At 62.8% G+C, this 56,932-nt stretch carries 53 protein-coding genes (1 of these 53 cut by a window edge); 13 read left to right on the top strand and 40 right to left on the bottom strand.

Annotated features, from left to right (window positions below; all coding sequences use genetic code 11):
• The 14 genes from rpoS to rlmD form a co-directional block, all read right to left on the bottom strand.
• On the bottom strand, positions 1-669 hold the 5' portion of the coding sequence (gene rpoS, locus ACVDHI_RS17400; RefSeq protein WP_010675620.1) for an RNA polymerase sigma factor RpoS. The gene continues 315 nt to the left of window position 1, outside the view; only the first 669 of its 984 coding nucleotides appear in the window; it begins with the start codon at positions 667-669; its stop codon lies beyond the left edge, outside the window.
• Between the two features lie 46 nt (positions 670-715).
• Entirely contained in the window at positions 716-1,786 is a 1,071-nt protein-coding gene (locus ACVDHI_RS17395; protein ID WP_039041047.1) for a LysM peptidoglycan-binding domain-containing protein, read from the bottom strand.
• Positions 1,787-1,795: 9 nt separating this feature from the next.
• The gene (locus ACVDHI_RS17390; protein WP_010675622.1) at positions 1,796-2,377 is read right to left on the bottom strand and encodes a YqaA family protein; all 582 of its coding nucleotides are present in this window, start codon (positions 2,375-2,377) and stop codon (positions 1,796-1,798) included.
• Complete coding sequence (locus tag ACVDHI_RS17385; protein WP_010675623.1) at positions 2,374-2,991, bottom strand: protein-L-isoaspartate(D-aspartate) O-methyltransferase; 618 nt, start codon at positions 2,989-2,991, stop codon at positions 2,374-2,376. The genes ACVDHI_RS17390 and ACVDHI_RS17385 overlap by 4 nt, the downstream gene beginning before the upstream one ends.
• A gap of 4 nt (positions 2,992-2,995) precedes the next feature.
• Positions 2,996-3,757, bottom strand: a complete 762-nt coding sequence (gene surE / locus ACVDHI_RS17380; RefSeq protein ID WP_128296058.1) for a 5'/3'-nucleotidase SurE — start codon at positions 3,755-3,757, stop codon at positions 2,996-2,998.
• On the bottom strand, positions 3,738-4,796 hold the full coding sequence (gene truD, locus ACVDHI_RS17375; protein WP_039041049.1) for a tRNA pseudouridine(13) synthase TruD: 1,059 nt from the start codon (positions 4,794-4,796) through the stop codon (positions 3,738-3,740). The genes surE and truD overlap by 20 nt, the downstream gene beginning before the upstream one ends.
• Positions 4,796-5,272 (bottom strand): 2-C-methyl-D-erythritol 2,4-cyclodiphosphate synthase, encoded by a 477-nt coding sequence (gene ispF, locus ACVDHI_RS17370; RefSeq protein ID WP_010675626.1) that lies wholly within the window; start codon positions 5,270-5,272, stop codon positions 4,796-4,798. The genes truD and ispF overlap by 1 nt, the downstream gene beginning before the upstream one ends.
• A 58-nt stretch (positions 5,273-5,330) precedes the next feature.
• On the bottom strand, positions 5,331-6,062 hold the full coding sequence (ispD, locus tag ACVDHI_RS17365) for a 2-C-methyl-D-erythritol 4-phosphate cytidylyltransferase (RefSeq protein ID WP_323906755.1): 732 nt from the start codon (positions 6,060-6,062) through the stop codon (positions 5,331-5,333).
• The gene (gene ftsB / locus ACVDHI_RS17360; protein WP_010675628.1) at positions 6,055-6,372 is read right to left on the bottom strand and encodes a cell division protein FtsB; all 318 of its coding nucleotides are present in this window, start codon (positions 6,370-6,372) and stop codon (positions 6,055-6,057) included. The genes ispD and ftsB overlap by 8 nt, the downstream gene beginning before the upstream one ends.
• Before the next feature lie 177 nt (positions 6,373-6,549).
• Positions 6,550-7,851, bottom strand: coding sequence for a phosphopyruvate hydratase (eno, locus tag ACVDHI_RS17355; RefSeq protein ID WP_005335583.1), 1,302 nt, complete (start codon positions 7,849-7,851; stop codon positions 6,550-6,552).
• An 89-nt stretch (positions 7,852-7,940) separates the two neighbouring features.
• Positions 7,941-9,578: a glutamine hydrolyzing CTP synthase gene (pyrG, locus tag ACVDHI_RS17350; RefSeq protein ID WP_039041042.1), complete on the bottom strand. Its 1,638-nt coding sequence runs from the start codon at positions 9,576-9,578 to the stop codon at positions 7,941-7,943.
• 141 nt (positions 9,579-9,719) lie between these two features.
• Entirely contained in the window at positions 9,720-10,517 is a 798-nt protein-coding gene (gene mazG / locus ACVDHI_RS17345; protein WP_043154806.1) for a nucleoside triphosphate pyrophosphohydrolase, read from the bottom strand.
• A gap of 171 nt (positions 10,518-10,688) precedes the next feature.
• A complete protein-coding gene (gene relA / locus ACVDHI_RS17340; protein ID WP_010675631.1) occupies positions 10,689-12,899 on the bottom strand; it encodes a GTP diphosphokinase in 2,211 nt (736 codons plus the stop codon).
• Between the two features lie 349 nt (positions 12,900-13,248).
• Positions 13,249-14,571 (bottom strand): 23S rRNA (uracil(1939)-C(5))-methyltransferase RlmD, encoded by a 1,323-nt coding sequence (gene rlmD / locus ACVDHI_RS17335; protein ID WP_447212330.1) that lies wholly within the window; start codon positions 14,569-14,571, stop codon positions 13,249-13,251.
• A 269-nt stretch (positions 14,572-14,840) separates the two neighbouring features.
• Between rlmD and barA the strand changes: the two genes are divergently transcribed.
• The 3 genes from barA to ACVDHI_RS17320 all read left to right on the top strand — a co-directional run bounded on the left by barA (position 14,841) and on the right by ACVDHI_RS17320 (position 19,034).
• Complete coding sequence (gene barA / locus ACVDHI_RS17330; protein WP_041213903.1) at positions 14,841-17,561, top strand: two-component sensor histidine kinase BarA; 2,721 nt, start codon at positions 14,841-14,843, stop codon at positions 17,559-17,561.
• Between the two features lie 64 nt (positions 17,562-17,625).
• Entirely contained in the window at positions 17,626-18,111 is a 486-nt protein-coding gene (locus tag ACVDHI_RS17325) for a YehS family protein (protein ID WP_010675634.1), read from the top strand.
• A gap of 32 nt (positions 18,112-18,143) precedes the next feature.
• Positions 18,144-19,034 carry an N-acetylmuramoyl-L-alanine amidase gene (locus ACVDHI_RS17320; protein ID WP_182935248.1) on the top strand — a complete coding sequence of 297 codons (891 nt, stop codon included), beginning with the start codon at positions 18,144-18,146 and terminating at the stop codon, positions 19,032-19,034.
• Between the two features lie 141 nt (positions 19,035-19,175).
• Here ACVDHI_RS17320 and pdxJ read toward each other — a convergent pair whose 3' ends face one another.
• The 10 genes from pdxJ to rpoE form a co-directional block, all read right to left on the bottom strand.
• Positions 19,176-19,913: a pyridoxine 5'-phosphate synthase gene (pdxJ, locus tag ACVDHI_RS17315; RefSeq protein ID WP_368179987.1), complete on the bottom strand. Its 738-nt coding sequence runs from the start codon at positions 19,911-19,913 to the stop codon at positions 19,176-19,178.
• 157 nt (positions 19,914-20,070) lie between these two features.
• Positions 20,071-20,781 (bottom strand): DNA repair protein RecO, encoded by a 711-nt coding sequence (recO, locus tag ACVDHI_RS17310; protein WP_039040537.1) that lies wholly within the window; start codon positions 20,779-20,781, stop codon positions 20,071-20,073.
• Positions 20,782-21,681, bottom strand: a complete 900-nt coding sequence (gene era / locus ACVDHI_RS17305) for a GTPase Era (protein ID WP_010675638.1) — start codon at positions 21,679-21,681, stop codon at positions 20,782-20,784.
• A gap of 61 nt (positions 21,682-21,742) precedes the next feature.
• The gene (gene rnc, locus ACVDHI_RS17300; RefSeq protein ID WP_010675639.1) at positions 21,743-22,414 is read right to left on the bottom strand and encodes a ribonuclease III; all 672 of its coding nucleotides are present in this window, start codon (positions 22,412-22,414) and stop codon (positions 21,743-21,745) included.
• On the bottom strand, positions 22,415-23,338 hold the full coding sequence (lepB, locus tag ACVDHI_RS17295; RefSeq protein ID WP_010675640.1) for a signal peptidase I: 924 nt from the start codon (positions 23,336-23,338) through the stop codon (positions 22,415-22,417).
• Between the two features lie 3 nt (positions 23,339-23,341).
• Positions 23,342-25,135: a translation elongation factor 4 gene (gene lepA / locus ACVDHI_RS17290; RefSeq protein ID WP_042016225.1), complete on the bottom strand. Its 1,794-nt coding sequence runs from the start codon at positions 25,133-25,135 to the stop codon at positions 23,342-23,344.
• A gap of 159 nt (positions 25,136-25,294) precedes the next feature.
• Positions 25,295-25,756: a SoxR reducing system RseC family protein gene (locus tag ACVDHI_RS17285; protein ID WP_039040538.1), complete on the bottom strand. Its 462-nt coding sequence runs from the start codon at positions 25,754-25,756 to the stop codon at positions 25,295-25,297.
• Between the two features lie 90 nt (positions 25,757-25,846).
• Positions 25,847-26,827, bottom strand: coding sequence for a MucB/RseB C-terminal domain-containing protein (locus tag ACVDHI_RS17280; RefSeq protein WP_010675643.1), 981 nt, complete (start codon positions 26,825-26,827; stop codon positions 25,847-25,849).
• A 21-nt stretch (positions 26,828-26,848) separates the two neighbouring features.
• Positions 26,849-27,436, bottom strand: a complete 588-nt coding sequence (locus ACVDHI_RS17275) for a sigma-E factor negative regulatory protein (RefSeq protein ID WP_041211670.1) — start codon at positions 27,434-27,436, stop codon at positions 26,849-26,851.
• Positions 27,437-27,458: 22 nt separating this feature from the next.
• Positions 27,459-28,040, bottom strand: coding sequence for an RNA polymerase sigma factor RpoE (gene rpoE, locus ACVDHI_RS17270; protein ID WP_010675645.1), 582 nt, complete (start codon positions 28,038-28,040; stop codon positions 27,459-27,461).
• 181 nt (positions 28,041-28,221) lie between these two features.
• On the opposite strand from rpoE, the gene nadB reads away from it, so the two are divergent.
• On the top strand, positions 28,222-29,829 hold the full coding sequence (gene nadB / locus ACVDHI_RS17265; protein WP_048208412.1) for an L-aspartate oxidase: 1,608 nt from the start codon (positions 28,222-28,224) through the stop codon (positions 29,827-29,829).
• 120 nt (positions 29,830-29,949) lie between these two features.
• On the opposite strand, the gene ACVDHI_RS17260 is transcribed toward nadB, so the two are convergent.
• Both ACVDHI_RS17260 and ACVDHI_RS17255 read right to left on the bottom strand, forming a co-directional pair.
• Positions 29,950-30,321: a protein YgfX gene (locus ACVDHI_RS17260; RefSeq protein ID WP_039040608.1), complete on the bottom strand. Its 372-nt coding sequence runs from the start codon at positions 30,319-30,321 to the stop codon at positions 29,950-29,952.
• 58 nt (positions 30,322-30,379) lie between these two features.
• Positions 30,380-30,649: an FAD assembly factor SdhE gene (locus tag ACVDHI_RS17255; RefSeq protein WP_104452276.1), complete on the bottom strand. Its 270-nt coding sequence runs from the start codon at positions 30,647-30,649 to the stop codon at positions 30,380-30,382.
• A 113-nt stretch (positions 30,650-30,762) separates the two neighbouring features.
• On the opposite strand from ACVDHI_RS17255, the gene ygfZ reads away from it, so the two are divergent.
• Positions 30,763-31,674: a tRNA-modifying protein YgfZ gene (gene ygfZ / locus ACVDHI_RS17250; RefSeq protein ID WP_239054074.1), complete on the top strand. Its 912-nt coding sequence runs from the start codon at positions 30,763-30,765 to the stop codon at positions 31,672-31,674.
• A gap of 7 nt (positions 31,675-31,681) precedes the next feature.
• On the opposite strand, the gene ACVDHI_RS17245 is transcribed toward ygfZ, so the two are convergent.
• A complete protein-coding gene (locus tag ACVDHI_RS17245) occupies positions 31,682-32,563 on the bottom strand; it encodes a LysR family transcriptional regulator (RefSeq protein WP_010675650.1) in 882 nt (293 codons plus the stop codon).
• A gap of 124 nt (positions 32,564-32,687) precedes the next feature.
• Between ACVDHI_RS17245 and ACVDHI_RS17240 the strand changes: the two genes are divergently transcribed.
• On the top strand, positions 32,688-33,125 hold the full coding sequence (locus ACVDHI_RS17240; protein ID WP_447212329.1) for a PACE efflux transporter: 438 nt from the start codon (positions 32,688-32,690) through the stop codon (positions 33,123-33,125).
• Positions 33,126-33,195: 70 nt separating this feature from the next.
• Here ACVDHI_RS17240 and ACVDHI_RS17235 read toward each other — a convergent pair whose 3' ends face one another.
• Positions 33,196-33,537, bottom strand: a complete 342-nt coding sequence (locus ACVDHI_RS17235) for a hypothetical protein (RefSeq protein ID WP_010675652.1) — start codon at positions 33,535-33,537, stop codon at positions 33,196-33,198.
• Between the two features lie 183 nt (positions 33,538-33,720).
• On the opposite strand from ACVDHI_RS17235, the gene cutA reads away from it, so the two are divergent.
• The 4 genes from cutA to ACVDHI_RS17215 all read left to right on the top strand — a co-directional run bounded on the left by cutA (position 33,721) and on the right by ACVDHI_RS17215 (position 36,841).
• Positions 33,721-34,038, top strand: a complete 318-nt coding sequence (cutA, locus tag ACVDHI_RS17230; RefSeq protein ID WP_010675653.1) for a divalent-cation tolerance protein CutA — start codon at positions 33,721-33,723, stop codon at positions 34,036-34,038.
• Positions 34,035-35,813, top strand: coding sequence for a protein-disulfide reductase DsbD (locus tag ACVDHI_RS17225; protein WP_447212328.1), 1,779 nt, complete (start codon positions 34,035-34,037; stop codon positions 35,811-35,813). Before cutA ends, ACVDHI_RS17225 begins: the two co-directional genes overlap by 4 nt.
• Before the next feature lie 63 nt (positions 35,814-35,876).
• Positions 35,877-36,329, top strand: a complete 453-nt coding sequence (locus ACVDHI_RS17220) for a GNAT family N-acetyltransferase (protein WP_324061390.1) — start codon at positions 35,877-35,879, stop codon at positions 36,327-36,329.
• Positions 36,330-36,415: 86 nt separating this feature from the next.
• Entirely contained in the window at positions 36,416-36,841 is a 426-nt protein-coding gene (locus tag ACVDHI_RS17215) for a hypothetical protein (protein ID WP_167826093.1), read from the top strand.
• A 20-nt stretch (positions 36,842-36,861) separates the two neighbouring features.
• Here the strand turns inward: ACVDHI_RS17215 and ACVDHI_RS17210 are convergent, their stop codons facing one another.
• From ACVDHI_RS17210 to ACVDHI_RS17170, 9 genes are all read right to left on the bottom strand, one after another.
• Positions 36,862-38,163, bottom strand: coding sequence for an NAD(P)/FAD-dependent oxidoreductase (locus ACVDHI_RS17210; RefSeq protein WP_201926458.1), 1,302 nt, complete (start codon positions 38,161-38,163; stop codon positions 36,862-36,864).
• Between the two features lie 153 nt (positions 38,164-38,316).
• On the bottom strand, positions 38,317-39,396 hold the full coding sequence (gene fbaA / locus ACVDHI_RS17205; RefSeq protein WP_010675658.1) for a class II fructose-bisphosphate aldolase: 1,080 nt from the start codon (positions 39,394-39,396) through the stop codon (positions 38,317-38,319).
• 115 nt (positions 39,397-39,511) lie between these two features.
• Positions 39,512-40,675 carry a phosphoglycerate kinase gene (locus ACVDHI_RS17200; RefSeq protein WP_039040546.1) on the bottom strand — a complete coding sequence of 388 codons (1,164 nt, stop codon included), beginning with the start codon at positions 40,673-40,675 and terminating at the stop codon, positions 39,512-39,514.
• A 66-nt stretch (positions 40,676-40,741) separates the two neighbouring features.
• Entirely contained in the window at positions 40,742-41,752 is a 1,011-nt protein-coding gene (gene epd / locus ACVDHI_RS17195) for an erythrose-4-phosphate dehydrogenase (protein ID WP_139737293.1), read from the bottom strand.
• A 50-nt stretch (positions 41,753-41,802) separates the two neighbouring features.
• Positions 41,803-42,732: an ROK family protein gene (locus ACVDHI_RS17190; protein ID WP_324059252.1), complete on the bottom strand. Its 930-nt coding sequence runs from the start codon at positions 42,730-42,732 to the stop codon at positions 41,803-41,805.
• Positions 42,733-42,883: 151 nt separating this feature from the next.
• Positions 42,884-43,951: a uroporphyrinogen decarboxylase gene (gene hemE, locus ACVDHI_RS17185; protein ID WP_447212327.1), complete on the bottom strand. Its 1,068-nt coding sequence runs from the start codon at positions 43,949-43,951 to the stop codon at positions 42,884-42,886.
• A gap of 139 nt (positions 43,952-44,090) precedes the next feature.
• A complete protein-coding gene (nudC, locus tag ACVDHI_RS17180) occupies positions 44,091-44,870 on the bottom strand; it encodes an NAD(+) diphosphatase (protein WP_041213915.1) in 780 nt (259 codons plus the stop codon).
• Between the two features lie 165 nt (positions 44,871-45,035).
• Positions 45,036-45,641, bottom strand: a complete 606-nt coding sequence (locus tag ACVDHI_RS17175; protein ID WP_447212326.1) for a TIGR04211 family SH3 domain-containing protein — start codon at positions 45,639-45,641, stop codon at positions 45,036-45,038.
• A 152-nt stretch (positions 45,642-45,793) separates the two neighbouring features.
• Positions 45,794-46,546, bottom strand: coding sequence for a potassium channel family protein (locus ACVDHI_RS17170; RefSeq protein ID WP_029314808.1), 753 nt, complete (start codon positions 46,544-46,546; stop codon positions 45,794-45,796).
• Between the two features lie 100 nt (positions 46,547-46,646).
• Between ACVDHI_RS17170 and ACVDHI_RS17165 the strand changes: the two genes are divergently transcribed.
• The 3 genes from ACVDHI_RS17165 to glnE all read left to right on the top strand — a co-directional run bounded on the left by ACVDHI_RS17165 (position 46,647) and on the right by glnE (position 51,465).
• Complete coding sequence (locus ACVDHI_RS17165) at positions 46,647-47,897, top strand: methyl-accepting chemotaxis protein (protein ID WP_010675666.1); 1,251 nt, start codon at positions 46,647-46,649, stop codon at positions 47,895-47,897.
• Positions 47,898-48,015: 118 nt separating this feature from the next.
• Entirely contained in the window at positions 48,016-48,456 is a 441-nt protein-coding gene (locus ACVDHI_RS17160; protein WP_010675667.1) for a GNAT family N-acetyltransferase, read from the top strand.
• Positions 48,457-48,591: 135 nt separating this feature from the next.
• Complete coding sequence (gene glnE, locus ACVDHI_RS17155) at positions 48,592-51,465, top strand: bifunctional [glutamate--ammonia ligase]-adenylyl-L-tyrosine phosphorylase/[glutamate--ammonia-ligase] adenylyltransferase (RefSeq protein WP_069784243.1); 2,874 nt, start codon at positions 48,592-48,594, stop codon at positions 51,463-51,465.
• Between the two features lie 56 nt (positions 51,466-51,521).
• Here the strand turns inward: glnE and ACVDHI_RS17150 are convergent, their stop codons facing one another.
• From ACVDHI_RS17150 to ACVDHI_RS17140, 3 genes are all read right to left on the bottom strand, one after another.
• Complete coding sequence (locus tag ACVDHI_RS17150) at positions 51,522-52,256, bottom strand: SDR family oxidoreductase (RefSeq protein ID WP_274799090.1); 735 nt, start codon at positions 52,254-52,256, stop codon at positions 51,522-51,524.
• 139 nt (positions 52,257-52,395) lie between these two features.
• On the bottom strand, positions 52,396-54,555 hold the full coding sequence (locus tag ACVDHI_RS17145; RefSeq protein ID WP_447212325.1) for an AsmA family protein: 2,160 nt from the start codon (positions 54,553-54,555) through the stop codon (positions 52,396-52,398).
• 189 nt (positions 54,556-54,744) lie between these two features.
• Positions 54,745-56,892: a prolyl oligopeptidase family serine peptidase gene (locus ACVDHI_RS17140; RefSeq protein WP_447212324.1), complete on the bottom strand. Its 2,148-nt coding sequence runs from the start codon at positions 56,890-56,892 to the stop codon at positions 54,745-54,747.
• Positions 56,893-56,932 lie beyond the last annotated feature (40 nt).

Raw genomic sequence — 56,932 nt, 5'->3', positions numbered from 1 at the left:
ACCAATGGGAGTATCCACCGAGGTGATCTTCTCGTTGAGCTTGAGCATGCGATTCACATCGTCCACAGAGCGATCCAGTGCAGAGGCGATATCCTCGGCGGTCGGCTCATGGTCGAGACGATGGGAAAGCTCGCGCGCAGTGCGCAGATAGACGTTCAGCTCCTTGACCACATGGATGGGCAGACGAATGGTACGGGTCTGGTTCATGATGGCCCGCTCTATGGTCTGGCGGATCCACCAGGTGGCATAGGTAGAGAAACGGAAACCGCGCTCGGGGTCGAACTTCTCGACGGCGCGGATAAGACCGAGGTTGCCCTCTTCGATGAGATCCAGCAGCACCAGGCCGCGGTTGTTGTAGCGCCGGGCAATCTTGACCACCAGGCGCAGGTTGGATTCGATCATGCGCTTGCGCGCCGCTTTGTCGCCACGCAGGGCACGGCGGGCGTAGTAGACTTCCTCTTCGGCCGTGAGCAAGGGGGAGAAGCCTATCTCCCCCAGATAGAGCTGGGTAGCGTCCATTACCTTGTTCAGCTCTGGCGCCATCAGTTCATCGGAAATGGTCTCTTCGGCTTCGGCCGCCACTTCCTGAACCTCTTCTTCCTCCTGAACCTCCAGCTCCTCGTCGAACTCTAACTCTGCATCCTGCATTACCAGTTGTTCTTGGCTCATGATATCTCTCCCTGACCTACACCAGAGTAAGACTCAGCTCTCTGAGTTAACGCTTTGGCAAATAGCCCATCGGGTTGATCGACTTGCCTTTGTACCGGATTTCAAAGTGCAAGCGCACATCCGGCGCATCCGTGCTACCCATATTGGCGATAACCGCTCCGCCCTTCACGGTGTCTCCCTCCTTGACCCTCAACTCATCGTTGTGAGCGTAGGCGGAGAGGTAGTCATCGTTGTGCTTGAGAATTATCAGCTTGCCATACCCTCGCAGTGCACTGCCCGCATAGACCACTTTGCCGCTGCTCGCAGCGTAAATGGGTTGGCCCTTCTGGCCGGAAATGTCGATGCCCTTGTTGCCTTGTTCCGCAACGGAGAAACCTTCAACGATCCGCCCTTTGGTCGGCCAATGCCAGGAGAGTGTTGACGAGGAACTGACGGTTTTTTGTTCTTTCGCCTGAGCGTATGCTGTTGACGAGGCAGGAGCAATCGTTTTCTGAGCAATAAATGGTGTGGTCGTACCTGCCGGAGCCGTGGCCAGGGGTTTGGGCCCCGTGCTGGTCACCACCGGTGTGGTTGCTGCCACCATCTGACCACCCGAGGAACCCGAGCCCCCTACATTGAGCACCTGGCCCACGTGCAATGCATAAGGAGCCTGGAGGTTGTTGCGCTGGGCCAAGGCCTGGTTGGAGAGACCGAACTGGCGACCGATGCTGCTCAAGGTATCGCCACGGCGCACCTCGTAACTGCCAGACCCCGTCACGCTGCCACGACTGACAGGGCTGCCGACGGTTGCCACCGCCATGGGGGCGGAAGCGCCATCGAGCCTGAGCTGCTGGCCGGGATAAATGTTATAGGGGGGAGTGATGCCATTGATGCTGATAAGCGAAGCCACATCCATGCCAGAACGAAATGCAATGGAGTAGAGAGTGTCTCCTTTGACCACGGTGTACCCGTTGCCTGCAATGCCGGGCTTGGTCATACCTTGACGCACGGGGATGGTCGAAGCGACCTGATCATTGCCCAGGCTGTGCACCGGAGCCGCAGTCTTGCTGGAGGAACAGGCAAGCAGCAGCCATGACAACACGACGACACCGCTACCTTGCCAAACACGCGAACACATAGTGGATCCTTAACGACTAAACCAGAAATAGGCCGCAACGGCCAAACCAATACAGAGCCAGCCCAGCACATCCACATAGTGCATCAGCTTGCGCTCCATCTTCTCGCCGCCCCAGCGCATCAGACCTGCAACCAGGAAGAAGCGCATGCCACGACCGATCAGCGAGGTCAGGATGAAAGGCAACAGTGCCATGTGAAGCAAGCCAGCCGTGACGGTAAACACCTTGTAGGGGATCGGCGTGAAGCTGGCAATAAAAATAACCCAGATGCCCCACTGCGCGAACCACTGCTCGGCCAGGGCAATCTTGTCCTCATAGCCAACCGAGGTCACCAGCGGCTGCACCACTGGCTCCCACAGGGCATAGCCGAGCAGATAACCAAACAGGGCGCCCAGCACCGAAAAGAGAGTGGCCAGCGCGGCATAGTGCCAGGCGCGATGAGGTTTGCCGAGCGCCATGGGCGCCAGCATCACATCCACCGGGATGGGCCAGAAGATGGATTCAATAAAGGCGGTGATGGCCAGATACCAGGGGGCATACTTGTGGCGTGCCCACTGCATCACCAGAACATAAAGGCGGGAAAACAACTTCACTCGACATCTCCGTCAATCAGGGGAACGAAACGTACCGGCTCCAGGATCCGGCTGGTGAGCTGGGAGCCCGATCGCTCGATGAGCTGCAGGGTCTGCTGGCCATCACCCACCGGCAAGACCAGACGACCACCATCAGCCAGCTGATCGGTCAGGGCCTTGGGGACCTCACTGGCCGCCGCCGTCACCAGAATGGCGTCGAAAGGGCCCTTGTTGGGCCAACCTAGCCACCCATTGCCGTGCTTGGCCGACACATTGTGCAGATCGAGCTGGCGCAATCTGCGCCGGGCCTGAAACTGCAGCGACTTGATCCGCTCCATGGTGTAGACATGCTCCACCAGGTGGGCCAGTACCGCCGTCTGGTAGCCCGATCCCGTCCCGATCTCCAGCACATGGGCCGGATCGTTCTGGATCAGCAGCTCGGTCATGCGCGCCACGATGTAAGGCTGGGAGATGGTCTGCCCATGGCCGATGGGCAGGGCCGTATTGTCCCAGGCCTTGTGGGCCATGGCCTCGTCCACAAACAGCTGGCGCGGCACCTTCGCGATCGCCGCCAATACGCGGAAATCGCGGACATCCTGGGCAATCAGTTGATTCAACAGGCGCTGTACTATCACAACGTCATCCCTGCAGATCCAGCCACGCGCCCAGGGTCGACAGACTGCCGTAGGCCGTCATGTCGATGGTCAGGGGAGTGATGGAGACATAACCCTGCTCGATGGCGGCAAAGTCCGTTCCCTCTCCCGCATCCTGCTGGTTGCCGGGGGGACCAATCCAGTAGACCGGCTGACCACGGGGATCCTCGGTGCGGATCACCGACTCCGCCCGGTGGCGATTGCCAAGACGAGTCACCCTGATCCCCTTGATCTGCTCAAGCGGCAGGTCAGGCACATTCACGTTGAGGATCTGATCCGCAGGCAACGGATGCACCATCAGCCCCCGCACCAGTTGGGCGGCGTAGTGGGCCGCACTGGCGAAATGAGTCTTGCCCACCAGCGAAACGGCGATGGAGGGGAAACCAAGATGACGCCCTTCCGTCGCGGCCGCCACCGTCCCCGAGTAGATGACGTCATCCCCCAGGTTGGCCCCGTGATTGATACCGGCCACCACCATGTCGGGCTCAGGGCGCAGCAGTTCGTTGACCGCCAGATGAACGCAGTCGGTCGGCGTCCCCTTGACCGCAAAACTCTTGATGCCGTGAAAACTGGACGCATCGAGGCGGGTGACCCGCAGCGGTACTTCCAGCGTCAGGGAGTGGCTGGCACCGCTGCGGTTGCGATCCGGTGCCACCACCACGACCTCGCCACAGGCACGCAACGCCTCGCTGAGGGCGCGAATGCCCTCGGCGTGCACCCCATCGTCATTACTGACCAGAATTCGCATCGGTTGAGTTCCTGAAACCGTGATCGGCCTCTTCGGCCTGCATTAATTCGCGTACCACGCTGGTGGCAAAGGCGCCGGCCGGCAGGAAGAACGACAGGGTCAGCACCGCGTCCTCCCGTTGCCAGCTCATCTGCTCCGGCTTGAGCAGCAGCGGGCGCCTGTCCTGATCCAGCCCGGCTTTTTCCAGTCCTTCGCACCAGTCGCCATAAGGGGCCAGCACTCCTTGCTCGAACTCGGCGGCAGCACCCTGGCTCGCCAGACGGCCACGACCCCACTGGGGAGCGGTCAGCTGCACGTCCCCGGAGGCAAGGCGTGCTTCCAGCTCGGGGGTCACGCTCTCTTCGCTGAAGATGGAGTGGCTGCCCTTGAGCATCACGCAGTCGCCGGCCAGCAGCTGATGGGCCAGTCCCTGCTCGATGCGGGCGCTGACGATGGCATTGAACAGCATGCTGCGGGCGGCGGACAGATAGAGGGAGCGCTTGTTGCGATCCTTGATCCGTTTGCCGGCGAACATCGCCTTGGCGGCCTCCAGGTTGTTGCCACCGCGGCCGAAACGCTGCTCGCCGTAGTAGTTGGGTACCCCCTGGGTTGCAATCGCCTGCAGACGGGATTCCAGCCCGTCGGCCTGCTCCAGCCCGGTGAGACGCAGGGTGAAGTGGTTGCCCTTGAGATAGCCGACCCGCAGCTTCTTGTTGTGGCGCTTCACCTCAAGGATCCGGATGTTGTCGTTCTCGATGACCGAGAGATCCGGCTCGCCCTTGCCCGGCAGATGGATGCCGAACCACTGTTCGGTCACCGCATGGCGATCTTTCAGACCAGCCCAGGTCACCGCATTGCGGGCAACCCCGGCCGCATCGGCCAGCAGGCCAGCCACCCAGGCGGTATTCTCACCGGTTTTGCGTACCCGGACGAAGATGTGTTCCCCCTCGCCGCAAGGTGCAAACCCGAGATCTTCATTGACCACGAAGTCGGCGGCCTCGGCCTTGAGGATGCCGCGAGCAGTGGGCGTCCCGTGCAGATAGGCAAGTTGTTCAAGCATCATTGTTTCACCAGCAAGACGACGGCTTCGGTGGCGATCCCTTCCTTGCGCCCCGTGAATCCGAGTTGTTCGGTGGTGGTCGCCTTGACGTTCACCCGGTTCAAGTCACATTGCAGATCCGCGGCCAGCACGGCGCACATGGCGTCGATATGGGGGGCCATCTTGGGGGCCTGGGCGATGATGGTCACATCCAGGTTGCCGATGGCATAACCGGCGAGCTGCACGCGGGCAAAGACATCCCGCAGCAGGATGCGGCTGTCGATGCCCTTGAATTCGGCGGCGGTATCGGGGAAGTGGCGGCCGATGTCGCCGGCGCCGATGGCCCCCAGCAGGGCATCGCTCACCGCATGCAGCACCACGTCGCCATCGGAGTGGGCCAGCAGGCCCTGTTCATAGGGCACCGCCACCCCGCCCAGCATGCAGGGACCAACCCCGCCAAACTTGTGAACATCAAAACCATGTCCGATCCGCATCATGCCTGCGCCCTCCTCAATACACGGAAATCTGTCTCATCAAAACCATGTCCGGTGCGGATCATGCCTGCTCCTCTGGGGATGAATCGGGTCGTGCCGACCGGCACGCACGTTGTTGCTGTAAATAGAGCCCAGCCAGGGAGAGATCTTCCGGCCGGGTCACCTTGATGTTGTCGGCCCGCCCTTCCACCATGCGCACGGGGAAACCGGCGCGCTCCATGGCGGAGGCTTCATCGGTGATGGCGGCGCCGAGCGCCAGCCCCTCCTCCAGCGCCCGCTTGAGGGGGCGGACCAAAAACATCTGGGGCGTCAGGGCATGCCAGAGCTGCTCGCGATCCACGGTGGCGAGGATATTGCCGACCGCATCGGTGCGCTTCATGGTATCGCGCACCCGGCTGCCGAGGATGGCACCGCCAGAGGCCATGGCGGCAGCAATGAGCGCATCGAGATCCTCGTGGGTCAGACAGGGCCGGGCGGCGTCATGCACCAGTGCCCACTCCCCTTCTGCCATGTGCAACGCATTGAGCACGGAGAAGGCGCGCTCGCTTCCCCCTTCCACTCGCAGCACCCGCGGGTCAGTGGCCACGGTCAAGGTCTCAAACCAGCTGTCGTGGGGCGCCAGCGCCACGATCACACGGGCGATGGCGGGATGGGAGAGCAAACGCTCCAGGGTATGCTCCAGAATGCATTTCCCTGCCAGGGACAGGTACTGCTTGGGGCAACTGGCCCCCATGCGACTACCAATACCGGCAGCCGGGACGATGGCGGTCAGGCCGCTCAGGCTATCAGTCATCGTAGGGGGCACCATCAGGCTCCGTCACCTGATCCTTTTCTTTGGGAATGATTCGGTAGAAGGTCTCGCCCTGCTTGATGTAGCCAAGATCGTTGCGCGACAACTCCTCGATGGCCTCAAGGCCAGAGGTAAGATCGTCGATTTCCCGGTAAATCAGGCTGTTGCGGTCCTTGAGTACCAGGTTGTCCTGTTGCTGCCGCTCGATGGCGGTGGAGAGTTCCCGATAGTCGGAGAGGCCGTTTTTCCCCAGCCAGAGGTCATATTGCAGCCCTCCCAACAGGAGGAGCAGGATAAGAGTGAGTAGCCGCATGCACTGAGTCTCCTTCAAGCGGCCTAGTTTCCCATATTCGCAGGCAAGACAAAAGAAAGCCTGTGTGCCGGATGGGTTGGTCGGAATAAAAAATGCAGGTCGCACACGCCCATAAGCGCAGAACGAAAAAGCCCCGCCAGATGGCGGGGCTTTGTGAAGCATGAACTCAGGCGAAAATTAAGCCTGGTTCTTCACTTCTTTCAGACCACGGAACGGAGCCTTGGCACCCAGGGCTTCTTCGATACGGATCAGCTGGTTGTACTTGGCAACACGGTCAGAACGGCTCATGGAACCGGTCTTGATCTGGCCAGCAGCGGTACCCACAGCCAGGTCGGCGATGGTCGCGTCTTCGGTCTCACCGGAGCGGTGGGAGATGACGGCAGTGTAGCCAGCGTCTTTGGCCATCTTGATGGCAGCCAGCGTTTCGGTCAGGGAACCGATCTGGTTGAACTTGATCAGGATGGAGTTGGCGATGCCATTGTCGATACCGCGCTTCAGGATCTTGGTGTTGGTTACGAACAGGTCGTCACCCACGATCTGGATTTTCTTGCCCAGTTCGGCGGTCTGGTAGGCGAAACCTTCCCAGTCGGATTCGTCCAGGCCATCTTCGATGGAGACGATCGGGAACTTGGTGGTCAGGTCAGCCAGGAAGTCGGAGAAACCGTTGGAGGTGAAGACACGACCTTCGCCCTTCAGGTTGTACTCTTTCTTCTCTGCGTCGTAGAACTCGGACGCAGCGCAGTCCATGGCCAGGGTGATGTCGGTGCCCAGTTTGTAACCGGCAGCGGCAACGGCTTCAGCGATCACTTCCAGCGCTTCGGCATTGGATTTCAGGTTCGGAGCGAAACCACCTTCGTCACCGACGGCAGTGTTGTAGCCCTTGGACTTCAGCACTTTGGCCAGGTTGTGGAACACTTCTGCGCCCATGCGAACGGCTTCTTTCAGGGTCTTGGCGCCAACAGGCTGGATCATGAACTCCTGAATGTCGACGTTGTTGTCGGCGTGCTCACCACCGTTGATGATGTTCATCATGGGCAGCGGCATGGAGTAGACACCCGGGGTGCCATTCAGCTCGGCGATGTGGGCGTACAGCGGCATGCCTTTGGCAGCAGCGGCAGCTTTGGCGTTGGCCAGGGAAACAGCCAGGATGGCGTTGGCGCCGAACTTGGATTTGTTCTCGGTACCGTCGAGGTCGATCATGATCTGGTCGACAGTGGCCTGGTCCTTGGCATCTTTACCCAGCAGAGCCTGAGCGATCGGGCCGTTGACGGCTTCGATGGCTTTCAGCACGCCTTTACCCAGGAAACGGCTCTTGTCGCCGTCACGCAGTTCCAGCGCTTCGCGGGAACCGGTGGACGCGCCAGACGGAGCGGCTGCCATACCAACAAAACCACCTTCCAGGTGAACTTCGGCCTCAACGGTCGGGTTACCACGGGAGTCGATGATTTCACGACCGATCACTTTAACGATCTTGGACATGTGTATTTCCTCAGGTTTCGTAAAAAAACAACAAAAATATGCCAAAAAAAGCGGCTGTGGCACAGAGCCCCAACCGCATTTATTTTCAATTACTTCAAATTACGCTTCTGATACTCGCCCGCCGCCTTCACAAAACCGGCGAACAGGGCGTGGCCATCACGGGGAGTCGAGGTGAACTCCGGGTGGAACTGCGCGGCCACGAACCAGGGGTGATCCGGGATCTCGATGATTTCCACCAGCTTCTTGTCGGCGGAGAGACCGGTCACCTTCAGACCTGCCGCTTCAATCTGCGGCAGCAGCTTGTTGTTCACTTCATAACGGTGACGGTGGCGCTCGTAAATGGTCGGGCTGCCGTACATCTGACGCACCTTGGAGTCTTCCACCAGGTGGCAGAGCTGGGAGCCCAGACGCATGGTACCGCCCAGATCGGACTTCTCGGTCCGGGTCTCGACGTTGCCTTCGTCATCCACCCACTCGGTGATGAGACCGACCACAGGGTACGGGCTGTCTTTCTTGAACTCGGAGGAGTGAGCCCCTTCCATGCCCGCCACGTTGCGGGCGTATTCGATCAAGGCAACCTGCATGCCCAGGCAGATACCGAGGTACGGGATCTTATTCTCGCGGGCATATTTGGCGGCCAGAATCTTGCCTTCCACACCGCGTTCGCCGAAGCCACCCGGTACCAAGATCGCATCCAGACCTTCCAGCAGCTCGGCGCCACGGGTCTCGATGTCCTGGGAGTCGATGTACTTGATGTTGACGGAGAGACGGGTCTTCAGGCCACCGTGCTTGAGCGCTTCGTTGACGGACTTGTAGGCATCCGGCAGGGAGACATACTTGCCCACCATGCCGATGGTGACTTCGGCAGTCGGGTTGGCCTCTTCATAGATGACCTGTTCCCACTCGGCCAGGTCGGCTTCTTTGCACTCGATGCCGAAGCGCTCGGTGATGTAGCCGTCCAGACCCTGGGATTTCAGCAGCGCCGGGATCTTGTAGATGGAGTCGACATCCTTCATGGAGATGACGGCGCGCTCGGGCACGTTGCAGAACAGGGCGATCTTGGCACGCTCGTTGGCCGGAATGGCGCGGTCGGAGCGGCAGATCAGCACATCAGGCTGGATACCGATGGAGAGCAGCTCCTTCACGGAGTGCTGGGTCGGCTTGGTCTTCACCTCGCCGGCGGCGGCCAGGTAAGGAACCAGGGTCAGGTGCATGAACATGGCATTGTTGCGACCCACGATGGCCGCCAGCTGACGAATGGCTTCAAGGAACGGCAGGGACTCGATGTCGCCCACGGTACCGCCCACTTCGACGATGGCAACCTGATGGCCTTCGGCACCAGCAATCACCCGCTCCTTGATGGCGTTAGTGATGTGCGGGATCACCTGGATGGTGGCGCCCAGATAGTCACCACGACGCTCCTTGCGCAGCACATCCGCATAAATGCGGCCGGTGGTGAAGTTGTTGCGGCGGGTCATCTTGGTGCGGATGAAACGCTCGTAGTGGCCCAAATCCAGATCGGTTTCGGCCCCGTCCTCGGTTACGAACACTTCACCATGCTGGGTCGGGCTCATGGTGCCCGGATCCACATTGATGTACGGGTCCAGTTTCATGATGGTCACATCCAGACCACGGGCTTCCAGAATGGCTGCCAGAGAAGCTGCGGCAATGCCTTTGCCGAGGGATGAAACAACGCCACCAGTCACAAAAATATATTTGGTCGTCATGCTGAACCTGAAAGAAGTTTAGGGAATTTTAAGGGGTGCTTCGGGGATGAAGCAGGACGGGGAAACAGTATACCAAAACCCCCACTCCCAAACAATGAACAAAAATCTATCAGGCTCCCCGCCGCCCCGTCTTGCGCCAAATCAACTTTGCTCGGTTTCCTTGGCCTTGTTCCAGGCCTCGTCCAGCTTCTCCAGGGAGCAATCCGTCATTTTCAGACCTTCTGCGGCAATAAAGTGTTCAACTTGACGAAAACGACGCTCAAACTTGGTGTTGGCAGCCCGCAGCACCTGCTCGGGATCCTTGCCCAGATGGCGCACCAGGTTGACGGTGGCAAACAGGAGATCGCCGAGCTCGTCGCTCACCCGAGTCTCGTCCACGTCTACCATCAGCGCCTCTTCCATCACCTCCTCGATCTCCTCGTGGATCTTGTCCACCACGGGCCCCAGGGTCTTCCAGTCAAAACCGACGGTGGCGCAGCGCTTCTGGATCTTGGCTGCTCGGGTCAGGGCAGGCAGGGAGAGGGGGATATCGTCCAGCACGCTCTCCTTGTCGAGCGCCGCACGCTCTTTCGCCTTTTCCGCCTCCCAGTTCGCTTTGACCGCCTTCTCGTCACCGAGATCGGCATCGGAGAAAACATGGGGGTGGCGGCGAATGAGCTTCTCGCTCACGGTATCGACGATGTCGGCAAAGTCGAACAACCCCTGCTCCTTGCCGAGCTGGGCATAGAACACGACCTGGAACAGCAGATCACCGAGCTCCCCCTTCAGCCCTTGCCAATCTTCGCTCTCGATGGCATCCGCCACCTCGTAGGCCTCCTCCAGGGTGTGCGGCACTATGGTCTGGAAGCTCTGCTTGAGATCCCAGGGGCAGCCCCCGTTCGGGTCACGCAATCTGGCCATGATGTCGAGCAGTTGGGGAAGGTCGTAGCGTTGGGACATGGGCAACTCACTTTCGATTCGGTAAATGGGGTTCATGAATATCCGCTCACGCCACTGTTCCAGATGATATGGAGCCATGGCGGACGGAGATGGGGCGCATGATATCCGTCTTCAATGCTCTACAAGGAGGGAGAAAATGCAGACCGGCCACTGGGGCCGGTCGGTTGAGCATTACAGCCGCTTGGCGCTGATCACGTCGTTGAGCTGACTGAGCTTGGCCAACGCCCGGTTGAAGGCGTTGATGTTGTAAATCTCCAGCTCCATGTCTATTTCGGCGGTCTGCTCGCGCACGTTGGAGCGCGAACGCACTCCCATCACGTTGATCTTCTCGTTGGCGAGCACGGTGGTGATGTCGCGCAGCAGGCCGGACCTGTCGTTGGAGAGAATGCGGATGGTGAGACCGTAACCGCCGGAGTAGTTCTCCCCCCAGACCGCATCGATCAAGCGCTCCGGGTTGCGACGCGACAGCTCCTTGAGCTGCTCGCAATCCTCCCGGTGGATGGAAACCCCCCGTCCCATGGTGATGAAGCCCTGGATGGCGTCCCCCGGGATGGGCTGGCAGCAGCGGGCGATGTGAGTCATCAGGTTGCCCACCCCTTCCACCACGATGTGATCCTTGGGTTTGGGGCGGAAGGGCACATTGGCCTTCTGCTCCAGCTTCTCCAGCAGACGGCGATCTTCTTCTTCCGCCGTCGGCTTGTTGTAGCGGGTGTCGAGGTAGTTGAGCAGCTGGTTGATGCGGATGTCGCCGCTGCCGATACCGGCCAGCAAATCTTCCAGCTCCTCCGCATGGAAGCGCTCCAGCACCACCTTGTCCACCTTGGAGAGGGTGAGGTTGTGTCTGTCCAGCTCTTTCTCCAGCAGCTCCTTGCCGGCGGCGATGTTCTTGTCCCGGTCCAGCTTTCTGAACCAGGTGGCCACCTTGGCCCGCGCCCGGCTGGAGCGCAGGAAGCCGGCGTTCGGGTTCATCCAGTCGCGGCTCGGGTTCGGCTCCTTCTGGGTGATCACCTCCACCTGGTCGCCGGTCTGCAGCGTATAGGTGAAGGGCACGATACGACCGTCGATCTTGGTGCCGATGCAGCGGTGACCGATCATGCTGTGCACGTGATAGGCGAAGTCGAGCGGCGTCGCCCCTGCCGGCAGGTCGATGACATCGCCCTTGGGAGTGAAGACATAAACCCTGTCCTCGAACACCTGACTGCGCAGATCGTCCAGCAAGGAGCCGCTCTCCGAGAGATCCTCCTGCCAGGCGAGGAGTTTGCGCAGCCATTCGATCTTGTCTTCGAAGGTGCTGGTCTTGGCAGCGGCCTGTGCCCCTTCCTTGTAGCGCCAGTGCGCAGCCACACCGAGCTCCGCATCCTGATGCATCTGCTCGGTACGGATCTGGATCTCCACCGTCTTGCCCTCCTCCCCCACCACCACGGTGTGGATGGACTGGTAGCCATTGGGCTTGGGGTTGGCGACATAGTCGTCAAATTCGCGGGGAATATGGTGGAAATGGGTGTGAACGATACCGAGCGCCGCGTAGCAATCCTGCAGCCGCTTGGTGATCACCCGCACCGCGCGCACATCGAACAGCTCGTTGAATTCGAGGTGCTTCTTCTGCATCTTGCGCCAGATGCTGTAGATGTGTTTCGGTCGGCCATAGACCTCGGCCTCGACGCCGGCCTCGGCCAGGGCATCGCGCAGGGACTGCACGAATTCGCGGATGTAGCGCTCGCGGTCGAGCCGTTTCTCGTCCAGTTGCTTGGCGATCTGCTTGTAGGTGTCCGGGTGCAGGTAGCGGAAGGCGAGATCCTCGAGCTCCCACTTGAGCTGACCGATACCGAGGCGGTTCGCAAGGGGGGCATAGATGTTGGTGATCTCCTGGGCCATCAGCACCCGGGTCTCCTCATCCGCCTTCTTCGCCTCACGCAGGCAGGCGATGCGCTCCGCCAGCTTGATGACCACGGCGCGCACGTCCTCGACCATGGCGAGCAGCATGCGGCGCACGTTGTCCACCTGCTCCGGCGAGGTTTCGCTGCGGTGAAGGGTTTGCAGGGAGCGAATGGCCTCCATCTCCAGCACCCCTTCCACCAGCTTGGCGATCTTGGGGCCGAAGTCCTCGTTCACCTTTTCCTGGCTGATGAGACCGGCTTCGACGAAGGGATAGAGAATGGCGGCCTTGAGGGTGGCGAGATCCATGCTGAGCATCAGCAGGATACCCACCATCTCGACCCCGCGCACCAGCAGGCGGTTGGTGAGCGCTTCGTCACCCAGGGTCAGGCAATACTGGTAGACGGTTCGCAACTGATTCTTGTCACTTTCACTCAGGGTAAGGGAACTGACCCACTCATCCAGAGTGAAATTGTCTTTCAAATGAATATCGCGCACCGCAACCATGGTATCAATCCTTAAAAGTGTGGGGTCGAAAGCCGATGCTCTCCTCATCCCCTCATCAACTGATGACTGCCTCAAATGGGGATGCATGAAAGAGTTTTCAAGGCATGTCACCGCGCAAGGTGACAGGGCTCTTCCCCGCATCCGATCCACTATCGACGACCTAGATTACCCTAATCACTCCCGCTCAAACAGCGCTGCCGCCGCTGGAAAACCAAGATAACCGCATGCTGCCCTGCCCGTTGAAGGCAGCGAGAAACACCTGTTTTACCTCACTCTGGCAGCATCATGCACATCGAAAAATCATCACGACCGCATCTTGATTCATCCAGAATAATGCGGTCGCCTCGACTCAACCCCGTTCGAACAGCGCCATGGACTCCAGATGACCGGTGTGGGGGAACATGTCCAGCATCCCCAGACGGGTCAGCTTGTAGCCCCCCTGCACCAGCACCTGGCTGTCACGGGCCAGGGTGACCGGGTTACAGGAAACATAGACCACCCGTTTGGGGGAAAGTGCCACCACGTGGCTCATCACCTCCAGCGCCCCGGGTCTGGCCGGATCCAGCAGTACCAGATCGAACCCTTCCCGGGCCCAGGACATGCCCACGATGTCACCGCTCAAGTCCGCCTTGTAGAAGCGGGCGTTGTCGATGCCGTTGCGGCGGGCATTCTCCTGTGCACGCGTCACCATGGCGAGCTCCCCTTCCACCCCCACCACTTCGCGGGCCTGACGGGCCAGCGGCAGGGTGAAGTTGCCGATGCCGCAGAAGAGGTCCAGCACCTTGTCATCCTTGCCTGCGTCGAGCCAGCTCAATGCCTGCTCCACCATGCGCTGGTTGACGGGCCCGTTGACCTGGATGAAGTCGCCGGGAGCGAATGCAAGAGACAGGCCATCCAGCGTGTAACTTGGCTGAGACTGTTGACGCAGAGGTTCGATCTGCTCGTCCGCCGCCTGCAGATAGAGGTCTATCCCCTGGGCGGTGGCAAACTCGGTCAAGTGCGCCAGATCTGCCTCGGTGGGGCGACCGGTGTGGCGCAGCAGCATCAGAATGCCCTGCTCCCCCTGAATGAGTTCCGCATGGCCCAGTTCGCGCTGGCTCTTCAACCGGTTGAGGCATTCGCGCAGAGGGGCGATAAGGGCAGAGAGGGGCTCGGCCAGCACAGGGCAGCTGGCAATCTCTACCAGATCGTTCGACTGGCGACGACGAAAGCCCACCCGGGTGCAGCGACCGTTCTTGTCAAACTTGATGGCCAGACGGCAGACCCGGCGGTAGGCGCGGGACTCCCCCGTCAGCGCAGGTGCCAGCGCCGGCGCCTGGATGTTGCCAAGGCGCTCGAACAGGCTGACCAGTCCCGCCTCCTTGGCCGCCAGTTGATCTCCCTCTCCCAGGTGCTGGGCACTGCAACCGCCACACTCGCGATAGTGGTCGCAGAAGGGGGCGACCCGGTTGGCCGCCGGGGTCACCACCTGTTGCAGGGCGGCGTGGGCATAGTGCTTCTTGTCGTCGATGATGCGGGCCTTGATGGCCTCGCCGGGCAGCGCCCCTTCGACGAAGATGGCCTTGCCCTGATGACGGCCGACGCCGACACAGTGGTGATCCAGACTGTCTACCGTAAATTCAATACGTTGGGGCTGGGTGGATTTCTTTTGGGGCTTGAAAAACTGGGCCATAAAACTTGGTGCCTATAGGTGGCTATGTCATGATTGTGGAATCTGCGGCAGACCATTGTCCCACAAGAATAATCGTATGACCAAATACGGCCTGAGGGCCCCAGCCGCGGCATCCGCCCCATCGTCCATTCTGACCAAAAGTGGCCCATTGATATGACCGGATACGGCCTGAGACCCCGTACAGCGACAGTGACTGTATTGCCTGCCCGACCCCGGTGCCTGCATGCGCCCCGGGTCATGGCTTCTCTTGCGAAAGGCGGGTCGGCGGCATGACCAAGTACGGTCTCAGGGCCCGGGTGCTGGCCTTCACCATCTTGCCGACCCTCATCATCGGCGGCCTCATCGCCGGCTATTTCACCTTCCACCGCTATCAGCAGCTGGAAAACAACCTCATCGATCAGGGCATCAACATCATCGAGCCCCTGGCCATCGCCAGCGAATACGGCATGACACAGCACAGCCGCGAATCCCTCAAGCGGCTGATCGGGCTCACCCATCGCAAAAACTCGCCCTTCATCAAGTCCATCGCCGTCTTCACCCAGGAGAACCAGCTGTTCGTGACGTCCAACTACCACAGGGACTTCAGCCAGCTTCGTCTGCCGGACGGCAGCGTCATCCCGGCCCTGACCAGCGTCTCCTTCAACGGCGATGACATCATACTGCGCACCCCCATCCAGGCAGAGACCAGCCTGGACGGCTTCCCGCTGCCAAGCGATCTGGAGCCGCCGGTCATCGGCTACATCTCCATGCAGCTCGCCACGGACAGGGCTATCGTCCTTCAGTACCGCGACGCCTTCTTCGCGGTCATCATCGTGCTCATCGGGCTGGCCATCAGCGCCCTGTTCGGCTTCCGTCTGGTCAAGAGCGTGACCCAGCCCATCACCGACATGGTGCAGGCGGTGCACCGGATCAGGGAGGGGCGGCTCGATACCCGGGTCAGCGGCCAGCTCACCGGCGAGCTGGACATGCTCAAGAACGGCATCAACGCCATGGCCAAGGCGCTCTCCGAATATCACGAGGAGATGCAGCAGAACATCGATCAGGCGACGTCGGATCTGCGGGAGACCCTCGAGCAGATCGAGATCCAGAACGTCGAGCTCGACATGGCGAAGAAGCGCGCCCAGGAGGCCGCCAGGGTCAAGTCCGAGTTCCTCGCCAACATGTCCCACGAGCTGCGCACCCCTCTCAACGGGGTCATCGGCTTCACCCGCCAGCTGCTCAAGACCAGCCTGACCCCGAGCCAGACCGACTACATGCAGACCATCGAGAAGTCGGCGCGCAACCTCCTTGGGATCATCAACGACATCCTCGACTTCTCCAAGCTGGAAGCGGGCAAACTGCAGCTCGAGCACATCCCCTTCAGCCTGCGGGACACCCTCAACGAGACCATGCACCTGCTGGGGCCGAGCGCCCACGACAAGCAGCTCGAACTCTCCCTCCAGGTGGATGCCGCCGTGCCGGACTACCTCACCGGCGACCCCATGCGCCTGCAGCAGGTGCTCACCAACCTCACCGGCAACGCCATCAAGTTCACCGAGCGCGGCAACGTGGACGTGCGTGTCGAGCAGACCGGGGAATCCAGCGGCAACAAGGTGCGCCTGCGGGTGCTGATTCGCGATACCGGCATCGGCATCTCGGAAGAGCAGCAGCGCCAGTTGTTCCAGGCCTTCAACCAGGCAGACTCCTCCATCTCCCGCCGCTATGGGGGCACCGGGCTCGGGCTCGTCATCACCCAGAAGCTGGTGCAGCAGATGGGGGGCCAGATCCGCTTCGAATCCGAACTCGGCAAGGGGTCGGTCTTCTCGTTCCACCTGGATCTGGATGTCTCGCCCCTGCCCCAGAGCGAGCGGCTTCCGCTGGATCGCATCCAGGGCAAGCGGGTCTGGCTGCTGGAGCCGGATCCCTTTACTCACGCCTCCCTGCTCGCCCTGCTGGGAGAGTGGCACCTGGATGTGCACTCCCTGACGGTGGACGAGGAGTGGCCCCCGATGAGCAGCCAGGACATGGTGCTCATCGGCAGCAGCACCCTGCACAGCCCGCAGCAGGTGATTGCCCGTCTCGACGGACTGGACGGCCAGCAGAACACCATAGTGCTGCTCAGCAGCCACGAGCCGGCCCTCTACGACGCCATGCTGGCCCACGGCGCCGTCCACTGCCTCTCCAAGCCCATCAACCATCGCAAATTGCTGCACGCTCTGCTCTCCCCCGAGGCGGTACGCCGTGCCCCCCTGCCCGCGCCGACGCCGCGCAGCGTGCAGGCGGTCAAGGTGCTGGCGGTGGATGACAACGCCGCCAACCTCAAGCTCATCGCCGCCATGCTCAAGGAGATGGTGACCGAGGTGGTGGTGTGCAAGAACGGCAAGGAGGCGGTCAACCTGGCCCAGAGCCAGCCGTTCGACATCATCTTCATGGATATCCAGATGCCCGTCATGGACGGCATCAGCGCCACCCAGGCGATCCGCCACCACTCCCTCAACACCGAGACCCCCATCGTCGCGGTCACCGCCCATGCCATTCCCGGTGAGCGGGAGCGCCTCATTCGCCAGGGCATGGACGACTACCTGGCCAAACCCATCGACGAGGGGATGCTGGCGCAGCTCATCACCGACTTCGCCCACAGGCGGCACCAGAATCACGGGGATCAGCAGATAGACTGGCCCCTTGCCGTGCGTCAGGCCGCCGGCAAGCCAGCCCTCGCCCGGGAGATGCTGACCATGCTGCTGGCCAGCTTCGACGAGGTGGAGCCCATCCTGGCGGCGGCGCTGGAAGGGAGTGCCGACGATGCAGACGTGCTGGCCCAGCTCCACCGCCTCAACGGTGGCTGCGCCTACTCCGGGGTGCCGGGTCTGCAACGCCTGCTCTCCCAGCTCGAGCAGCAGCTGCGCGACGGGGTCGCCGTGAGCGATCTGGAGCCCGAGTTACTGGAGCTGCAGGATGCCCTGGAGCAGGTGAGGCAAGAGGCCCCCCGCTACCTGGCCCTGACCGACTGAGGCGCTTTTTCTGACTGGACAGGCGGCAGGTGGTAACATCTGCGCCGTTTCCACAGGAGTCAACATGACCAACAACGATATTCTGCGCCGCCTGCGCTATGCCCTCAGCATCAGCAACGACCAGATGGTCGAGATCTTTGCCAAGGGCAATCTGGCCATCACCCATGCCCAGTTGCACGGCTGGCTGATGAAAGAGGCCGAAGAGGGCGAGGCACAGGAAGCGGGCTTCGCCGCCTGCCCGGACTCGGCACTGAGCCAGTTCCTCGACGGCTTCATCGCCCTGCGCCGCGGTGTGCGGGAAGATGCCCCGCCCCAAGTGATCCCGAACCGGATCAACAACAACCTGATCCTGCGCAAGCTGCGCATCGGCCTCAACTACAAGGAAGAGGAGATGCTGGGCACCCTCAAGCTCGCGAACTTCAACCTCTCCAAGTCCGAGCTGAGCGCCCTGTTCCGCGCCAGGGATCACAAGCACTATCAGGATTGCGGGGATCAGATCCTGCGCAACTTCCTGATTGGCCTCACCGCCAAATACAGGCCCGGGCCCTGATGACCGCCTCCGGCCAGGTGCGAGGCTAGACCATGGGCTGGCGCCGCCTGCTGGCTCCACGCCCGTCGGCGAGCGGCGGCGCGTGCCGGTTCGCGGCGCGCTGGTTCTGGTCACTGCCCCTCATCCTGCTGCTCGGCGCCTGCCAGCCTGCGCCCTATCGTCTCAATCAGGAGCATCAGAGCGCCAGCCAGAACGAGCGCATCGCCTTTCTCATCCTGCACTACACGGATGAAGAGGATGCCCGCTCCCTGCGCCTGCTGACCGAGCCGGAGCACAAGGTGAGCGCCCACTACCTGATCCCCCGCGACACCGACGAGCAACCGTTCCCGGTCTACCAGCTGGTGCCCGACAGCCAGCGGGCCTGGCACGCCGGACGCAGTCGCTGGCATCACTACGCCGGGCTCAACGCCAGTTCGCTCGGCATCGAGATAGTGAATCTCGGGTATGACGAGAAAGACGCGGCCCTGCCCGCCCATCTGAGACACTGGCAACCCTATCCCTCTGCCCAGATCGCCGCCCTCGGCGCACTCGCCCGGGATCTGGTCGAACGCTACCAGATCCCCCCCACCCAGGTGCTGGCCCACAGCGACGTCGCCCCCGAGCGCAAGCAGGATCCCGGCCCCCGGTTCCCCTGGCGCGAGCTCGCCCTGCGCTACGGTGTCGGCGCCTGGCCCGACGAGGCCCGGGTGGCCGAGCTGCGCCAGACGCAGCTCATCCCCTGGGATGCGCTGCAATGGCAGCAGCAGCTTGCCCGTTACGGCTACGGCCTCCCCCAGCACGGCGCCTGGGATGAGCAGAGCCGCGCCGTCCTGCGCGCCTTCCAGCTTCACTTTCGCCCCGCCCTGGTCACCGGCGAGCCGGATGCCGAGTGCCAGGCCATCCTCACCGCCCTGCTGGAGCGCTACTTCCCGGAGCCAGGCTGAGACGCCCCTTCCCTTTCGCCCTCTGCACACGGATGCCCGGCCCCATGCCAGATGAGCTCGGGGTTCACCCCGCCTTCCACTCCTGAAAACCACAAGGGACGCCGAAGCGTCCCTTGTGGTTGCGATACCTGCGAAGCGGCATCAGATCCCCTGACGGGCTTCCTGCATCAGCGCACGCATGTCGCTGACCGCCTTGGCCAGACCGTCGAAGGCGGCGCGGCCGATGATGGCGTGACCGATGTTGAGCTCATAGAGCTCGGGGATGGCGGCGATAGCCTTGACGTTGTGATAGTGCAGACCGTGGCCCGCATTGACCTTCAAGCCCTTGCCTGCGGCGTAGGAAGCACCGGCGGCGATGCGCTTGAACTCGGCGTTGCGCTCGGCATCCGTGGTGGCATCGGCGTAGCGGCCGGTGTGGATCTCGATGAAGGGAGCACCGCTCGCGGCGGCCGCATCGATTTGCAACGGATCCGCATCGATGAAGAGGGATACCTGAGCACCGACGGCCGCAAGACGGGTCACCGCATCGGTCACCTTGTCCATCTGGCCCGCCACGTCCAGACCACCCTCGGTGGTCACCTCGGTGCGCTTCTCCGGCACCAGGCAGACGAAGTGGGGCTTGATGCGGCAGGCGATGGCGATCATCTCCTCGGTCACCGCCATCTCCAGGTTCATCCTGGTCTGGATGGTCTGGCGCAGGATCTCCACGTCCCGGTCGGTGATGTGGCGGCGATCTTCCCGCAGGTGGACCGTGATGCCATCGGCACCGGCCTGCTCGGCCACGAAGGCGGCCTGTACCGGATCCGGATACTGGGTGCCGCGGGCGTTGCGCAGGGTGGCGATATGGTCGATGTTCACACCCAGGTAGATCTCGCTCATTGCTTACTCCTTGATACAGGTCATCTGTGAATGCCGGAGCGGGTGGTGCCCGCTCCTCTGTCCATGTGCCGTCGCAGCCCGGTTCTGGTCGCGGCGACAGCATTATTGTTCATGAAAGGCGATGTTATAAACACAAAACATCACCAGATAATAAAAATCAGCTTGAAACACTGCCTTTTCGCTTCAAAAAGAGCTCCCTGCTCTTCAGTTGACGCTTGCCGAGATAGGGCTGCAGCGCCAGCCGGCTGAAACGCTTGGCCGCCTGCAGCAAAGGAGGCGTGTCGAAACGCCCTTCGGCGAAGGCCAGCAGGTGGGCACCGAGGAACAGGGTACGGGGATCCGGCGCCCGCTCGCAAGCGACAAAGCCGAGCTCCCGCTCGAAGCCGTAGAGCAGGGTAGGGTCGATGGGGGAGTCGTCGTCCGCGGCATATTCGAAGTCCACCGCGTAGCCCAGGGCCTGCAGCAGCAGGAACTCGAAGCGGCGCAGGGGCAGCTCCGGGGTCTCGCCGTCCGCCAGGGCCATGATGGCACGGGCATAGGCGTCGAACACCTCGGGGAAGGGGGTGTGCGCTTCCAGCAGGTAGTAGACCAGCTCGTTGAGATAGAGGCCGTAGAAGAGACGATCCCCGCCGAGGCGCAACGAGTGATCCGGGCACTCCACCTGGGTGAGGTTCTTGAGATCCCCCTTGCCGCGCCAGGCAATGGTGAGCAGGGTGAAGGGCTGAAGCAGCCCCTTCAGAGAGGAGCGTGGCCCGCGGGAACCGCGAGCCACCAGGGTGAATCGACCGCTATCCTGGGTGAAGACCTCGACCAGCTGGCTGGTCTCCCGATAGGGCCGACTGTGGATGACGAAAGCCGGGGTCAGCAATCAGTCGTCGCCATACCCGAGGCTGCGCAGGGCCCGCTCGTCGTCGGCCCAGCCGGACTTGACCTTGACCCACAGCTCGAGATGCACCTTGTTCTGGAACAGCCGTTCCATGTCGATGCGCGCCTCTGTGCCGATGGTCTTGATCTTCTCGCCCTTGTTGCCGATGACCATTTTCTTCTGGCCTTCGCGCTCCACCAGGATGAGGCCGTGGATGTGGTAAAGACCGTTTTCCTCGACCTTGAAGCGCTCGATCTCCACCGTCACCGAATAGGGCAGCTCCTCGCCGGTGAAGCGCATCAGCTTCTCGCGGATGATCTCGGAGGCCATGAAGCGGGAAGAGCGGTCGGTCACGTAATCTTCCGGGAAGAAGTGGACGTTCTCCGGCAGCAGATCCTTGGCCCACTCGCGGATCTTCTCCACGTTGGTGCCCTTCTCGGCACTGATGGGCAGGATGTGGGCAAAGTTCATCTGCTGACCCAGCCACTCGAGGTGCGGCAGCAGATCCTCTTTCTCCTTGACGTTGTCGATCTTGTTGACCGCCAGCACCACGGGGCACTTGAGGTGGCGCAGCTTGCCCAGCACCATCTCGTCATCCTTGGTCCAGTGAGTGCCGTCCACCACGAACACCACCATGGCCACGTCCCCCAGGGAACTGGTGGCGGCGCGGTTCATCAGGCGGTTGATGGCCCGCTTCTCCTCGATGTGCAGACCCGGGGTATCCACATAGATGGTCTGATGGTTCTCCTCGGTGTCGATCCCCAGGATCCGGTGACGGGTAGTCTGGGGCTTCTTCGAGGTGATGCTGACCTTCTGGCCGAGCAACTTGTTGAGCAGGGTGGACTTGCCCACGTTGGGGCGGCCCACGATGGCGACAAAGCCGCAATAGGTGGTATCTGTCATGACCGCGTTCCCAATGCTGATGGAGTGAAAAGAGCGCACAGTGCCGGATCCGTCATGATGCTCATGACAGCCGTTCCAGTGCTTGCTGCGCCGCGGCCTGTTCGGCCTTGCGGCGGCTGGAGCCGATCCCGACCAGGGGGCCATCCAGCCCATCCACTTCGCACTGGACGGTGAACTCCTGGTTGTGGGCCTCGCCCTTGACGTTGGTCACCGTGTAGGTCGGCAGGGATTTGCGGCTGCCCTGCAGGATCTCTTGCAGACGGGTCTTGGGATCCTTCTGTTCGATCCCGGGCTTGATCTCGCCAAGGCGGCTGGCATACCAGCCGAGCAGGAGGCTGCGCACCCGCTCCAGATCCGTGTCCAGATAGATGGCGCCGATCACCGCCTCGACCGTGTCGGCCAGGATGGACTCGCGGCGGAAACCACCGCTTTTCAGCTCCCCCGGCCCCAGGATCAGGTGATCCCCGAGGTCGAACTCCCGGCCCAGCTCGGCCAGCGTCTTCTCGCGCACCAGGGTGGCGCGCATCCGGCTGAGATCCCCTTCCGCCGCCTGCGGGAAGCGGTGGAAGAGGTCATCGGCAATCACCAGACTCAGGATGGAGTCCCCCAGAAATTCCAGGCGCTCGTTGTGACGGGACCCTGCGCTGCGATGGGTCAGTGCCCGGGTCAGCAGCTCAGGATCCTGAAAGACATGCCCGAGACGGGACTGCAGTCTGTTCATCTTGATATTCATTTACTTGATTCCGCCAATGCGGTTGAAGCGCACACCGGTCGGCACCCAGCTCGGCAAGCTGGACCCTTCCTCGCGCTCGAATTCGAAACTGATCCAGATGGCGACCGCCTTGCCCACCAGGTTCTGCTCGGGCACGAAGCCCCAGAAACGACTGTCGGTGCTGTTGTCGCGGTTGTCACCCATCACGAAATAGTGGCCTTCCGGCACCACCCACTCGTCGGGGTAGGTGCCGGGCTGGCGATAGTAGCGGTCCACCAGGTCCGGCATCAGCGGGTTGCGCAAGGTCTCGTGGGAGACATCGCCCAGCTGTTCGGTGTAGCGATCCAGCGGGATCCCCATCTGGCTGAACTCGCCGCGCTGCTCGAACTTGACATCCAGCTTCTGGAAGCCGGGGCACGTTTTCCCTTCCTGCTCATCGCACTTGGGCCGGATCATCAGCTCCTTGTTGCGATAGATGACCCGATCGCCGGGCATGCCGACCACCCGTTTGATGTAGTCCACCCGGGTATCCAGCGGATACTTGAAGACCACCACATCACCGCGCTTCGGCTCGCCGGTCTCGAGGAACTTGGTGTTGGTCACCGGGTCCTTGAGGCCGTAGGCAAACTTCTCCACCAGGATGAAGTCGCCCACCAGCAGGGTCGGCATCATGGAACCGGACGGGATCTGGAACGGCTCGAAGATGAAGGAGCGCAGGATCAGCACCAGCGCGATCACCGGGAAAACCCCGCCGGTCTGTTCGATCCAGACCGGCATGGGGGCCACCTTGGCCAGTGTCTTCTCGTCCACATCCGGACCGGCATTGGCACGGGCGGCGGCAATCTTGGCCGCCCGCTGCTTGGCCCAGACCAGCTTGTCGAGCGTCCAGATGATGCCGGTCAGCAGGGTGACGACGACGAGGATCAGGGAAAAGGTGCTTGCCATCGATTAATCCTTTCCGACGTGGAGAATGGCGAGGAAGGCCTCTTGCGGCACGTCCACACGGCCCAGGGACTTCATCCGCTTCTTGCCTTCTTTCTGCTTGTTCAGCAGCTTCTTCTTCCGGCTCACGTCACCACCGTAGCACTTGGCGGTGACGTCTTTACGCAATGCCTTGACGGTGCTGCGGGCGATGATCTGGTTGCCGATGGCGGCCTGGATGGCGATGTCGAACATCTGGCGCGGGATCAGCTCGCGCATCTTCTCCACCACCTGGCGACCGCGATACTGGGCGTTCTCCTTGTGGGTGATGATGGCCAGGGCGTCGACCCGCTCGCCATTGATCATGATGTCCAGACGGACCATGTCGGAGGTTTCGAAGCGCTTGAAGCCGTAGTCCAGGGAGGCGTAGCCGCGACTGGTGGACTTCAGACGGTCGAAGAAGTCGAGCACCACTTCCGCCATCGGGATCTCGTAGGTCAGCGCCACCTGCTTGCCGTGGTAGACCATGTTGGTCTGTACGCCGCGCTTCTCGATGCAGAGGGTGATGACGTTGCCCATGTACTCCTGCGGCAGCAGGATGTGACACTCGGCGATGGGCTCGCGCATCTCCTTGATGTTGTTGATGGCGGGCATCTGGGCCGGGCTGTCGATGTGGATGGTGGAGCCATCGTTCAGCTCGATCTCGTAGACCACGGTCGGCGCAGTGGTGATGAGATCCAGATCGTATTCACGCTCCAGACGCTCCTGGATGATCTCCATGTGCAGCATCCCGAGGAAGCCGCAGCGGAAGCCGAAGCCCAGCGCCGTGGAGCTCTCCGGTTCGTAGAACAGGGAGGCATCGTTGAGGGAGAGCTTCTCCAGCGCATCACGGAAAGACTCGTAGTCATCGCTGGAGATGGGGAACAGGCCCGCATAGACCTGGGGCTTCACCTTCTTGAAGCCGGCCAGCGCCTTCTCGGCACCGTGCTTGGCCAGGGTCAGGGTATCCCCCACCGGCGCACCGTGGATGTCCTTGATGCCGCAGACGACCCAACCTACCTCGCCACAACCCAGGCCGTCGGTGTCCACCTGCTTCGGCGTGAAGATACCGATGCGATCCACACCCCATACCTGACCGGTGCTCATCACCTTGATCTTGTCGTTCTTTTTCAGGGAACCGTTCTTGATCCGCACGAGCGACACGACCCCGAGGTAGGAGTCGAACCAGGAGTCGATGATCAGCGCCTGCAGCGGCGCCTCCGGATCCCCTTCCGGGGACGGGATCTTGGCGACGATCTCTTCCAGCACCAGATCGACACCGAGGCCGGTCTTGGCGGAGCAGCGCACCGCGTCCACCGCATCGATGCCGACGATGTCCTCGATCTCCTCGGCAACCCGCTCGGGCTCTGCGGCCGGCAGGTCGATCTTGTTCAGCACCGGCACCACTTCCAGCTCCATTTCCATGGCGGTGTAGCAGTTGGCCAGAGTCTGTGCCTCAACCCCCTGACCGGCATCCACCACCAGCAGTGCCCCTTCACAGGCAGCCAGGGAGCGAGAAACCTCGTAGGAGAAATCCACGTGGCCCGGGGTGTCGATAAAGTTCAGCTGATAGGTGTTACCGTCTTGTGCCTGGTAGTTCAGGGTCACACTCTGTGCCTTGATGGTAATGCCGCGCTCTCGCTCCAGATCCATGGAGTCCAGCACCTGGGCCTGCATCTCGCGATCGGACAGGCCGCCGCAAGTCTGGATCAGACGGTCCGACAGGGTCGACTTACCGTGGTCGATGTGCGCAATAATCGAAAAGTTACGAATGTGTTTCATCGAGCAAGAATCACTCAAAATTAAGTTAGGGTCGGATATGAGGGCAGGATTTTACTGGATAACCCGGTCGACGGCCAATCTTTAGTCGGCGGGCCCCACAAATAGCGCCTTGTCTGGCGGGCGTTGGGCACCTGGATGCCCTCCGCCAGATCCGGCTCCTCAAGAGAGATGACGGGTATTGAGCACCACCCCGAGCATGCGGGGACCGTATTCCCCCTGCTCGAGCCGGTCAGAAAAGTAACGAACCAGTAAAAATCCGATGGCGCCGCCCAGCAGACAGCAGAGGATGGTCACCCCCTCTCCCGCCGACAAGAGCGGCACCAGCCAGAGCTGGCCGAGCAGGGCACCCAGCAGCAGACAGAAGAGCGGCAGCACGTACACCAGAGCCGCACCGCGCAGGATGCTGGCCTGAGGGATGCCCAGGCGGATCTGCTGGCCCACCGCCACGTCACCGGTGAGGGCGACCCGCAGCCGCTGCGCCTTCATGGGAAAGGCCTTGGCGACGGTGCCGGTCCCGCAGCTGGATTGTTGGTGGCAACCGCTGCAGGCGGATCGCCGCTCGCACTCCACCCAGGCGTGATTGCCGTCGATGGCCACTACTGTGGCCAGCTCTTCACTCATGTTACTCACCTGATGACTCCTCACAGGGGGCGGTGGATGCACCGGATCTCAACACGGCGGCACCCTCAGGGCAAGTCTCACGGCAAAGACTCACTGCACCGCCTCGTTGCGGGCCAGGGGCTGCACTGCCTCGGCGATGCGCTTGGCGGTTTCGGCGGGCACCTCGCCCACCACGGTGATCTCCACCCCGACCTCGTTGACGAAGCTCACCAGCGAGGTAGCCCCCTGGCGAATCAACTGCTGGCGCACCGCCTGCTTGGGATCGACCCGTGAGACGTAGACGGAGAGATCCACCAGCCCGTCGGAGAGCATCATGTAATCCACCGGCAGACTGGTGCTGACCAGCTGATGCCGATCCTGAGAGAGCACCTTGAAGCCATCGGGCAACCAGGTCAGGTGCCAGTTGAGGGTCTGCTGGGGAGCGGGATAGGCATCTTCCAGCGCCAGCGCATCCGGCAGCTTGCTGCGTGCCAGGGTGACCAGCCAGGGGGCCGGCGCAGATTGCCTGTCCAGATCCACCCCCAGCACCTGCTCCACCAGATTGCCTTCTCGATCCACCATGTCCACCCGCAGCAGCAGATGGCTCTGTTCGTCAATCCAGAGCACGAAGCCGTACTTGTCCGCCTCCTTGGGCACCAGCCGTACCACTTGTGCCACCAGGCCGGCCACCCGGCTGCGGCCCGCCAGCACGGGGTCATAACTCTCCATCACCCGGGGCAGCGGCATCCTCACCAGGCTCGACCAGACCCCGGGGAAACGCGCCCCCTTGAGGGTGTAGGGTTCATGGGTGTTTTCGAAGAAGGTGTATTCGTTCTGGCGTTGCAGGAACTCCACGGCCTTGCCGTCGAGATAGCTCAAGTGAGCCACCTCCTTGCCATCGATGATCCCGTGGCTGAAACGGATAGGCTCGAGGCGCCCCTGGCGGGCCTTGACCATGGACAATTCGAAGTTTTGTTGCGAAACGGCACTCTGCATCTGCTGCAACAAGGCCTCGGCCGACAGATCGTCGGCCGAGGCCTTGGCACAAATCAACAGGAGAGAGGCCAGCAGGATACGGCTGGACTGGCGCACGATCTGATCCCTAAAAATGCGTTATTCCTGAATCTGCTTGTCTTGCAGCAGACGCTGTTGCAGTTGATGGTCGCGCAGGAAGGCATTGATGCGCTCGCGTTGCTCCTGCATCTGCTGCTCGCTCAGACCTTGCTGACGCACACCGGTCCGGCTGCCATCCTGGGGATAGTGCACGCTCACCGGCGCAGCACTGCCACCCACGGGTATGGTATTGAGCACCGGGCTGGTCGGCACACCGTCCTTGCCCTGGTACTGCTGCACGCCGAAGATGACGGCGGCAGCCACGGAGGCGGCAATGGCATACTGCCCCACTTGCTGGCCAAAGCGGCGAACGAAGGGGATCACCTTGCCGGCGGGCTGCACCTGGGGCGCAGCAGGCTGTGCCGGCTTGGGCGCCAGTATGGCGGGTTCATCCTCCAGCGCCAGCATGATGCTGTCGCTGAGATCCAGTTGCAGATTGACCGGCAGGTCACCCCGCATGGCATCACCGATCAGATGGTAACGCGACCAGGTATCCTGCAGAGCGGGATCCGTTCCCAGCTCGTTCAGTACCTCGATTTCGCTGAGGTCGCCATCCATCAGGGCTGAAAGTTGCTCTTTATTTGCCATAAGTTTGCCTGTCTTTCCCCAGTTAATGCTCGATCAGAGGTTGCAGCTTTTTATCGATTGCTTCCCTCGCCCGGAAGATGCGGGATCTCACCGTACCCACAGGGCAATCCATGATCTCCGCAATCTCCTCGTAGCTCAGCCCTTCCATTTCACGAAGGGTGATCGCCGTTCTCAAATCTTCTGGCAAGGCTTCTATGGCGGTAAACACGGTGCGCTTGATCTCGTCGGTCAGCGCCAGGTTTTCCGGGGTGGCCACCTCTTGCAGGGCTTCACCACCACCATAATATTCAGCCTCGTCCGCTTCGACATCACTGCTGGGCGGTCTGCGCCCCTGTGACGTCAGGTAGTTTTTGGCCGTGTTGACGGCAATCCGGTACAACCAGGTGTAAAACGCGCTCTCGCCACGGAATGTCGGCAACGCACGGTAGGCCTTGATGAATGCCTCCTGCGCCACATCCGGTACATCGCCCGGATTGTTGACATACCTGGCCACCAGGTTGACCACCTTGTGCTGGTACTTGCGTACCAACAGGTTGAATGCATTTTTATCGCCACGCTGGACCCGTTCAACCAGCTGTTCGTCCAGTAGATTCTGGTCGCTCATCAGAGCCGTAAAACCCCCATCAGGTTATCGTTTTTCTTTTCCGGCCCCTTCTAAGCGCACAAGTTCAGACAGGAGGAATCAGGGAAAGTTCGCTTGCATTGAAAAAAATGTGATGCGGGCTGCATCACAACCCCCCTTGGGCTACCATGGGGCCAGTTCTTAATCCAGGCCAATGATACTTATGAAAGCAAGTGTTGAATACCTTTGCGACGTACTCATCATTGGCAGCGGTGCCGCCGGTCTGTCCCTCGCGTTGCGATTGGCAGACCAGGCCAAAGTCCTGGTTCTGAGCAAGGGGCCCATCAGTGAGGGGGCCACTCTCTATGCGCAAGGAGGCATCGCTGCCGTGTTCGACGAGACCGACAGCATCGAATCCCACGTGAGCGACACGCTCAACGCCGGCGCCGGGTTGTGCGACCCGGCGGTGGTGGAGTTCACCGCCCGCAACGCCCGCGACTCCATCCAGTGGCTCATTCAGCAGGGGGTCCCCTTCGATCAGGAAGAGGATGCCGAGGGGGAATCCCACTATCACCTGACCCGGGAAGGGGGCCACAGCCATCGCCGCATCTTCCACGCGGCCGACGCCACCGGCAAGGCGGTGCAGCTCACCCTGATCGACCAGGTGCGCGCCCACCCCAACATCCAGCTGATGGAGCGCTTCAACGCGGTCGATCTCATCACCACCCGCAAGCTGGGTCTGCCGGGCAACAAGGTATTGGGAGCCTATGTCTGGAATCGCAACGCCGAGCAGGTCGAGGTGATCCGCGCCCGCTTCGTGGCGCTGGCCACCGGCGGGGCCTCCAAGGTGTACCAATACACCTCCAACCCCGATGTGAGCTCTGGCGACGGCATCGCCATGGCGTGGCGCGCCGGCTGCCGGGTGGCGAACCTGGAGTTCAACCAGTTCCACCCCACCAGCCTGTTCCACCCGGACGACCCCAACTTCCTGCTGACCGAAGCGCTGCGTGGCGAGGGGGCCTATCTGCGCCGTCCCGACGGCAGCCGCTTCATGCCGGAGTTTGACGAGCGGGCCGAGCTGGCCCCGCGGGACATCGTCGCCCGCGCCATCGACCACGAGATGAAGCGCCTCGGGGCGGATTGCATGTATCTGGACATCAGCCACAAGCCGGCGGATTTTATCATCAAGCACTTCCCGACCATTTATGAGCGCTGCCTCGCGGTCGGTATCGACATCACCAAGGAGGCGATGCCCATCGTCCCGGCGGCCCACTACACCTGTGGCGGCGTGATGATCGACAACAACGGCCAGACCGACATCCCCGGCCTCTATGCCATCGGCGAGGTGACCTATACCGGGTTGCACGGCGCCAATCGCATGGCCTCCAACTCCCTGCTCGAATGCGTGGTCTATGCCCACCAGGCGGGAGCCGACATCCTGGCCAAGCTGCCCACCAGCGTGGCGCCCCCCAGCCTGCCGGCCTGGGACGAGAGCCAGGTGGATGACTCGGACGAGCAGGTGGTGATCCAGCACAACTGGCACGAGCTGCGGCTGATGATGTGGGACTACGTGGGCATAGTGCGCACCAACAAGCGCCTGGCCCGGGCCAAGCGTCGCATCGATCTGCTCAAGCAGGAGGTGCAGGAGTACTACGCCAACTTCCGGGTCTCCAACAACCTGCTGGAGCTGCGCAACCTGTTGCAGGTGGCCGAGCTCATCGTCAACTGCGCCCTGGAGCGCAAGGAGTCTCGCGGTTTGCACTACAACCTGGATTATCCGGACATGCAGCCAGACTCCAAGCCGACCGTGCTGACCCCGGATCGGGAATGACGCCGGATCAGGAATAAGGCCGTTGCGTGCGATTCGGGCGTATGCCCTCCCCCAGATGACCCCGCCCAGGCGGGGTCATCTGCTATGAGCGGCAGATGTGGCAGGTAGAGAGAGACGCCCCTAGCGGACAGCGAGGTGGATGGCGCGGGCCAGGGTGCGGTAGTGTGCAGGGGCCAGGGCATCGGAGAAGAGCCAGAGCTGCCCCTCGGAGCCCTCCACCGTCTTCAGCCGCAACCAGAGCACCCCGGGCAGGATGCGGCTGCGGGGATCCAGCCGATGGCGCCCCCCTTGCCACTCGAGCCACTCCCCATCCCAGACGAGCACGCCGCTCGCCGCCGGATGGCGGCGCAACGCGCGCCACAGACTCAGCCCCCAGACAGGGAGGAACAGCCCCCATTGCCAGCCCTGGATCAGGCTGGCGACGGGCAAGAGCAGCAACAGAAACAGGATGCACAGCAGCAGACGCTGCTGGCGGGAGGCGATCACGGGCATCACTACCCGCTGGGAAGACGCGAGGCTGGCCATGAGGGGTGGCGGTCGCGAGTCGGACTCAGCGCAAGCTGTCGTGACGGGCCTGGTTGCGCTCGAGGATCAGGGGGATCATGGCGGCAAAAGCGGGATCCTCAGGCACGCCGTGACCCATGCACCAGCGGAACAGCTCGGGATCCTCGCACTCCAGCAGGCGGATGAAGGTGAGCTGTTCGGCCTCGCCGAGGCCATCGAACTCGTGCTCAAAGAAGGGCATAAAGATCACATCCAGCTCGAGCATGCCGCGACGGCAGGCCCACTTCAGGCGGGACTTCTCACTTGGGTTCAACATGGAACTCTCCTTACAAAGACCGGGGAATGGTAGCAGCAGGATTTTCCGGCTGACAAACATTCCTTACGTCTTTACCATGCAGGTCACATACTTTCTGTCTCTGGAATCCCATCGTGAGCCTGCCGACCCCTCTTCTTCCTGCCGAGCCGACCCTGTTTTCCCTGACCAATCTGGCCATCACCCGCCTCGGCGGCCCGGATCGCGCCAAGTATCTGCAAGGTCAGGTCACCTGCGACGTCAACGCCCTGCAACCGGGCCAGAGCACCCTCGGCGGCCACTGCGATCCCAAGGGCAAGCTGTGGAGCGATTTTCGCCTGCTCTGCCTGGAAGACAGCCTGCTGATGCTGACCAAGCCCTCGGTGCTGGCCCGCCAGCTGCCGGAGCTCAAGAAGTTTGCGATCTTTGCCAAGGTCGAGATCGGCGAGTTTCAGGGCAGCCTGACCGGACTGGCCGGTCAGGGGACGGACGACTGGATGGCACAGCACTTCGCGCTGACCGGCACCGGTCTGGTGGAGGGCGGCATGGCAGTCAGGGTGGAGGCGGACCGCTGGCTGCTGGCGAGCACATCCCCGCTGGCCCTGAACCTGCCGGTGGGCGACGAAGAACTCTGGTGGGGGCTGGAAATCAAAGCCGGTCTCCCTCATCTGGAAGCGGTCCATCAGGGGGAATACATCCCCCAGATGCTGAACCTGCAAGCTCTTGATGGCATCAGTTTCAACAAGGGCTGCTACATGGGGCAGGAGACGGTGGCGCGCGCCAAGTATCGCGGCGCCAACAACCGCGCCCTCTTCGTGCTGAGCGGCACTGCCGCAACGCAGGTAGCCAGCGGTGACACCCTGGAGATCCAGCTCGGTGACAACTGGCGCCGCAGCGGTCTGGTGCTCAACGCCTGGCAGCAGCAGGGTCAGGTGTGGCTCACCGCAGTGCTGCCCAAGGACACCGAGGCCGACGCCCGCTTCCGCCTCAAGCTGGAAGAGGGCTCCAGCCTCGGTCTGCAGCCCCTGCCCTATGCGTTGATCGACTGAATCCCCCCTAGCGAGGCACTCGCGCCAGCAGTGCCTCCTGCAACCAGCGCCCCGCCTGCCCGAGCGGGCGGGCGCGATACCACTGCAACTCCAGCGCCAGTTCCGCCTCGGCGATGAAGTCCGGCTTGAGCACCACCAGCTCCCCCCGCGCCAGGGGCCGGTGCAGCAGAAACTCGGGCACCGCCGCCCATCCCAGCCCCAGTTTCACCAGCTCCAGGATCCCGAGATCCCCCTCCACCCACCACACTTGCGCCGAGAGGCGGAAGCGATGGCGCTCCGTCCCCTCCCGCCGTCCGGTCACCATCAACTGGCGAGCCCCTTGCAGGTCACTCTCCTTCAACGGCGTCTTGTGGGCCAGGGGGTGATCCGGAGAGACCACCAGGGGCATGGTGACCGTCCCCAGGGAGCGGGAGACCAGCTCCCGCTCGGGGTGCGCCTTCTGATAGCTGATGCCGAGCTGGGCACGGCCGCTCTTGAGCAGCTCGGTCACGTCCTCCATCAGCGGGAACAACAGCTCCAGCTCCACCGCCGGGTAGCGGCTGGCGAACTCCTCCAGCAGGGAACCAAGCCAGGGCAGGTGGGAGTCATCGTCGATGGCCAGGGTGAGGCGCGACTCGACGCCGTTGGCCAGCTCGCCGGCGATGGCCTGCAGTCGCTCGCTCTGGGCCAGCAGCACCCCCGCCTCCTGACAGATGCGGGCCCCCGCCTCGGTCAGCACGGGATAGCGGCCGCTGCGATCGAACAGCGCAAGGCCGAGATCGATCTCCAGGTTGGCGATGGCGGCACTCACCACCGACTGGGCCTTTCCCAGCCTGCGCGCCGCCGCCGAGAACGACCCGGTCTCGGCCGTCGCCAGCAATGCCTTGAAGTGTTCCAGTGAAGGGGTCATGAGCCTGCTCCGCCGTGCTGTTGTGTCGTCACATCTATCTATTTTAGCGATAGATACCAACGTGAATCTATCCGGTTTTGGCGATACATTGCCGCCATTCCCTGACCAAAGAGAGAGACAGACCATGCGTACGACCCGTGACCGCCTGCGCCACGCCATCGGCTTCGAATTGATTGGCCTGCTGATCGCCGCCCCGCTGGCCAGCTGGGTGACCGGCGTCGGGCTCAACCACATTGGCCCCCTGGCCCTGTTCTTCTCGGTGGTCGCCACCGTCTGGAACTATGTCTACAACATCGGGGTGGACAAGCTGCTGCTGCGCTATCAGGGCCACACCCACAAGGCGCTGTGGCAGCGGGTGCTGCACACCCTGGGGTTCGAGGGGGGCCTGCTGATCGTGGCCCTGCCGGTGATGTCCTGGTGGCTCGACATCGGCCTGCTGGAGGCGCTGGTGCTGGATATGGGCTTCGTGCTCTTCTACCTGGTCTATGCCTTCGTCTACAACTGGAGTTACGACAAGGTGTTCCCCATTCCCATGGGACAGGTGCAGAAGGTGCTGGGATAAGCGATTCGAGGGGTAAGGGCGAGGCACCATCATGCGATGGCATGATGGTGCTGAAGAGGGCCTCGCGGGGTCAGGCCTGTGCCTTGACCTCTTCCGGCGGGGTATCGTCCTGCCTGGTTTCCTGGCGCATCATGGCTTCGAGGTCGCTCTGGTACTGGTTCAGCATGCGCTGGGCCGCCACCATGTCCCCCTTGTGCAGGCGTTCGAACAGATGATGCTGCACCACGCCGTTGAGGTACTCCACCGTGATGGGTTGCTCCAACGCCGACAACAGCTCCTCTTTTTCCAGCTCCGCATTGATCTCGTCGACACTGGTACGCAGCAGACCGGCCAGTTGCACCAGCATGCGGCGCTCCCCTTCACGCAACAGGCTCAACATGCGGTTTCTCTGCTGCTCATTCTGTTGGGTCATACATTTCCTTACGTAGAATTGGAACAAGCCCGCTCATTCTGCCCTGTCCTTTTCACAGCGTCCATCTCGGGCGCATGACTTATTCCGGGTGCGGGGGGCCGGGTGCTATTTGCCCCCCGGCCCGGTATAGTAACGGCTGATCCAGGGGGCCCGTGCGCCCCGTTGCCGAGACCGTCCATCCCTATGACCGATGCCATTCTGGTGCTCTGCACCTGCCCCGACGAGACCAGTGCAGACCGCCTCTGCGAGCAGCTGCTCGACCAGCGCCTCGCCGCCTGCATCAACCAGCTGCCCGGGGTCACCTCCGTCTATCGCTGGCAGGGCAAGACGGAGCGAACCCGGGAGATCCAGCTCGTCATCAAGAGTCGGGCCGCGCTGTTCGAACCCCTGCGCCAGTGCATTCTCGCCCACCATCCCTACGAGGTACCGGAGATCCTGGCGCTCCCCGCAAGCCAGGGCCACCCTGCCTATCTCGACTGGTTGACACAGGAGACCTCATGACCGCCTCTCACCCCCTCTCCTTCCTGCTGATGCTGCTGGGTCTGCTCTGCGTCCTGACGACGGCCCCCGCCCGGGCCAGCAGCCAGGATCTGCTCGGCAGCCTCGGCATCGAGACCCAGCCCAGATTCCTCAAGGTGGATCAGGCCTTCGCCCTCGAGAGCGAACAACAGGGTGATCGGCTGCTGCTCCGGATACGCATCGCCGACGGCTACTACCTCTATCGCCACAGTATCCGTGTGAAGGGAGAGAACCTCGCCTTCGACGAGCCCGTCCTGCCCCCCGGCACCGAGCACGAGGATGACTTCTTCGGCAAGAGCCGGGTCTATTACCAGGAGGTGCAGATCCCCGTGGCACTGACCCGGGTCGGGGACGCGGCCAGCCTCACCCTGAGTTACCAGGGCTGTACCGAGGGACTCTGCTACCCACCCACCGACAAGCGGATCGCCGTCGAGCCCCTCGCCGCCCCCGCCCGGGCGGAAGCGTCGGCCAGCCTTCAGGGCACCGACGTGCCTGGCAGCCAGCAGGACAGGCTGGCGGCCGCCCTCGGCAGCCAGGGGTTCTGGATCAGCGTCGCCGCCTTCTTCGCCCTGGGTCTCGGCCTCGCCTTCACCCCCTGCGTCTTCCCCATGTATCCCATCCTGACCGGGATCATCGCCGGGGCCGGGCATCGCCTCTCCACCCGTCGCGCCTTCCTGCTCTCCTTCGTCTATGTGCAGGGGATGGCGGTCACCTATACCCTGCTCGGGCTCGTCGTCGCCTCGGCGGGCCTGCAATTCCAGGCGGCTCTGCAGCACCCCTATGTGCTCATCGGCCTCTCGGTGATGTTCGTGCTGCTCGCCCTCTCCATGTTCGGGCTCTACACCCTGCAACTGCCGAGCAGCCTGCAAACCCGCCTCTCGGGCTTCTCCAACCGCCAGCAGGGCGGATCCGTGGCCGGCGTCGCCATCATGGGCATGATCTCGGGACTGGTCTGCTCCCCCTGCACCACGGCGCCGCTCTCCGGGGCCCTCATCTACGTGGCCCAGAGTGGCGATCTCTGGCTCGGCGGTGCGGCCCTCTATGCCCTCTCCCTGGGCATGGGGCTGCCGCTGCTCTTGCTCGGCACCTCTGGCGGCAAGCTGCTGCCCAGGGCCGGCGCCTGGATGGATGTGATCAAGCAACTCTTCGGTTTTGCGCTGCTGGCGGTACCCATACTGCTGCTCTCAAGGCTCCTGAGCGACCAGATGTCCACCCTGCTCTGGCTCGGCTGGGGGCTGGTGCTGTGCGGTTATCTCTATCACCACAACCAGCATCGCGCCCATTCGGTGGGCAAGAGCCTCGGCGGCTTCGTCCTGCTGCTGGGGATGATGGGCCTTGTGGTGGTGGGCAAGGATCTGCTGCTGCCACCCGAGGGGGCCAATGCCGCCGCCCAGACCCAGGCCCCCCGATTCATCCGCATCAAGACCCTGGACGATCTCAAGGTGCAGCTTGCCGCCGCCCGCGGCAAGCCGGTGCTGCTGGATCTCTACGCCGACTGGTGCGTGGCCTGCAAGGAGTTCGAGCACAAGACCTTCAGCGACCCCGATGTGCAGGCGCGCTTCAGCGAGATGGTGCTGCTGCAGGCGGACGTCACCGCCAACGACGACGCCGACGTGGATCTGCTCAACGGCCTCAACGTGCTGGGATTGCCGACCCTCCTCTTCTTCGATCGCGATGGCAACGAGGTGAACGGCCAGCGGGTGACCGGCTTCATGGGGCCTGCCGAATTTCTCGGCCAGCTGGACAAGCTGCGCTAGATGGAGCTTCGGCGTCTGTCAGCGTTTCACCCAGAGCACAGGGGCTGGCTGGAGGAAGTTGTCATGGCAGCCCCAGCCTACAGCTGGCTGACCGAAAGCAAGGGGCCTGCCCCTGCTGATGCCGAAGAGATACTCAAGGTCTGTCCATCGGGGATGGGGCAAGAGGACAAGTTTGTGCTGGCCGTGCTGGAGGGGGAAGAATTGCTTGGCTGCGTCGATCTCATCCGTGGCTATCCCACGCCGGATACCGCCTATCTCGGTCTGCTGCTGTTGAAGGAGTGCAGGCAAGGCCGTGGCATCGGCAGCCAAGTCGTCCTACGGCTCATGGAGATGGCGGCAAACTGGGGTTGCACCAACATGCGGCTCGGGGTCATAGAAACCAACCTGCCAGCCCTGCATTTTTGGACCAAGCACGGCTTCCAGCAAGTAGATCGCAAACAGATCGCCGGGTTCAGCGGCGATACCCTGGTCATGACCTGCATCGTTCGCCGTCCCCTTACCTCGGACCTGCCATAGACTGCTGATTTTTCTGGCTATCCCTTGTATCTGGCCCGTACCGTGGCAAACTTTGCCCCTCCTGTCTCGCATCATCCGGAGTTTTGATGAAAAAGTGGTTCATCCCCCTGCTGGCCCTCTGGCTTTATGGCTGCAACGCAGGTCCCGGTGAAGAGACCATCCAGAGCCAGGTCACCGCCAGGTTGCAGGCGGGCACAGATGCTGACCTGTTCGACATCCGCGACTTCGCCGTGCTCGGCAAGGAAGAGCGGATGGAGGGGGTCTATCTGGTCAAGGTGAGCTACCAGCTCCACTTCAAGCAGGGACTGGATCAGTTGCAGGTGCTGCACGACGAGGATCTCGTCTATGACAGGGTCGGCCCCTTCCAGCAGGAGATGGGGCTCATGGAGCTCGAGCGCAAATATGGCGACTTCGAGGCAGGCCAGACCCTGGCGCAGGAGACCCAGGTCTGGATGATGAAGACGGAGCAGGGCTGGCGCCTGGCCGAGCCAGACGCGACCCAGCAGGGATAAGCCCGAACCCCACCCTCCCCCTAGAGCAGATCCTTCAGCCGATACCAGAGCATCCCGAGCGCCAGCAACGGAGAGCGCAGCGCCGGGCCACCCGGGAAGGTCATGTGAGGGACGCGGCTGAAGAGATCGAAGCCCCGGCTCTCCCCCTTGATCGCCTCCGCCACCAGCTTGCCCGCCATGTGGGTGGCATTGAGGCCATGGCCCGAATAGGCCTGGGCATAGAAGACGTTGGGATGCTGCTCGAGGCGGCCTATCTGGGGCAGCCGGTTGGCGCCTATGCCTATCATGCCCCCCCACTGGAACTCGATGGCGGTACCCGCGAGCTCGGGGAAAACCCGCAGCAGCTTGGGCAGCATAAACGCCTTGATGTCCTTGGGATCGCGCCCCGAGTAGTTGCAGGCCCCGCCGAACAGCAGGCGACCGTCCGCCGACAGCCGATAGTAGTCGAGCGCCACATTCTGATCGCACACCGCCATGTTCTGTGGCAGCAAGCGCTGGCGCAGGCGCTTCTCCAGCACCTGGGTGGCGAGAATGTAGGAGCCCGCTGGCAGCACCTTGCCCCCGAGATCGGGCTGGAGGTCGCCCAGGTAAGCGTTGCAGCCGATCACCAGGTAGTCCGCGCTGACCCGGCCGTGGGCCGTGGTCACCTCGACCCGCTCGCCGTAGTCGATATGGGTCACCCTTGAGTGTTCGAACAGGGAGACCCCGAGACTGGCTGCCGCACGCGCTTCGCCGAGAGCCAGGTTGAGAGGATGCAGGTGACCGGAGCCCATGTCGATCATCCCGCCGATATAGCGATCCGACCCGACCACGGTGTGCATCTCCTCCCGCGCCACCATTTTCAGTGCGTGCCGGTAACCCAGGCTCGCCAGGTGTTCGGCATCCTCCTCGAACCCCCTCAGGTGGCGCGCCTTGGTGGCGAGATCGCAATAGCCCCAGGTGAGATCGCACTCAATGTTGAAACGCTCGACCCGCTCGCGCACCAGCTGCACCGCTTCGATCCCCATGAGATCCAGCTCCCGCACGCCCGCCTCGCCAATCCAGCGGGCGAACTGGCTGGTATCGTGGCCGATGCCGCGGATCAGCTGGCCGCCGTTGCGCCCCGACGCTCCCCAGCCAATGCGGTTCGCCTCCAGCAGCACCACCTTGTAGCCGGCATCGGCCAGGTTGATAGCGGTGTTGAGGCCGGTGAAACCGCCACCGATGACGCAGACGTCCGCATCCAGCTCACCACTGAGCTCGGGCCACTGCCGATGGTCGTTGCGAGTGGCCGCGTAATAGGAGGCCGTGTGTTCCTGATGTCCCTGTCTTCCTGTCTGCATGCTCAGCATCCTGCCTGGTTGCATTCGTTTACTAAATTAAACGGGTGTCATCGATAATACCCAGCCCCCCATCCCCAATCCAGCCCGTCAGGATCACAGAAATGCAAAAGGCGCCCCAAAGGGCGCCTTTTCATGCAATCAAGGTACTGCGAATTACAGTACGTCGATGGCGTTCAGGTCGGAGAAGGCCTTCTCCAGACGCGCGATCATGGAAGTCTGACCGGCACGCAGCCATACGCGCGGATCGTAGAACTTCTTGTTCGGCTTGTCGGCACCTTCCGGGTTGCCCAGCTGGCCTTGCAGATAGGCTTCGTTGGATTTGTAGAAGTTCAGCACGCCTTCCCAGGTCGCCCACTGGGTGTCGGTGTCGATGTTCATCTTCACCACGCCGTAGGAGATGGATTCGCGGATCTCTTCCAGGGTAGAGCCGGAGCCACCGTGGAACACGAAGTCCAGGGACTTGGCAGGCAGACCGAACTTCTCGGAGACGTACTTCTGGGAGTTGTCCAGGATCTTCGGAGTCAGCTTGACGTTACCCGGCTTGTACACACCGTGCACGTTGCCGAAGGAGGCAGCGATGGTGAAGCGCGGGCTGATCTTGGACAGACGCTCGTAGGCGTAGGCCACGTCTTCCGGCTGGGTGTACAGGGAGGATTGGTCCAGATGGCTGTTGTCCACGCCGTCTTCTTCACCGCCGGTGCAGCCCAGTTCCAGTTCCAGAGTCATGTTCATCTTGGCCATGCGAGTCAGGTACTCGCAGCAGATGTCGATGTTCTCTTCCAGAGACTCTTCGGACAGATCCAGCATGTGGGAGGAGAACAGCGGCTTGCCGGTTTCGGCGAAGTGCTTCTCGCCCGCGTCCAGCAGACCGTCGATCCACGGCAGCAGCTTCTTGGCTGCGTGGTCGGTGTGCAGGATCACCGGCACACCGTAGGCTTCGGCAACGGCGTGCACGTGCTTGGCACCGGAGATGGCACCCAGGATGGCAGCTTGCTGGCCTTCCAGCTTCAGACCCTTGCCGGCGGTGAACACGGCACCACCGTTGGAGAACTGTACGATAACCGGGGCTTTGACCTTGGCAGCAGCTTCCAGCACGGCGTTCACGGAGTCGGTACCGACGCAGTTGACGGCCGGCAGAGCGAAGCCGTTTTCCTTGGCGATGGCGAACACTTTCTGAACGTCATCACCAGTGATCACGCCGGGTTTTACGAAGTCGAAAATTTTCTTAGACATGTTTAATCGTCCTGTCTCGTATGCCGTTAATAAAAAGTGGGGGGTTCATCATGAACCGGCACAGCGGCCACATGATAAACGAAACGGGAGGCTTTTGCCCCCCGTCCCGGGTCAATTAGGCTTTGGCGCGCTCTTCGAGAATCGCGACAGCCGGCAGTACCTTGCCTTCTACGAACTCCAGGAAGGCGCCGCCGCCGGTGGAGATGTAGGAGACCTTGTCGGCGATGCCGAACTTGTCGATGGCAGCCAGGGTGTCACCACCGCCAGCGATGGAGAAGGCCGGGGAAGCGGCGATGGCTTCGGCGATCACCTTGGTGCCTTCAGCGAACTGGTCGAACTCGAACACGCCGACCGGGCCGTTCCACAGGATGGTCTTGGCGTTCATGATGATGTCGGCCAGGGCCTTGGCGGAATCCGGACCGATGTCGAAGATCATGTCGCCGTCAGTCACGTCGGACACGGACTTGATGGTGGCCGGGGTGGATTCGGAGAATTCGCTACCCACAACCACGTCGGTGGTCACCGGAATGTTGGTTTCGGCAGCCAGTTTCTTGGCGGTGTCGATCAGATCGTGCTCGCACAGGGACTTGCCGACGTTGTGACCGGCAGCAGCGATGAAGGTGTTGGCGATGCCACCACCGACCACCAGCTGGTCAGCGATCTTGGAGAGGGATTCCAGCACGGTCAGCTTGGTAGAGACCTTGGAGCCGCCAACGATGGCAACCATGGGGCGCTCGGGCTTGAGCATGGCTTTGCCCAGGGCTTCCAGTTCACCGGCCAGCAGGGGGCCTGCACAGGCAACCGGCGCGAACTGGGCCACACCGTAGGTAGAACCTTCGGCGCGGTGAGCAGTACCGAACGCATCCATTACAAAGACGTCACACAGGGCGGCGTATTTTTTGGCCAGCTCTTCGGTGTTCTTCTTCTCGCCTTTGTTGAAGCGGCAGTTTTCCAGCACAACCAGCTCACCGGCGGCGACGTCTACGCCATCCAGGTAGTCTTTGGCCAGACGAACCGGGCAGGACAGTGCGTCTTTCAGATAGTTGACAACCGGAGCCAGGGAGAATTCTTCGTTGTATTCACCCTCGGTCGGACGACCCAGGTGGGAGGTGATCATCAGCTTGGCGCCCTTTTCCAGAGCCAGCTTGATGGTCGGCAGAGTCGCAACGATACGTGCATCGGAAGTGACCTTGCCGTCTTTTACCGGCACGTTCAGGTCAGCACGGATCAGAACGCGTTTGCCCGCCAGATCCAGGTCGGTCATCTTGATAACAGACATATTCAGTCCTCTATATATTTTCAGGTAATGTTAAAAAAACAGTAACCTTGCGCCCGGTGCAGACTTTCAGCCTGCGGCCATCATGGCCCGGGTGGTATCCAGCATGCGGTTGGCGAAGCCCCATTCGTTATCGCACCACATCAACATCTTGACGAGGTTGGCATCGCTGACCCGGGTCTGGGTACCATCAATGATGCAGGAGTGTGCATCATGATTAAAGTCTACGGAGACCAGTGGCTCTTCCGTGTAGTCCAGAATACCGTGTAATGTACCTCTGGATGCCCGTTGCAGGGCTTGATTTACGTCACTAACTGTCACTTTTTTACGAACAGTAATGCTCAGATCCATGGCGGTTACATTGATGGTGGGTACCCGCACCGCGATCGCCTCGAACTTGCCGGCGAAGTGGGGAAGGATACGTTCCAACCCCTTTGCCAGCTTGGTATCCACCGGGATGATGGACTGGCTGGCCGCCCGGGTTCTGCGCAAGTCGCCGTGATAGGCATCGATGACTTGCTGATCGTGCATGGCCGAATGAATTGTCGTAATAGTACCACAATTTATCTCGAATTCTCGATGCAATGTTTCGATGACGGGGACCACGCAGTTGGTGGTGCAGGAGGCGTTGGAGACGATCCGCTCCCGCCCGGTCAGCACCTGGTGGTTGACCCCGTAGACGATGGTGGCGTCCACGTCCGCGTCCGCCGGATGGGAGAAGAGCACCTTGCCCGCTCCCGCCCCCAGATGCAGCTCGGCATCGACACGGGAGCCAAACACTCCGGTGCAGTCCAGCACCACATCCACCCCCAGCGCCCGCCAGGGCAGCCTGGACGGATCCTTCTCGGCAAACAGGGCGATGAGATCCTCCCCCACCTGCATGCTGTTGCCCGCCAGTTGCACCGGATAGCGGAAGCGGCCGTGGCTGGTGTCAAAGCGGGTCAGGTGCACCATGGCCTCGGGGGCCGCCAGCTCGTTGATGGCCACTATCTTGATGGTCTTGTCGCGGCCGCTCTCGTAGAGGGCCCGCAGCACGTTGCGGCCGATGCGGCCATAGCCGTTGATGGCAATCTTGATCATGGAAACGTTGTGTCCTTAGCTGCGACAAAGGGATGGGAGGAAGGGGCGACTCACGAGAGCAGTGCCTCGCGAAAGACGCCGCGGGCCAGCAGTGCGGCACCGAATACACCGGCGCTGTCCCCCAGGGCCGGCGCTATCATGGGGGTGGCGAAGCGGGGGTTGAACAGGAAGGGCAATACCGTTTCGCGCCCGGCGCGATAGAGGCTCTGCACATTGCCCACGCCGCCACCGATGACGATGACGTCCGGATCGAGAATATTGATCACGTTGGCGAGGGCCTGGCCGAACAGCAGGTGCAACCTGTCCATGGTGAGCCTGGCGACATGATCATGGGCACTGGCCGCAGCAATCTGGGCGAGCGAGAGACGGCGCTTGGTCCTGGCCTCGTACCAGTCCTCCAGGGCCGGGCCGCTGATGAGGGTTTCGACGCAGCCGCGCTTGCCGCAGTAGCACTCTGGCCCCTCCGGCAACAGGACGTTGTGCCCCCACTCCCCGGCGATGCCGTGGTGACCGTTGAGGATCTGGCCGTTGATGACGATACCGGCCCCGACCCCGGTGCCCATGATGATGCCGAACACCACTTTTGCATCGGGATGATGCTGGCGCACCGCCCCCAGATGGGTTTCCGCCAGGGCGAAACAGTTGGCGTCGTTGGCGATGAGCACGGGGATGCCCAGCCTGCGCTCCAGATCTTCCTTGAGCGGCTTGCCGTTGAACTCGGTGGTGTTGCTGTTTTTCAGCAGCCCGGTCTGGGGGTCCCGGGCCCCCGGCGTCCCCATGCCGATGAGTGCAGGACGCTGACCGAGTTTGGCGGCACACTCGTCCACCAATTTGGCGATCTGGCCCAGCATGTGCTGGTAGCCGCCGTGCCGTTCAGTGGGAATGCGGTGGCGCAGCAACACCTCGTCGCCATCGAGCACCACGCACTCGCACTTGGTCCCGCCAAGGTCGATGCCCCAATCCCACGCCCGCTTCTCCATCCAGCCTCCTGCCCCTCAACGACCCCATCCCGGCCACGACTGCCAACATGGGGGTGCAGTGTAACCCGAGCCGCGACCAGGATGCAGCCCCCTGTGTCACGGACAGCAAAACGGGGCCCGCAGGCCCCGTTCATCACGCTGCTTGCCGCCCTCAGCGACCGTGGTACCGGGCGGAGAGTTCATGCACCGCGTTGACGAACACGCCGGCGTGTTCCGGGTCCACATCCTGATGGATGCCGTGCCCCAGGTTGAAGACATGACCGTTGCCATGACCAAAACCGGCCAGAATGGTGGCGACCTCTTCGCGGATCCGCTCCGGGGTGGCGTAGAGCATGGAGGGGTCCATGTTGCCCTGCAGCGCCACCTTGTCGCCCACCCGGCGTTTGGCGTCCGCGATGTCGGTGGTCCAGTCCAGCCCCAGGGCATCGCAGCCGGTGGCGGCGATCTGCTCCAGCCACTGGCCGCCGTTCTTGGTGAACAGGGTGACCGGCACACGGCGGCCCTCATGTTCACGGATCAGGCCATCGACGATCTTGTGCATGTACCGCAGGGAAAAGTCGCGGTAATCCCGCGGGGTGAGCACGCCGCCCCAGGTATCGAACACCATGACCGCCTGGGCACCCGCCCTGATCTGGGCGTTGAGATAGCTAATCACGCTGTCCGCCAGCTTGTCGAGCAGCAGGTGCAGGGTCTGCGGCTCTGCATACATCATCTGCTTGATCTTGGTGAAAGCCTTGGAGCTGCCCCCCTCCACCATGTAGGTGGCCAGGGTCCAGGGGCTGCCGGAGAAGCCGATGAGCGGCACGTCGCCCTTGAGCTCGCGGCGGATGGTGCGCACCGCATTCATCACGTAGCCGAGCTCGTCTTCCGGATCCGGGATGGGCAGGGCCTGCACCTCGGCCATGGAGGTGATCGGGCGCTCGAAGCGCGGGCCTTCCCCGTGTTCGAAGTAGAGGCCCAGCCCCATGGCATCGGGCACGGTCAGGATGTCGGAGAAGAGGATGGCGGCATCGAGTGGATAGCGGCGCAGGGGCTGCAGGGTGACTTCACAGGCCAGCTCGGCGTTGCGACACAGGGACATGAAATCCCCCGCAACGGCGCGGGTCGCCTTGTATTCCGGCAGATAACGGCCAGCCTGACGCATCATCCATACCGGGGTCATGTCCACTTCCTGGCGCAGCAGGGCACGCAGGTATCGATCGTTCTTCAGCTCTTTCATCCCAGTTCCTGAGTCATGTCACGCATAAAATGGCGGACATGATACCACTTTGTGCAAGGCTGAGGGCGACCCTGATGCCGCACAGCGCCGCAGGAGTGCAAAGATGTGAGGGGGCGCATACAAGCGCCCCCGTTTTCCCTCAACGCGCCTCGGCGAGGCACTGTTCGATGAGCCGCCGCGCTATGGTGCCATGAGGGGGCAAGCGCGGCAGCCGGTCAGCCTCAAAGAACCCTGCCGCCACCAGTTCGTCATCCTGCACCCGGATCTCGCCGCTCTCGTAGTCGGCGGTGAAGCCCATCATCAGGCTGTGGGGGAAGGGCCAGGGCTGGCTCGCCACGTAACGCACATTGGCCACCCGGATGCCGCTCTCCTCGAACACCTCCCGCGCCACGCACTGCTCCAGATTCTCCCCTGCCTCCACGAAGCCGGCCAGCACGGTATACATTGGATCATCCGCCTGATAGTGACGGCGGTGGGCTGCCAGCAAGATGGCCGGCCCCTTGCGCACCGCGACGATGATGCAGGGGGAGATGCGCGGATAGACGACATGGCCGTGATGACACCCCTGGGCCCACTCTCCTTCCCTCGGGGTCATGGGGGCGCCGCACTCACCGCAGAAACGATGGGTTCGGCGAAAAGTGGCGAGCTGCCAGGCCCGTCCTGCGAGGCGAAAGCCCTCTTCGTCCCCCGCCACCATGAGCTGGCGCAGCGGGGCCATGGCCCCGGTCTCCGCCTCAGCGCCCAGATCCAGCAGATGGCAAGGCTGGCCGTCCCACTCGTCGAAACGCTCGAAGGGGGCGGTGTGCAGATGGGGGGGCAAAACGGCGCGGGCCCCTTGTGGAATGCGCCCCTGTTCATCCAGCAGGACGAGGTGATCGCCCCCCAGCACGAACCAGAAGGCCTGTTCAGTTGATGACATATGATGAAGGCTCTTGTTGAGAATGCGCGCGGCACAGGATCGTTCGCCTCATCTTACGAGCGGGAAGGGCCGATGGCGACCCCCGACATGGCCCTCTTCTCGCCAGGCACGCCATGAAAAAAGGTCGCCTCTGGCGACCTTTCATCCTGTTGACCGCCGGGGCGATCAGTTCATCCAGCGCTCGCTGCTCTTGCGACGGCGCGGGAGCATGGGCAGGAGGATCCCGAGCAGGATGCCGCCCCCCACCATGGCACCACCGCGGATGAACCAGTCCATCTGCATGTCGTGCTCACGGTTGTCATAGCTCTGGGTCAGGGCGTCGTTCTGTTCCTTGAGGCTGCTCATCTCGGCGATCTGGCTGTCCAGACGGGCTTTGAGGCTGGCGATCTCCTTGCTCTGCTCGGCGATCTTGCCATCCTTCTCGGCGAAGCGTTTCTCGTTGTCGCCATTGAGGTTCAGCAGACGGGCCTTGGCTTCGTCCAGCTCTTTCTGAACCTGGGGAAGGCGTTCACGCAGGCTGATCTCTCCCTGCAGCTCGCTGTTCTTGATCCAGCCCTCGCGGCCACGACCGTCCACCACCTGGGTGAATCCGGCCTCCTGGTTCACCGCCTTGACCTCCAGCGGCTCACCGGCCTTGACGCTGCCGAGGATCCGGTACTGGGTACCCGGACCGTTGTGGATATAGGTAAAGATGTTGTCTGAAACATAGCGGGTATCGGCCAGTGCCTGTTGGGCACACAAGCAGATCAGGATCCCGAGAAGGGCGCGCATGGTCGATCGATTCTCTTCGTTGGATTAGGTTGCAGGCCGAATGTTAAGCCGCCTGCGGGTCAAAGGACAAGCAAAGAAAAGCGCCATCTCCCCGAGTGAGAGCTGTCTCGCAGCGCCGCCGGTTTGCCACGCGACCATTCCAGACGTCGTACCTACTTCTGTTTCAGCGCCTGCACCTCGGCGCGCAGGGCCTTGAGCTCTTTGAGCAGTTGCGCCTGCTGCTCGCTCTGCTGGCGTCGCCACACCGCGGTGTCGTCGTTGGTCTTGCCGGGATGGACGAACAGGCTGGCCATGAAGCCGCTGAGGGCGCCAAACAACCCCACGCCAAAGAGGATCAGCAGGCTGGCGACGAAGCGCCCCTCCTCCGTCTTGGGCACCAGATCCCCGTACCCCACGGTAGAGAGGGTCACCAGCGTCCACCAGAAGGCATCGTAAGGAGTCTGGATCTGGCTGCCGGGTTGCCCCGTTTCCAGCCAGTACATGACGCCGGAGCCGACCCCCAGCAACAGGAAGAAGAGGAAGAGAATGCCGGAGAGAGTGGTTTCGTTGCGTTCACGACGGAACATGGCCAGCAGATCCGGTCTGTCCCGGAGCAACTGGTAGACCCGCCACAGCTGGATGAGCCGCGCCCAGCGCAGTTGTTCCACCATGGGCAGGCTGCCGGGCAGATAGAACCAGTTGCTCTTGAAGAAGGCCATCCTGTCGGAGGCGCGCGCCCAGCCATAGGCGAAGTGAGCGAGGAAGAAGTAGCAGATCAGGCTGTCGACATCATAAAAGAGCTGCAGGGTCTGGGGGCTCAGTTCACCGTGCCCCAGCCAGCGAGCGGCCACCAGGCAGACCGAAATCACGGAGAGAAACCCCATCAGCAGATCCATGGTACGCAAATGAGTTAAGTGATGTCGCATACATTTTCCAACTTTAAGCACGGTGCAAATTAATAAAAAGGAAGATAATGCCGATAGCTATGACGGCAAAGGAATAATGGACGTTGGAAGGAGAAAAATTATGCAGTTGAACCCGCTGGAGAGGCGCATGAGCAACATCCGACTGGTGCCCAAGGTGGTGCTGCTCATGGTGTTCAGCACCCTGCTGCTGCTGGCCAAACTCTGGTTCGATGCCAGCAACCTGGAAGCGACCCTGCTCAGCGAGGGCATTGATGCCGCCATGGCCAACACCATCGCCGATCGCCTGCTCTGGACCGGGCTGGTGGAGACGGCGCTCATGGGGGTCGTCTTCGTGGTGCTGCTGCTCACCGGCTCCCGCCTCATGGTCAAGCAGGTCCACTACCTGGTGGGGCTGCTGGAGCGTTTCGCCAACAAGGATCTCAGCCACAGCGTGCTGCTCAAGTCCCGGGACGAGTTCGGCGACATCGCCAAGGCGGTGGCCCACTCCCAGGAGAACCTCAAGGAGGTGTTCGGGACCCAGCGTGCCGCCTGCAAGGAGCTCAACGAGATCGCCTCTCAGGTGACTCTCTGCATGGATGAGGCGAACGAGGCCATCAACGAGGAGTTCACCCAGATTGAGCAGCTTGCCAGCGCCATGAGCCAGATGGTCGGTGCCATTCGAGAAGTGGCCAATCACGCGGAGCAAGCGTCCCACGCCACCGCCGAAACCAGCCAGCTGGCCGAGGAGGGCAGCCGCTGCGTGGCGGCTACCGTCAACACCATCGACACTCTCTCCGGCAACATCCAGCGCTCCTCCACCGTGGTCAACGAAGTGGAGCACGGGGTCGATCGCATCGGCTCCGTGGTGGACACCATCCGCAGCATCTCCGAGCAGACCAACCTGCTGGCCCTGAACGCCGCCATCGAGGCCGCCCGCGCCGGTGAGGCGGGTCGCGGTTTTGCCGTGGTCGCCTCCGAGGTGCGCGAACTCGCGAACCGTGCCCAGGCGGCCACCGTCGAGATCCAGAAGATGATCGAGCAGCTTCAGGGCAACGCCCGCCAGGCCGTCGGCCTGATGGCCGAGAGCGTGCAACAGGCGGACAAGGGGGTGGAGCAGGTAACTCAGGCTGGTACCCAGCTCGACACCATAGTGCAGCGGGTGCAGGGAGTGGCCGACATGAACCGCCAGATCGCCGCCGCCTCCGAGCAGCAGAGCTCGGTCGCCGAGGAGATGAATGCCAACCTGGAGCAGGTCAAACAGGTGGTGGAAGGCTCCGTCGTGGTGCTGCGGGAGCTGAAAGATGCCTCCGAACTGGTGGAACACCACAGCCAGACGCTGGACAGCCATATCCAGGCCTTCAAGCTAGCCTGATGCTGGCCTGATGCTGGCGCCCATCGTCAAACCTACAGGCTGGCCTGAGGTCGTGATTTGAGTACACTGGAAGGCCCCCTTAGGGGCCTTTCTTTTTTCATCACGGCAAGGAGCCAGGATGCAGACTACAGAACGTGCGCTTGAGATAAGCGACGACAAGGGGCGCCTCGACGTCCCGCTCATTCACCGTTTCCTCAGTGAAGAGGCCTACTGGTGCCTCGGCATTCCCCTCGCCACCCTGCAGCGGGCCATCAACCACTCCCTGTGCTTCGGAGCCTATCTCGACGGCCAGCAGGTCGCCTTCGCCCGGGTCATCACCGACAAGGCCACCTTCGGTTATCTCGCCGACGTCTTCGTGCTGCCCGAACATCGCGGGCGCGGCCACAGCAAGGCCCTGGTGGCAGCCATCCTCGCCCACCCGGAGCTGCAAGGGCTGCGCCGTCTCTCTCTCGCCACCTCCGATGCCCACGGCCTCTACGCCGGCTTCGGTTTTGTTCCGCCGAGAAGCCCCGGCAGCCTGATGGAAATCTACGACCCCGAGATCTACCGGCGTCCCTGAGCCCGGCCGATCGCCAGATCCGTCGCCGGATCACCTTCCGGGCAGCGGCGCTGTGACGCCAGCGCCCGGGAGTGCTAGATTGGCAGCCGGCATTTCACTCTCCCTGCAGACTCGTCAACCACAAGGATGGCAACCGTGGCCCAGCACTCTCCCTCTTTCTCCGCCTTCTCTCCCTTGTTGCAGGAGCAGGCCCTGCGCCACTGGCAGCGGCTGCTCGCCCTGGCGCCCCAGTATGACGCACTGCCCGAGCCCACCCGCCAGACCCTGCTGACCCTGCTCGGCCTCTCCGACTTTGTCGCTGACTCCCTCATCAAGCAACCGGGGCTGCTGGCCGAGACCTTGGCATCGGACGCACTGACCCGGGCCGAGCGCTGGCCCGCCTATGAACCTGAACTCGCAGCCCTGCTCGCCGAGGTCGCGGACGAGGAGGCGCTCAAGCGCATCCTGCGCCAGTTCCGCCGCAGCCGCATGCTGGTGATCGCCTGGCGCGAGCTGCTCGGGGAGTCCGAGGTCGAAGAGAGCTTCATCCATCTCACCAAGCTGGCGGATGCCCTCATCTGTGGTGCCCGCGACTGGCTCTACGCCAAACAGTGCAGCGAGCTGGGCACCCCCATGGACGGCGATGGCAACCCCCAGCCCCTGCTCATCCTCGGGATGGGCAAGCTCGGCGGCGGCGAGCTCAACTTCTCCTCGGACATCGACCTTATCTTCACCTTCCCCGAGAACGGCTACACCGTTGGCGGTCGGCGGGAGCTCGCCAACCAGCAGTTCTTCATCAAGCTCGGGCAGCGTCTCATCAACGCCCTCCACCAGCCCACCCAGGATGGTCAGGTGTTCCGGGTCGACATGCGGCTACGCCCCTTTGGCGATGCGGGGCCGCTCGCCATCTCCTTCGCCGCCATGGAGGACTACTACCAGCATCACGGCCGCAACTGGGAGCGCTACGCCATGGTCAAGGCACGGGTGCTGGGCCCCCAGTGCGAACACGCCATGGCCCTGACCGAACTGCTGCGCCCCTTCGTGTTCCGCCGCTACATCGACTTCGGCGTCATCGACGGCCTGCGCCAGATGAAGGCGATGATCGCCGCCGAGGTGCGCCGCAAGGGACTGGAGGGCAACATCAAGCTGGGGGCCGGGGGCATTCGCGAGGTGGAGTTCATCGCCCAGGCGCTGCAACTCATCCGTGGCGGGCGCGAGCCCGCCCTGCGGGTACGCCACCTGCCGGAGGCGCTGGCCGCCATCGCCCAGGGGGGGGCCCTGGAGGGGAGCCAGTGCGAACGCCTGCTCACCGCCTATCGCTTCCTGCGCCGGGTGGAAAACATCTTGCAGGAGATCGGCGATCAGCAGACCCAGACCCTTCCCACCGAGGATCGGGATCGCCAGCGGCTCATCGCCACCCTCGGCTTTACCGACTGGGACGCCTTCATGGCCCACCTCGATGAGGAGATGGCCGCCGTCCATCAGGAGTTCGTCGCCGTAGTGGGGGAAGAGAAGGAGGCCCCCGCCCACCTGGAACAGCTCTGGCTCGATCTCTGGCGCACCGAGCTTGATGCCGCCGAGCTGGAAAAACTGCTGACCACGCAGGGAGTGGTGGAGCCCGCCCCCCTCTGCGCCGCCCTGCTGCGTTTCAAGGAGGAGTACAAGCGCCGTCAGGTGGGGCCCCAGGGGCGCATCGCCCTGGACTGGCTGATGCCGGAGCTGCTGCGCCTGGTGGTGGCGAGCCGCGAGCCTGCCCGCCTGTTCGAGCGGGTCTGCACCCTGCTGACCCGCATCTTCACCCGCAGCGCCTATCTGCAACTGCTGGCGGAAAACCCCGCCGCCCTGCGCCAGCTGGTGCGCCTGTGTGACGAGAGCAACCTGGTGAGCGAGCAGCTGGCCCGCTACCCCATCCTGCTGGACGAGCTGCTGGATCCCCAGCACCTCTACCACCCCACCCCGCTGGATCAGTACAAGCCCCAGCTGCGCCAGTTCCTGCTGCGCATCCCCGAGGAGGACGTGGAGCAGCAGATGGAGGCGCTGCGCCAGTTCAAGCAGGTGCAGCTCCTGCGCATCGTCGCCGCCGACATCGCCGGCGCCCTGCCGCTGATGAAGGTGAGCGACCACCTCACCTGGCTGGCGGAGGCGATCACCGAGGAGGTGGTCAATCAGGCGTGGGCCCAGATGAGCGAACGCTACGGGGTGCCGCCCGAGGTGGCGGTGAGCGGTGAGCGCGGCTTTGCGGTGGTGGCCTACGGCAAGCTGGGGGGCATCGAGCTCGGCTACGGCTCGGATCTCGATCTGGTGTTCCTGCACGGCGGCGACCCCAACAGTTACACCGATGGCCGCAAGCCCATCGACAGCCGCCAGTTCTACCTGCGCCTGGCCCAGCGGATCCTGCATCTGTTCAGCACCCGCACTCCGTCCGGCATCCTCTACGAGATCGACATGCGGCTGCGCCCCTCCGGCGACTCAGGCCTGCTGGTCTCATCGCTGTCGGCCTATGAGCAGTACCAGCAGCAGGAAGCCTGGACCTGGGAGCATCAGGCCCTGGTGCGAGCCCGTCCCATCTATGGCGATGATGCCGTGGTCGCCGAATTTGCCCGCATCCGCCGCGACGTGCTGGCCAAGGAGCGGGATCTGCCCACCCTGGCCCGCGAAGTGCGGGAGATGCGCCAGAAGATGCGGGATCACCTGCTCAAGGCGGGAGAGGGAGAGTTCGATCTCAAGCAGTCCCCCGGCGGCATGGTGGACATCGAGTTCATCGCCCAGTACCTGGTGCTGGCCCACGCCTGCGGTGAGCCGGACGCCCTCACCCGCTGGTCAGACAATGTGCGCATCTTCGATGAGTGCGTGATGGCGGGGGTACTCACACTGGAGCAGGCGGAGGGGCTCAAGCAGGCCTATCTGGAGATCCGCAACCTCGGCCATCGCCTCAACCTCTCGGAGATCTCCCGCAAGGTGGGGGACGATCAGTTGCCGCGAGAGCGGGGCCATGTGCTGGCGGTCTGGCAACAGCTGCTGGGAGAATAAGCAGAAGGGGCGCCATGGCGCCCCTTCTCGTTGACGAAAGGCTTGTTGAAGATGACCTAGCGCCCGCCCGCCACATCGATAAAGGTGCCGGTGGCATAGGAGGCCTCGTCCGACAGCAGCCAGGCGATGGCGGCCGCCACCTCACGGGGTTCGCCGCCCCGTTGCAGCGGAATGGCCCCCTTGATCCTGTCCACCCGGCCGGGCTCGCCGCCGTCGGCATGCATGTCGGTGTAGATGAAACCCGGGCGCACCCCGTTGACCCGGATCCCCTGAGCCGCCAGCTCCAGCGACAGCCCCTTGGTCAGCACGTCGACGGCCCCCTTGGCGGCGGCATAATCCACGTACTCCCCGGGGGAGCCCAGCCTGGCAGCGGCGGAAGAGACGTTGACGATGGCGCCCCCTGCCGTCATGCGGCGCACCGCCTCGCGGCAGCAGAGAAAGCAGCTGGTGACATTGGTGGTCAGGGTCTGGTTGATGCGCTCGGCGCTCATCTCCAGCACCCGCATCTGGGGCTGCAACCTGCCGGCGTTGTTCACCAGATGAGTGACGGGGCCGAGCCGCGCGTCCATCTCCCCGAACAGGCGCACCACCTCGGCCTCCACGCTGACATCGGCCTGCACCGCGATGCACTCGACCGGATGGGTGGCCAGGATCTCGGCCACCACCGCCTCGGCGGACGCCCTGTCCTGACGATAGTTGAGACAGAGATGGTAACCCTGCGCCGCCAGATAGCGGGCTGTCGCGGCCCCGATACCTCTGCCACCGCCGGTGATCAGCACCCGTTTGTTCATGAACCCTCCTGGCTCCCGGTTTCGAAGACTGTTTCGCATAGTACCCCAGGTTGCCGACCACACCTCGTCCCGTGACGCCCGGCACCACAACAAAGAGCCCGCACGGGGTGGGCTCTTGATGGCAACAAGGGGAGGCTGGCTATTTGAACAGGCCCTTGAGCAGCTGGTCGGCCACCCCCTTCACCCCTTCGTTGTCGGCCTTGTCACCCAGCAGCTTCTTGAGACCCCGCTCGGCCTCCTTGCGGGCCTTCTCCTCCAGCACCTTGTTGTTGCTGAGCAGCTCCTTCACGTCAAGCTTGTAGCTCGGCGCCTGCCAGTGGCCGCCGATGCGCACCGGTATGGTGATGTCCTTGAGCTCATCCACCGTCTTGCCCCCCTGCCCCTTGCTGCTCTCCACCACGGAGGTGAGGAACAGGAAGTCGAGGGTCTCCGGCACCAGGGCGGTCTGGCCCTGCCCCTTCACCCGCAGGGCGGGGGCAAAGAGCTGGATGTCGTTGCTCCTGGCAACCCCGTCGGCAATCTGGAAGCTGGCGGTGAGGGCGCTGAAGTCGGTCTTGCGCACCTCCTTCACCTGATCCGCCCCCTTGCCGGTCAGGGTGGCCCGCGCCTCGCGGATCATCTCCGCCAGGTTGATGCCGTGCAGGGCGCCATCGCTCAACTTGAGGTTTACCTTGCCCTGCATCCGGCTGCGCAGCGCCTGCTCGGAGAGTCCTGAGCCCTGCGCCTCGACCTCCAGATCCCCCTTGCCTTCCAGCAGGTCGGTCTGGGCCAGGGTCTGCAGCAGGGGCCGCACATCGACCCCCTGCACCCGCTTGTGCACCTGATAGCGGGCCGGCTGCTGACGGGCATCGAGCACGCCGCTGGCGGTCACCTGGCCACCGGCCACCCCGGCACTGAACTGCTTGAGGGTGAGCTGACCACCCGCCAGGGCCAGTTGCAGATCCACGGCGCTGAGATCCAGCCCCTTGAGGCGCAGGCTGCCCAGTTGCAGGCGGCCAGCCAGGTCCACCGACTTGAGGGCGGTCAGATCAGGCTCTACCGTGGAGAGCGCCCTGTTGGCGGGCGCCGCAGCCTGCTCCTTTGCTCCGGCCGGTGCAGCCGCCCCCGACGTGGCCGCAGCGGGCGCGGCCTTGGCCGATTGACCGAGCCAGGCGTCGAGATCGAGCTTGTCCCCCTTGAGGTCAAAGTCCACTTTGGGTACGGCCCCCAGACGAACGGCGCCGCTGCCGCTCAGCAGGGTATCGTCCGCTCCCAGCACCAGGTTGCTGAGGGCGACGCTCTGCTTGTCGAGCTCCGCGCGGGCAAAGCCAGCGAGCTTGAGCTGCATCTGCGGGCGCGGCAGAGAATCACCGCTGAGCTTGGCGGCCAGCACGGCATCCGATATCTCCAGCAGTTGCCGGTTTTCATCGAGGCGCGCCTTGAGGGTCCCCTCCAGCGTACCGGCCAGGGTCGGCTTGTCCGCAGCCCCCTGTGCCCCGCTGAGGCTAAGGCTCAGACTGCTCCACTCCCCCAATGCCAGCCGATCGGCCTTGAGGGAGAAAGCATCCAGCCGCTGGGTCGGTTCGCTCAGGCTCCCCGCCAGTGCGACATCTTTCAGCTCGCTGCGGCTGGCATCGGACGCCAGCTTGAGCTGGGCCGACCCCTTGAGATCAAAAGCCAGCTCACCCTGGGCCCCCTTGGCGGCCAGAGTCACCGGTACCCACTCCCCCGGGGTCAACTGCCCCAGATCGAGATCCAGCCGGTCGAGCCGGGAGACGGTACCGCTACGGTCGTCCCGCACCAGGGCGCTGGCATCCACCAGCGCGATGCCTTGCAGGCTGATCTGCCAGAGCTGTTTGTCACTGGCGGCTGGGGGCGTCGTTGCGGCAGGCTCGGAGGTTGTCGCCTCCCCCTTGGGCTCGGCGGAGGCCTGGAGTAGATCCCTCAGGTTGGAGCTGCCGTCAGCCCTGGTCTGGATAAACAGATGAGCGCCGCTCAGGGTCACCTTGCCGATCTCAAGCTTGTGGGAGAGCAGCGGCAGCAAGCCTACCGAGGCCTCACCCTGCTCGAATCGCACCAGGTCGGGCTCGGCAAAGCCGGCGGGGTTGCGTAGCGCCACCTTCTCGAGGGAGAGGCCCAGGCTTGGCCAGAAACGCCAGCCGATATCCCCTTGTATCACCAGCTCGCGGCCGGTGCTCTTGCGCACCTGTTCCACCAGCTGGGGCTTGAACTGGTTGGGATCGATGAGGGACACCAGGGCGGCGATGGCCACCACGGCCGCCAGCGCCAACCCCAGCAGGATGTAGATGATCTTCTTCACGATGGACTCCTTGAATGCGGATCTTGTGGCTGACTATACCACCGGGGGGATGACAGATGGGGCCCGTCTGCCAAAACGGGCCAGCGGCGAGACAGGGATGGTCGCAGGCCCACGTTCAAACACGCGGCAATAAAAAGGGCCCCGCAGGGCCCTGATGATAGTGGATGGCTGACGCCCGCCTCGCCCGGATCAAGGCTGACGCGGCAACTGCTGATAGCCCATCTCGTACAGGGTGAAGGCATAGATGTCCGCACTCTGCTCGATAAGCTTGGCCACCGGCGTGCCCGCCCCGTGCCCGGCATTGGTCTCGATGCGGATGAGCTGGGGATGGGGGCCGGCATTGTCGGCCTGCAGGGTGGCGGCAAACTTGAAGGAGTGGGCCGGCACCACCCGATCGTCGTGATCCGCCGTGGTCACCAGGGTCGAGGGGTAGCTGACCCCGGCCCGGACGTTGTGCAGGGGCGAGTAGCCCTTCAGGTAGTCGAACATCGCCTCGCTGTCGGCGCTGGTGCCGTAGTCATAAGCCCAGCCCGCCCCGGCGGTGAAGGTGTGGTAGCGCAGCATGTCGAGCACCCCCACCGCCGGCAGGGCGACCCGCATCAGATCCGGCCGCTGGGTCATGACCGCCCCCACCAGCAGACCGCCGTTGGAGCCACCTCGGATCGCCAGCCGATCGGTGCGGGTGTAGCCTTCGGCCTTGAGGTACTCGGCCGCCGCGATGAAATCGTCGAACACGTTCTGCTTGTTCTGCTGAGTGCCCGCCAGGTGCCAGGCCTGGCCGTACTCGCCGCCCCCGCGCAGGTTGGCCACCGCATAGACGCCCCCCAGATCCAGCCAGTTGGCCACCGACACGCTGAAGCTCGGGGTCAGGCTCACGTCGAAACCGCCGTAGCCGTAGAGGATGGTCGGGTTGCTGCCATCAAGCTTGAGCCCCTTGCGGTAGCTGATGATGAGCGGCACCCGGGTGCCGTCCTTGCTCTGGTAGAAGCGCTGCTCGGAAACGTAATCCGCTGGCTTGAACGGCGCCGCCGAGGCGCGATAGAGGCTGATGGCGCCGCTCTTGGGCTCAAACCGGTAGAGGGTGGGCGGCTGGGCATAATTCTCGAAGCCGAAGTAGAGGGCGGGGTCGTCGTGCTTGCCGTTGAAGCCGCTGACGCTGCCAAGGCCGGGTAGCGCCACCTCGCGCACCCGCTTGCCTTCGTAGTCGAACTGCTCGACCCGGGCGGTGGCATCCACCATGTACTCGGCGAACAGATAGCCGCTGCCGCTGTGTACCGTCAGCACCTGCTGGCGCTCGGGGATGAGATCCCGCCAGTGGGCCGGGCCCGGGTTGGCGGCATCCACCGTCACCAGCCGGCCGTTGGGGGCGTCCCGGTTGGTCAGCAGGTAAAGGGTGCCGCCCTTGTTGTCCACCAGGCTCACGTCCGCATCCAGATCCCCCTGCACCGTCAGCAGCGGCGCGTTCTCCTGGCTCAGATCCTTCACATAGAGGCGGTTGCCTGAGGTGGAGTTCGCCGCCGAGATGAGCAGGAAGCGGTCATCTTCGGTGACGGTCGCCCCCACGTAGCGGTGGTGCTGGGCCGGGATGGCGCCAAACACCAGCCGGTCATCCTCCTGCGCCGTGCCGAGCCGGTGGAAATAGACCTTGTGCTGATCGGTCCTGGCCGACAGCTCGCTGCCGTCGGGCTTGTCGTAGCTCGAGTAGAAGAAGCCCTCGTTGCCGAGCCAGCTGATGCCGCTGAACTTCACGTCCTTGAGGGGCGCCTCCAGCGGCTGCTTGCTCTCTACGTCCATCAGGTGGATCTCGCGCCAGTCGCTGCCGGCCAGCGACAAGGAGTAGGCCAGGATGCGGCCATCGCGGGAGAAGCTCAGCTGATCCAGCGCCGTGGTGCCGTCGGGGCTGAGGGTATTGGGATCGAGGAATACCTCCGCCGGCTTGCCCTCCAGCTGGCGCCACAGCACGTTCTGGTTCTGCAGGCCGTCGTTCTTGAAGAAGTAGTGGTAGCGCCCCTCGCGAAACGGCGCCCCCTCCTTGGCGTAGTTCCAGGAGGCGGCCAGCTTCTCCTTGATGGCGGCGCGATACGGGATCTGCGCCAGGTAACCCTGAGTCACGGCGTTCTGGGCCTTGACCCAGGCCTCGGTCTCGGGGCTGCGGTCATCCTCCAGCCAGCGATAGGGGTCGGCCACGGCCTGGCCGAAATAGTGATCCACCTGCTCACCCTGGCGGGTGACGGGGTAGTGAAGGCGCGTATTCCCTGACATGGCATCCTCTCTGGTTGGCTGGCCGCTGCACGCACACAGCAGTGACAGGGCCAGCAGGCTGACAATGGCTCGCATCGAGGCGGCTCCCTGCGGTTTGAGTGAGCGGGCAGGTTAA

Source organism: Aeromonas sp. 25-248 (assembly GCF_053005425.1).
Note: the sequence above shows the minus strand (reverse complement) of the source record. Positions and strands in the feature narration are given on the sequence as shown.

Bases quoted from the DNA above. Each gene is read 5' to 3' on its own strand.
- ACVDHI_RS17150 (WP_274799090.1), bottom strand. From the start codon at position 52,256: ATGAACAAACGGGTGCTGATCACCGGCGGTGGCAGAGGTATCGGGGCC.
- ACVDHI_RS17245 (WP_010675650.1), bottom strand. From the start codon at position 32,563: ATGACCCCTTCACTGGAACACTTCAAGGCATTGCTGGCGACGGCCGAG.
- ACVDHI_RS17160 (WP_010675667.1), top strand. From the start codon at position 48,016: ATGCAGACTACAGAACGTGCGCTTGAGATAAGCGACGACAAGGGGCGC.
- ACVDHI_RS17240 (WP_447212329.1), top strand. From the start codon at position 32,688: ATGCGTACGACCCGTGACCGCCTGCGCCACGCCATCGGCTTCGAATTG.
- ACVDHI_RS17175 (WP_447212326.1), bottom strand. From the start codon at position 45,641: ATGCGCGCCCTTCTCGGGATCCTGATCTGCTTGTGTGCCCAACAGGCA.
- surE (WP_128296058.1), bottom strand. From the start codon at position 3,757: ATGCGAATTCTGGTCAGTAATGACGATGGGGTGCACGCCGAGGGCATT.
- ACVDHI_RS17325 (WP_010675634.1), top strand. From the start codon at position 17,626: ATGACCAACAACGATATTCTGCGCCGCCTGCGCTATGCCCTCAGCATC.
- ACVDHI_RS17140 (WP_447212324.1), bottom strand. From the start codon at position 56,892: ATGCGAGCCATTGTCAGCCTGCTGGCCCTGTCACTGCTGTGTGCGTGC.
- eno (WP_005335583.1), bottom strand. From the start codon at position 7,851: ATGTCCAAGATCGTTAAAGTGATCGGTCGTGAAATCATCGACTCCCGT.
- ACVDHI_RS17200 (WP_039040546.1), bottom strand. From the start codon at position 40,675: ATGTCTGTTATCAAGATGACCGACCTGGATCTGGCGGGCAAACGCGTT.
- ACVDHI_RS17190 (WP_324059252.1), bottom strand. From the start codon at position 42,732: ATGGAGAAGCGGGCGTGGGATTGGGGCATCGACCTTGGCGGGACCAAG.
- ACVDHI_RS17170 (WP_029314808.1), bottom strand. From the start codon at position 46,546: ATGCGACATCACTTAACTCATTTGCGTACCATGGATCTGCTGATGGGG.
- lepB (WP_010675640.1), bottom strand. From the start codon at position 23,338: ATGGCAAGCACCTTTTCCCTGATCCTCGTCGTCGTCACCCTGCTGACC.
- hemE (WP_447212327.1), bottom strand. From the start codon at position 43,951: ATGAAAGAGCTGAAGAACGATCGATACCTGCGTGCCCTGCTGCGCCAG.
- ACVDHI_RS17395 (WP_039041047.1), bottom strand. From the start codon at position 1,786: ATGTGTTCGCGTGTTTGGCAAGGTAGCGGTGTCGTCGTGTTGTCATGG.
- ACVDHI_RS17255 (WP_104452276.1), bottom strand. From the start codon at position 30,649: ATGTTGAACCCAAGTGAGAAGTCCCGCCTGAAGTGGGCCTGCCGTCGC.
- relA (WP_010675631.1), bottom strand. From the start codon at position 12,899: ATGGTTGCGGTGCGCGATATTCATTTGAAAGACAATTTCACTCTGGAT.
- nudC (WP_041213915.1), bottom strand. From the start codon at position 44,870: ATGTCATCAACTGAACAGGCCTTCTGGTTCGTGCTGGGGGGCGATCAC.
- ACVDHI_RS17235 (WP_010675652.1), bottom strand. From the start codon at position 33,537: ATGACCCAACAGAATGAGCAGCAGAGAAACCGCATGTTGAGCCTGTTG.
- ACVDHI_RS17285 (WP_039040538.1), bottom strand. From the start codon at position 25,756: ATGAGTGAAGAGCTGGCCACAGTAGTGGCCATCGACGGCAATCACGCC.
- ispD (WP_323906755.1), bottom strand. From the start codon at position 6,062: ATGACTGATAGCCTGAGCGGCCTGACCGCCATCGTCCCGGCTGCCGGT.
- lepA (WP_042016225.1), bottom strand. From the start codon at position 25,135: ATGAAACACATTCGTAACTTTTCGATTATTGCGCACATCGACCACGGT.
- ACVDHI_RS17225 (WP_447212328.1), top strand. From the start codon at position 34,035: ATGACCGCCTCTCACCCCCTCTCCTTCCTGCTGATGCTGCTGGGTCTG.
- nadB (WP_048208412.1), top strand. From the start codon at position 28,222: ATGAAAGCAAGTGTTGAATACCTTTGCGACGTACTCATCATTGGCAGC.
- cutA (WP_010675653.1), top strand. From the start codon at position 33,721: ATGACCGATGCCATTCTGGTGCTCTGCACCTGCCCCGACGAGACCAGT.
- ACVDHI_RS17215 (WP_167826093.1), top strand. From the start codon at position 36,416: ATGAAAAAGTGGTTCATCCCCCTGCTGGCCCTCTGGCTTTATGGCTGC.
- barA (WP_041213903.1), top strand. From the start codon at position 14,841: ATGACCAAGTACGGTCTCAGGGCCCGGGTGCTGGCCTTCACCATCTTG.
- ACVDHI_RS17220 (WP_324061390.1), top strand. From the start codon at position 35,877: ATGGCAGCCCCAGCCTACAGCTGGCTGACCGAAAGCAAGGGGCCTGCC.
- ftsB (WP_010675628.1), bottom strand. From the start codon at position 6,372: ATGCGGCTACTCACTCTTATCCTGCTCCTCCTGTTGGGAGGGCTGCAA.
- ACVDHI_RS17320 (WP_182935248.1), top strand. From the start codon at position 18,144: ATGGGCTGGCGCCGCCTGCTGGCTCCACGCCCGTCGGCGAGCGGCGGC.
- pyrG (WP_039041042.1), bottom strand. From the start codon at position 9,578: ATGACGACCAAATATATTTTTGTGACTGGTGGCGTTGTTTCATCCCTC.
- ACVDHI_RS17275 (WP_041211670.1), bottom strand. From the start codon at position 27,436: ATGGCAAATAAAGAGCAACTTTCAGCCCTGATGGATGGCGACCTCAGC.
- truD (WP_039041049.1), bottom strand. From the start codon at position 4,796: ATGCTTGAACAACTTGCCTATCTGCACGGGACGCCCACTGCTCGCGGC.
- ACVDHI_RS17210 (WP_201926458.1), bottom strand. From the start codon at position 38,163: ATGCAGACAGGAAGACAGGGACATCAGGAACACACGGCCTCCTATTAC.
- fbaA (WP_010675658.1), bottom strand. From the start codon at position 39,396: ATGTCTAAGAAAATTTTCGACTTCGTAAAACCCGGCGTGATCACTGGT.
- ACVDHI_RS17260 (WP_039040608.1), bottom strand. From the start codon at position 30,321: ATGCCCGTGATCGCCTCCCGCCAGCAGCGTCTGCTGCTGTGCATCCTG.
- pdxJ (WP_368179987.1), bottom strand. From the start codon at position 19,913: ATGAGCGAGATCTACCTGGGTGTGAACATCGACCATATCGCCACCCTG.
- ACVDHI_RS17165 (WP_010675666.1), top strand. From the start codon at position 46,647: ATGCAGTTGAACCCGCTGGAGAGGCGCATGAGCAACATCCGACTGGTG.
- ispF (WP_010675626.1), bottom strand. From the start codon at position 5,272: ATGATGCGGATCGGACATGGTTTTGATGTTCACAAGTTTGGCGGGGTT.
- mazG (WP_043154806.1), bottom strand. From the start codon at position 10,517: ATGTCCCAACGCTACGACCTTCCCCAACTGCTCGACATCATGGCCAGA.
- rpoE (WP_010675645.1), bottom strand. From the start codon at position 28,040: ATGAGCGACCAGAATCTACTGGACGAACAGCTGGTTGAACGGGTCCAG.
- rlmD (WP_447212330.1), bottom strand. From the start codon at position 14,571: ATGGCCCAGTTTTTCAAGCCCCAAAAGAAATCCACCCAGCCCCAACGT.
- epd (WP_139737293.1), bottom strand. From the start codon at position 41,752: ATGATCAAGATTGCCATCAACGGCTATGGCCGCATCGGCCGCAACGTG.
- rnc (WP_010675639.1), bottom strand. From the start codon at position 22,414: ATGAATATCAAGATGAACAGACTGCAGTCCCGTCTCGGGCATGTCTTT.
- era (WP_010675638.1), bottom strand. From the start codon at position 21,681: ATGACAGATACCACCTATTGCGGCTTTGTCGCCATCGTGGGCCGCCCC.